The organism is Streptomyces sp. NPDC060028 (genome assembly GCF_042736725.1).
GTDB lineage: Bacteria > Actinomycetota > Actinomycetes > Streptomycetales > Streptomycetaceae > Streptomyces.
This window is the reverse complement of record NZ_JBHWVJ010000044.1, coordinates 17,228-61,630: the sequence shown is the minus strand read 5'-3', so window position 1 is coordinate 61,630 and position 44,403 is coordinate 17,228. Positions and strand designations below refer to the sequence as shown.

Sequence of the window (44,403 nt, the reverse complement as noted above, 5' to 3'; positions counted from 1 at the left end):
TTTTGGCCTGGTCTCGGGGTCTTGGATTGGTTAACTTTCGAGATGGATCTGGTGCAGGCGCCCCTCGGCTTCCTAGCTTTGGGCCCTCCGCGCGCGCGGGGGGCGCCCTTCCGTAATGCGGGGTGCGCGGCCGGCTGCGCGGGTACGACAAAACCGGTGGGTGCCGGGACGCCTCTCGGCACCCCGGCACCCACCGGTAACGTTTCTGCTGGCCCTGGGCCCAGGAAGCTAGATGTCCTCGTGCGCCACGGCGCGACGGGCATCCGCGTCCAGGACTCCCCAGCTGATGAGCTGCTCGGTCAGGACCGAGGGGGACTGGTCGTAAATGACGGCCAGGGTGCGCAGGTCGTCCTGGCGGATCGACAGCACCTTGCCGTTGTAGTCGCCGCGCTGGCTCTGGATCGTCGCGGCGTAACGCTGCAGCGGTCCGGCCTTCTCGGCGGGTACGTGGGCCAGGCGCTCCAGGTCGAGGCGCAGCTTCGGCGGCGGCTCGGCAGCCCCGCCGGGAGTCGTACCCGGCAGCAGCTCCTGAACCGGCACCCCGTAGAAGTCCGCCAGCTCGGCGAGGCGCTGGACGGTCACGGCGCGGTCTCCGCGCTCATAGGAACCGACCACAACGGCCTTCCACCGGCCCTGGGACTTCTCCTCGACACCGTGGAGGGAAAGGCCCTGCTGGGTGCGGATGGCGCGGAGCTTGGCCCCGAGCTGTTTGGCGTATTCGCTGGACATAAGGCTCCCGGACGCTGTGACGACGAGCGGCTCCGCCGCGCGGCTGGTAACTCACTGTGAGGTTACGCAGCGTTACTTGGGTGCGTCAAGCCGAATGGTCACCAACCCCCTCTTAGAGGGGCTCTGGTCAGCCCCGATGCGAATTCGACCCGATCCCCCTGGTACCGTGGAACGCGTAGATCAGACGTCCTTTAAGGTCCGTCCCGTGAGGCGGAGAAGGAGGTCCTTTTCATGGACACTCAGAACGCTGCCCAGAACTCCGGGCTCTCCGATGCCATGCGTCCCGTACTCGACGCACAGGACATCGCGCGGGTCCTGACCCGCATCGCCCACGAAATCGTCGAACGCGCCAAGGGCGCCGACGACGTGGTGCTCCTCGGCATCCCCACCCGCGGTGTGTACCTGGCCCGCCGGCTGGCCGCCAAGCTCGAAGAGATCACCGGTACGAAGATCCCGGTCGGCTCCCTCGACATCACCATGTACCGCGACGACCTGCGGATGAAGCCCGCCCGCGCGATCGGCCGCACCGAGATCCCCGGCGACGACATCGACGGCCGCCTCGTGGTCCTCGTCGACGACGTGCTCTTCTCCGGGCGCACCATCCGCGCCGCCCTCGACGCCCTCGGCGACATCGGCCGCCCCCGCGCCGTGCAGCTCGCGGTCCTCGTCGACCGCGGCCACCGCGAACTGCCGATCCGCGCCGATTACGTCGGCAAGAACCTCCCCACGTCGCTGCGGGAGACCGTCAAGGTCCAGCTCCAGGAGGAGGACGGCCGAGACGCCGTGCTGCTCGGCCAGCGGACCGACCGGCCGGCCGGGCTCTAGCCCGTACGCGCCACGGGCCCCCGGGCCCGCGCCGCAGCCTGCCCTGCCCGTGCCTCCAGCCAGCCCCGCTGTCTGCCCTCCCCGACTTACGGAGCACCCGGATGAAGCGCCACCTCATCTCGGCCGCCGATCTCACGCGCGACGACGCCGTCCTCATCCTCGACACCGCCGAGGAGATGGCCCGCGTCGCGGACCGGCCGATAAAGAAGCTGCCCACCCTGCGCGGCCGCACGATCTGCAACCTCTTCTTCGAGGACTCGACCCGTACCCGCATCTCCTTCGAGGCCGCCGAGAAGCGCCTCTCCGCCGACGTGATCAACTTCGCGGCGAAGGGCTCCAGCGTCTCCAAGGGCGAGTCCCTCAAGGACACCGCCCAGACCCTGGAGGCCATGGGCGTCGACGCCGTGGTCATCCGGCACAGCGCCTCCGGCGCCCCCTACCGGCTCGCGACCTCCGGCTGGATCGACGCCCCCGTGATCAACGCGGGCGACGGCACCCACCAGCACCCCACCCAGGCCCTGCTCGACGCGTTCACCATGCGCCGCCGCCTGGTCGGCAAGGACGCCGGACTCGGCAAGGGGCTCGACGGCCGCCGGATCACCCTCGTCGGCGACGTCCTGCACAGCCGCGTGGCCCGCTCCAACGTCGACCTGCTCCACACCCTCGGCGCCGAGGTCACCCTGGTGGCCCCGCCCACCCTGGTGCCGGTCGGCGTCGAAACCTGGCCGTGCGAGATCTCGTACAGCCTCGACGAGGTGCTGGCGAAGTCCGACGCGGTCATGATGCTGCGTGTGCAGCGCGAGCGCATGAACGCCGCCTTCTTCCCGACCGAGCGCGAGTACTCCCGGCGCTACGGTCTGGACGGCGCGCGCATGGCGCGGATGCCCGAGCACGCCATCGTCATGCACCCCGGCCCGATGGTCCGCGGCATGGAGATCACCGCCGAGGTCGCCGACTCCGACCGCTGCACGGTCGTCGAGCAGGTCGCCAACGGCGTGTCGATCCGCATGGCCGTCCTGTACCTGCTGCTCGGCGGATCCGAGCCCGCCGTCACCACCACCAGCACGCCCCGCACCGAGGAGAGCAAGTAAAGATGAGCAAGATCCTTATTCGTGGCGCGAAGGTGCTCGGTGGCGAGGCGCAGGACGTCCTGATCGACGGCGAGACCATCGCCGAGGTGGGGCAGGACCTGTCCGCCGAGGGCGCGACCGTCATCGAGGCGGAGGGCCAGGTGCTCCTCCCGGGCCTCGTCGACCTGCACACCCACCTGCGCGAGCCCGGCCGCGAGGACTCCGAGACCGTCCTGACCGGCACCCGCGCCGCCGCCTCCGGCGGCTTCACCGCCGTCTTCGCCATGGCCAACACCTTCCCGGTCGCCGACACCGCCGGCGTCGTCGAGCAGGTCTGGCGCCTGGGCAAGGAGTCCGGCTACTGCGACGTGCAGCCGATCGGCGCCGTCACCGTGGGCCTGGAGGGCAAGAAGCTGTCCGAGCTGGGCGCCATGCACGAGTCCGCCGCCCGCGTCACCGTCTTCTCCGACGACGGCAAGTGCGTGGACGACGCCGTGATCATGCGCCGCGCCCTGGAGTACGTGAAGGCCTTCGGCGGCGTCGTCGCCCAGCACGCCCAGGAGCCCCGCCTGACCGAGGGCGCCCAGATGAACGAGGGCATCGTCTCGGCCGAGCTGGGCCTCGGCGGCTGGCCGGCCGTCGCCGAGGAGTCGATCATCGCTCGCGACGTCCTCCTCGCCGAGCACGTCGGCTCCCGCGTGCACATCTGCCACCTCTCCACCGCCGGCTCCGTCGAGATCGTCCGCTGGGCCAAGTCCCGCGGCATCGACGTCACCGCCGAGGTCACCCCGCACCACCTGCTCCTCACCGACGAGCTCGTCCGCTCGTACGACCCGGTCTACAAGGTCAACCCGCCGCTGCGCACCGAGCGCGACGTCATGGCCCTGCGCGAGGCGCTCGCCGACGGCACGATCGACATCGTCGCCACCGACCACGCCCCGCACCCGCACGAGGACAAGGACTGCGAGTGGGCCGCCGCCGCCATGGGCATGGTGGGCCTGGAGACCGCGCTGTCCGTCGTCCAGCAGACGATGGTGGAGACCGGACTGCTCGACTGGGCGGGCGTCGCCGAGCGCATGTCCCACGCCCCGGCGCGCATCGGCAGCCTGCAGAACCACGGCCGGCCCGTCTCGGCAGGTGAACCCGCGAACCTGACCTTGGTCGATACCTCGTACCGTGGAGTCGTGGACCCCGCACACTTCGCCTCCCGCAGCCGCAACACGCCTTACGAGGGCCGTGAGCTGCCGGGTCGCGTCACGCACACCTTCCTGCGGGGCCGGGCAACGGTCGTGGACGGGAAGCTGGCGTGACACCTGCAGTGATCCAACTGGCCGCCGAGGCCGCCGAACGACAGTCGGCGGAGGTGACGGACTGGGGCGCGCGCATCGCGTGGGTGATCGGTCTGCTCGTCTTCATCGCCTTCGTGTACTGGCTGATGCGGCAGGGCTGGAAATGGCGCGGCACCCTGCAGAGCGATCTGCCGGAGCTGCCCGTCGCCCCCGGCGGTCTCCCCGAGCACCGCCTGGCCCTGACCGGCCGGTACCACGGGTCCACCACCGCGGGGCAGTGGCTCGACCGGATCGTCGCCCACGGTCTGGGCGTCCGCAGCCGGGTCGAGCTCACGCTCACCGAGGCGGGCCTCGACGTGGTCCGTCCGGGTGCCACCGACTTCTTCGTACCGGCCGCGCAACTGCGCGGCGCCCGCCTCGACAAGGGAATCGCGGGCAAGGTACTCACCGAGGGCGGTCTGCTCGTCGTCACATGGGCGCACGGCGACAGGCTGATCGACTCCGGATTCCGCTCCGACCGCGCGGCCGAACACGCCGCATGGGTCGAAGCCGTCAATCTCATGAACTCATCCATCACGACGGAAGGCGCCGAACGATGACGACCTCCACCAGGGGAGCTGCCAAAGCTCCCGCCGTACTCGTCCTGGAGGACGGTCGGATCTTCCGCGGCCGTGCCTACGGCGCTGTGGGGGAGACCTTCGGCGAGGCCGTGTTCTCCACCGGCATGACCGGCTACCAGGAGACCCTCACCGACCCGTCGTACCACCGGCAGGTCGTCGTGATGACCGCCCCGCATGTGGGCAACACCGGCGTCAACGACGAGGACCCCGAGTCCTCCCGCATCTGGGTCGCCGGCTACGTCGTACGCGACCCCGCCCGCGTCCCGTCCAACTGGCGCTCGCAGCGCTCGCTGGACGAGGAACTGGTCAAGCAGGGCGTCGTCGGCATCTGCGGCATCGACACCCGCGCCCTGACCCGCCACCTGCGCGAGCGCGGCGCCATGCGCGTCGGCATCTTCTCCGGCGAGGCCGTGGCCGACGACGCGGCCCTGCTGGCCCGCGTCCTGGAAGCCCCGCAGATGAAGGGCGCCAACCTCTCCGCCGAGGTCGCCACCAAGGAGACGTACGTCGTCCCCGCGATCGGCGAGAAGAAGTTCACCGTCGCCGCCGTGGACCTCGGCATCAAGGGCATGACCCCGCACCGGATGGCCCAGCGCGGCATCGAGGTGCACGTGCTCCCCGCCACCGCCACCGTCGAGGACGTGTACGCGGTCAACCCCGACGGCGTCTTCTTCTCCAACGGCCCGGGCGACCCGGCCACCGCCGACGGCCCCGTCGCCGTCATGCAGGGGGTTCTGGAGCGCAAGACCCCGCTCTTCGGCATCTGCTTCGGCAACCAGATCCTGGGCCGCGCGCTCGGCTTCGGCACGTACAAGCTGAAGTACGGCCACCGCGGCATCAACCAGCCGGTGCAGGACCGCACCACCGGCAAGGTCGAGGTCACCGCGCACAACCACGGCTTCGCCGTGGACGCGCCCCTCGACAAGGTCTCCGAGACCCCCTACGGCCGCGCCGAGGTCTCCCACGTCTGCCTGAACGACCAGGTCGTGGAAGGCCTCCAGCTGCTCGACCAGCCGGCCTTCTCCGTCCAGTACCACCCCGAGGCGGCTGCCGGCCCGCACGACGCCGCGTACCTCTTCGACCGTTTCGTATCGCTGATGGAGGCCGAGCGTGCCTAAGCGCACCGATATCCAGTCCGTCCTGGTCATCGGCTCCGGCCCGATCGTCATCGGCCAGGCCGCCGAGTTCGACTACTCCGGCACCCAGGCCTGCCGCATCCTCAAGGCCGAGGGTCTGCGGGTCATCCTGGTGAACTCCAACCCCGCGACGATCATGACCGACCCGGAGATCGCCGACGCCACGTACGTCGAGCCGATCACCCCCGAGTTCGTCGAGAAGATCATCGCGAAGGAGCGCCCCGACGCGCTGCTCCCGACCCTCGGCGGCCAGACCGCTCTGAACACCGCCATCTCCATGCACGAGCAGGGTGTGCTCGAGAAGTACGGTGTCGAGCTCATCGGCGCCAACGTCGAGGCCATCAACAAGGGCGAGGACCGCGAGCTCTTCAAGGGCGTCGTCGAGGCCGTCAAGGCCAAGATCGGCTACGGCGAGTCCGCCCGCTCGGTCATCTGCCACACGATGGACGACGTCATCCAGGGCGTCGACACCCTCGGCGGCTACCCCGTCGTCGTGCGCCCCTCCTTCACCATGGGCGGCGCCGGCTCCGGCTTCGCGCACGACGAGGAAGAGCTGCGCCGCATCGCCGGCCAGGGCCTGACGCTCTCCCCGACCACCGAGGTGCTCCTGGAGGAGTCCATCCTCGGCTGGAAGGAGTACGAGCTGGAGCTGATGCGCGACACCAAGGACAACGTGGTCGTCGTCTGCTCCATCGAGAACTTCGACCCGATGGGCGTCCACACCGGCGACTCCATCACCGTCGCCCCGGCGATGACGCTGACCGACCGCGAGTACCAGCGGCTGCGCGACATCGGCATCGCGATCATCCGCGAGGTCGGCGTCGACACCGGCGGCTGCAACATCCAGTTCGCCATCGACCCGGTCGACGGCCGCGTCATCGTGATCGAGATGAACCCGCGGGTCTCGCGCTCCTCGGCGCTCGCGTCGAAGGCCACCGGCTTCCCGATCGCCAAGATCGCCGCCAAGCTGGCCATCGGCTACACGCTCGACGAGGTCCCCAACGACATCACCGAGAAGACCCCGGCCTCCTTCGAGCCGAGCCTCGACTACGTCGTGGTCAAGGCCCCGCGCTTCGCCTTCGAGAAGTTCCCGCTCGCCGACTCCACCCTCACCACCACCATGAAGTCGGTGGGCGAGGCCATGGCCATCGGCCGCAACTTCACCGAGGCGCTCCAGAAGGCCCTTCGCTCCCTGGAGAAGAAGGGCTCGCAGTTCACCTTCGTCGGCCCGGTCGGCGACAAGGCCGAGCTCCTCGCCGCCGCGGTCCGCCCGACCGACGGCCGCATCAACACCGTCATGCAGGCCATCCGCGCCGGAGCCACCCAGGAAGAGGTCTTCGAGTCCACGAAGATCGACCCCTGGTTCGTCGACCAGCTCTTCCTGATCAAGGAGATCGCCGACGAGCTGGCCGCCGCCGAGAAGCTCCACCCCGAGCTGCTCGCCGAGGCCAAGCGCCACGGCTTCTCCGACGCCCAGATCGCCGAGATCCGCGGCCTGCGCGAGGACGTCGTCCGCGAGGTCCGCCACGCGCTCGGCGTCCGCCCGGTCTACAAGACGGTCGACACCTGCGCCGCCGAGTTCGCCGCGAAGACCCCGTACTTCTACTCCTCGTACGACGAGGAGTCCGAGGTCGCCCCGCGCACCAAGCCCGCGGTCATCATCCTGGGCTCCGGCCCGAACCGCATCGGCCAGGGCATCGAGTTCGACTACTCCTGCGTCCACGCCTCCTTCGCCCTCAGCGACGCCGGCTACGAGACCGTGATGGTCAACTGCAACCCGGAGACCGTCTCCACCGACTACGACACCTCCGACCGCCTGTATTTCGAGCCGCTGACGCTCGAAGACGTGCTGGAGATCGTGCACGCCGAGTCCCTCGCGGGCCCGATCGCCGGTGTCATCGTCCAGCTCGGCGGCCAGACCCCCCTCGGTCTCGCCCAGGCGCTCAAGGACAACGGCGTCCCCGTCGTCGGCACCTCGCCGGAGGCCATCCACGCCGCCGAGGACCGTGGCGCCTTCGGCCAGGTCCTCGCCGACGCCGGCCTGCCGGCCCCCAAGCACGGCACCGCCACCACCTTCACGGGTGCCAAGGCCATCGCCGACGAGATCGGCTACCCCGTCCTCGTGCGCCCCTCGTACGTGCTCGGCGGCCGCGGCATGGAGATCGTGTACGACGAGGCCCGCCTCGAGTCGTACATCGCCGAGTCCACCGAGATCTCGCCGACCCGCCCCGTGCTGGTCGACCGCTTCCTCGACGACGCCATCGAGATCGACGTCGACGCCCTCTACGACGGCACCGAGCTCTACCTCGGCGGCGTCATGGAGCACATCGAGGAGGCCGGCATCCACTCCGGCGACTCGGCCTGCGCCCTGCCCCCGATCACCCTCGGCGGCTACGACATCAAGCGCCTGCGCGCCTCCACCGAGGCCATCGCCAAGGGCGTCGGCGTCCGCGGCCTGATCAACATCCAGTTCGCGATGGCGGGTGACATCCTCTACGTCCTGGAGGCCAACCCGCGCGCCTCCCGGACCGTCCCCTTCACCTCGAAGGCGACCGCCGTCCCGCTCGCGAAGGCCGCCGCGCGCATCTCGCTCGGCACCACCATCGCCGAGCTGCGCGCCGAGGGCATGCTGCCCAAGACCGGCGACGGCGGCACCCTGCCGCTCGACGCGCCGATCTCCGTCAAGGAGGCCGTCATGCCGTGGTCGCGCTTCCGCGACATCCACGGCCGCGGCGTCGACACGGTCCTCGGCCCGGAGATGCGCTCCACCGGCGAGGTCATGGGCATCGACTCCGTCTTCGGCACGGCGTACGCCAAGTCGCAGGCCGGCGCCTACGGCCCGCTGCCGACCAAGGGCCGCGCCTTCATCTCCGTCGCCAACCGCGACAAGCGCTCGATGATCTTCCCGGCGCGCGAGCTCGTCGCCCACGGCTTCGAGCTGCTCGCGACCTCCGGCACCGCCGAGGTGCTGCGCCGCAACGGCATCAACGCCACCGTGGTGCGCAAGCTCAGCGAGGGCGAGGGCCCGGACGGCGAGAAGACCATCGTCCAGCTGATCCACGACGGCCAGGTCGACCTGATCGTCAACACCCCGTACGGCACCGGCGGCCGCCTCGACGGCTACGAGATCCGCACGGCGGCCGTGGCGCGCAGCGTCCCGTGCCTGACGACGGTCCAGGCGCTCGCCGCCGCCGTCCAGGGCATCGACGCGCTCAACCGCGGCGACGTGGGCGTCCGTTCGCTCCAGGAACACGCCGAGCACCTGATCGCGGCCCGCGACTAGCAGCCCGTACAGGAGAGGGGGACACCGGATTCGCTGACGCGACGGGTGTCCCCCTCTTCATGAGCGCAGAGGGATCTTCCAGCCGATGTACAAACTCTTCTTCAACCTCGTCTTCAAGCGGATGGACCCGGAGCAGGCCCACTACACGGCCTTCCGCTGGATCCGCCTCACGGCCCGTACGCCGGTGCTGCGCACCTTCGTGGCGGCGGCCCTGGCCCCGCGCCACGCGTCGCTGCGCACCGAGGCGCTCGGCCTGCGGATGCACGGCCCCTTCGGCCTCGCCGCGGGCTTCGACAAGAACGCCGTCGCCATCGACGGCATGTCGATGCTCGGCTTCGACCACATCGAGATCGGCACCGTCACCGCCCAGGCCCAGCCGGGCAACCCGAAGAAGCGGCTCTTCCGGCTCGTGCCGGACCGCGCGCTGATCAACCGGATGGGCTTCAACAACGAGGGCTCCGCGGCCGTGGCCGAGCGCCTGGCCACCCGTACGGCGGCGCAGAAGAAGACACGGGGCAAGACCGTCGTCGGGGTCAACATCGGCAAGACGAAGGTCGTACCGGAGGAGGAGGCCGTCCAGGACTACGTCGCCTCGACCGAGCGCCTCGCCCGCCACGCCGACTACCTCGTGGTCAACGTCTCCTCGCCGAACACCCCGGGGCTGCGCAACCTCCAGGCCACCGAGTCCCTGCGCCCGCTGCTGGTGGCCGTGCGCGAGGCCGCGGACCGCGTGGTGACGGACCGGCGGGTCCCGCTGCTGGTCAAGATCGCGCCGGACCTCGCCGACGAGGACGTGGACGCGGTCGCCGACCTCGCGCTGGAGCTGGGCCTGGACGGCATCATCGCCACGAACACGACGATCGCGCGGGAGGGCCTGGGCCTTCGCTCCGACCCGTCCCTGGTGAAGGAGACCGGCGGGCTGTCCGGCGCCCCCGTCAAGCAGCGCTCCCTGGAGGTCCTGAGGCGGCTGTACGCCCGTGTGGGGGACCGGCTGGTGCTGGTGGGTGTCGGAGGCGTCGAGAACGCCGAGGACGCCTGGCAGCGGATCCTCGCCGGGGCGACCCTGGTGCAGGGCTACAGCGCCTTCATCTACGAGGGCCCGTTCTACGCCCGCGCCATCCACAAGGGCCTGGCCGCGCGCCTGGCCGCCAGCCCGTACGAGACGCTCGCCGACGCGGTGGGCGCCGAGACCCGAAAGGCCGCGCAGTGACCCCTGTGACCCCCGTGACCCCGTTCGGTGCCCGCCTGCGCGCCGCCATGGACTCGCGCGGCCCGCTGTGCGTGGGCATCGACCCGCACGCCGAGCTGCTGGCCTCCTGGGGCCTGAACGACGACATCGCGGGCCTGGAGCGGTTCTCCCGCACCGTCGTGGAGGCCCTGGCGGACTCGGTGGCGGTGTTCAAGCCGCAGGCCGCCTTCTTCGAACGGTTCGGGTCGCGGGGCATCGCGGTCCTGGAGCAGACCGTCGCGGACGCGCGGGCGGCCGGGTCCCTGGTCGTCATGGACGCCAAGCGGGGCGACATCGGCTCGACCATGGCCGCTTACGCCGAGACCTTCCTCTCACCTTCTTCGCCGCTGTTCTCGGACGCGCTGACGGTCTCCCCGTACCTGGGCTACGGCTCGCTGAAGCCGGCCGTGGAGCTGGCGCGGGAATCCGGGGCGGGCCTGTTCGTGCTGGCCCTCACCTCGAACCCGGAGGGTGCGGAGGTCCAGCGGGCGGTGCGCGCCGACGGGCTGTCGGTCGCCGCGACGATGCTGGCGCACCTGGCGGCGGAGAACGCGGGCGCGGAGCCGATGGGCTCCTTCGGCGCGGTCGTGGGCGCCACGCTCGGCGACCTCTCCTCCTTCGACCTGGACATCAACGGGCCGCTGCTGGCCCCCGGGATCGGCGCGCAGGGCGCGACGGCGCAGGACCTGCCGGGCGTCTTCGGCGCGGCCGTCCGCAACGTCGTGCCGAACGTGTCGCGGGGGGTGCTGAAGCACGGGCCGGACGCGGACGCCCTGCGCGCGTCGGCGAACGAGTTCGCGGAGGAGATCCGCAAGGCCGTGGCCGCCTGACACGACCTGCGCACGGCGCTCCCCGGACCCGGATTTCGGTCTTTCGGGGAGGCCGGCGGAGGGCTCGTCGCCCCACCTGACGAAATTCGAACGTCTTTCCTCGGACAAAACCGGGGTAGTTTGTCCGTGATGTACGGTTCAGTGGAGGCTGACCAGGACTTTTCGTCCGTTCTCGCTGACTGGAGCGGTCATGGCCGCTAGTCTCCGATCAGAGTGAACGAGCAGCGATCGAGCAACACCGCTGTTCGGGCCCTCTCCTGGCGTGGTGCCTTCGGGCTCCCCGCTGGTCCGTATCCGACAGTTCGACATCCGAGGTGACGTAGGCGTGGCTCTTCCGCCCCTTACCCCTGAACAGCGCGCAGCCGCGCTCGAAAAGGCCGCCGCGGCTCGCCGGGAGCGGGCCGAGGTGAAGAATCGACTCAAGCATTCCGGCGCCTCGCTCCAAGAGGTCATCAAGACGGGCCAGGAGAACGACGTCATCGGAAAGATGAAGGTCTCCGCCCTGCTGGAGTCCCTGCCTGGCGTGGGCAAGGTGCGCGCCAAGCAGATCATGGAGCGCCTCGGCATCTCCGAGTCTCGACGTGTTCGAGGTCTCGGCTCCAACCAGATCGCCTCTCTGGAGCGTGAGTTCGGCACTCCTGCCGGCTGACGCGTCGCCTGGAGTTCCCCCGGCGTTCTCAGGCAGTCCCGAGAAGCTGGATAATCGCTCTATGGCAGCAGAGGTTCGTCCGCGGCTGACCGTGCTCTCCGGCCCTTCGGGGGTCGGCAAGAGCACGGTCGTCGCGCATATGCGCAAGGTCCACCCCGAGGTCTGGCTCTCGGTGTCGGCCACCACCCGCAAGCCGCGGCCCGGTGAGCGACACGGAGTCCAGTACTTCTTCGTCAACGACGACGAGTTCGACAAGCTGATCGCCAACGGCGAGCTGCTCGAATGGGCCGAATTCGCGGGCAACCGCTACGGCACACCGCGCGGCGCAGTGCTGGAACGCCTGGAGAACGGCGAACCGGTACTGCTGGAGATCGACCTCCAGGGCGCCCGGCTCGTCCGCGAGTCGATGCCCGAGGCCCAGCTGGTCTTCCTGGCCCCACCGAGCTGGGACGAACTGGTCCGGCGGCTCACCGGCCGGGGCACCGAAACGGCCGAGGTGATCGCGCGCCGGCTCGACACCGCCAAGATCGAACTCGCTGCCGAGTCCGAGTTCGACACCACCCTTGTCAACACCTCCGTCGAGGACGTGGCCCGCGAGCTGCTAGCCTTGATGGAAGTTGTCTGATCGTTGATCGATTTTTGCATCGGTCAATGCTTGATCTTTCACCCATCTTCGGAAGGTAGAGCGTGTCCTCTTCCATCACTGCGCCCGAGGGCATCATCAACCCGCCGATCGACGAGCTGCTCGAGGCTACTGACTCGAAGTACAGCCTCGTGATCTACGCGGCCAAGCGTGCGCGTCAGATCAACGCGTACTACTCGCAGCTCGGTGAGGGCCTGCTCGAGTACGTCGGCCCGCTGGTGGACACCCACGTCCACGAGAAGCCGCTTTCGATCGCGCTGCGCGAGATCAACGCGGGTCTGCTGACCTCCGAGGCCATCGAGGCCCCGGCTCAGTAAGGCACCGAAATTCCTTTCACCACAGGCCCGGCAGAACATCTGCCGGGCCTGTGGTGTGTCATAGGCCCCATAGGTGTCACAGTGAGACGGATCCTGAAGGGGAGTGCCTGGTGGGTAAGCCGAAGGTCGTGCTGGGGGTCAGCGGCGGGATCGCCGCCTACAAGGCGTGCGAGCTGCTGCGCCGGCTGACCGAGTCCGGGCACGAGGTACGGGTGGTGCCGACGGCCGCGTCCTTGAACTTCGTGGGCGAGGCCACCTGGGCCGCCCTCTCCGGGAACCCGGCCTCCACCGAGGTCTGGGAGACCGTCCACGAGGTGCCGCACGTGCGCATCGGCCAGTCCGCGGACCTCGTCGTCGTCGCCCCGGCCACCGCCGACCTGCTGGCCAAGGCCGCCCACGGCCTCGCCGACGACCTGCTGACCAACACGTTGCTCACCGCGCGCTGCCCGGTGGTCTTCGCCCCCGCGATGCACACCGAGATGTGGGAGCACCCCGCCACCCAGGAGAACGTGGCCACGCTGCGCCGGCGCGGAGCCGTGGTCATCGAGCCCGCCGTCGGCCGGCTCACCGGCAAGGACACCGGCAAGGGGCGGCTGCCCGACCCCGAGGAGATCTACGAGGTCTGCCGCAGGGTCCTGGCACGCCCGGGGGCCGAGCCCGACCTCGCCGGACGACACGTGGTCATCAGCGCCGGCGGCACCCGGGAGCCGCTCGACCCCGTCCGTTTCCTCGGCAACCGCTCCTCGGGCAAGCAGGGCTACGCGCTCGCCCGCACCGCCGTCGCGCGCGGCGCCCGGGTCACGCTCGTCGCGGCCAACACCGCACTCGCCGACCCGGCCGGGGCGGACGTCGTACGGGTCGGCACGGCCGTCCAGCTGCGGGAGGCCGTGCTCAAGGCGGCCGCCGACGCCGACGCCGTCGTGATGGCCGCGGCCGTCGCCGACTTCCGGCCGGCCGAGTACGCCGGCGGAAAGATCAAGAAGAAGGACGGGGAGGACCCCGCGCCGGTCGCCCTCGTGCGCAATCCGGACGTGCTCGCCGAGATCTCCGCCGACCGGGCCCGGGAGGGTCAGATCGTGGTCGGTTTCGCCGCCGAGACGGACGACGTGCTCGCCAACGGGCGTGCCAAGCTCCTGCGCAAGGGGTGTGACCTTCTCGTCGTGAACGAGGTCGGCGAAGCCAAGACCTTCGGTTCCGAGGAGAACGAGGCCGTCATCCTGGCCTCCGACGGGGGTGAGACGCAGGTTCCCTACGGTCCTAAGGAAGCGCTGGCCGAAGTGATTTGGGACCAGGTCGCGGCTCGCCTCACATTCCGACGCGCCTGAGTGGAGCCTCTTTCCGCGGGCAAGTCCTTGCGCAAGAATGGAGTGCCGCAGGTCACACACCTCCCACAGAGCGAGACGGGTGGTCCGGCGTACGGTGGCGACCGATAAACTGCATCCGGAACGTGATCGGGCGCAGCCCCCGATGTGGTTCCGCCAAATGATCAGCCAGCAGCCGCTGCAACCCCAGGGAGCGTTGTGTCCCGTCGCCTGTTTACCTCGGAGTCCGTGACCGAGGGTCACCCCGACAAGATCGCTGACCAGATCAGCGACACGATCCTCGATGCGCTCCTCGCCGAGGACCCGACCTCGCGCGTGGCCGTGGAGACCCTCATCACCACCGGTCTCGTGCACATCGCGGGCGAGGTGACGACGAAGGCTTACGCGCCGATCGCCCAGCTCGTGCGCGACAAGATCCTCGAGATCGGTTACGACTCGTCCAAGAAGGGCTTCGACGGCGCCTCCTGCGGCGTCTCGGTGTCCATCGGCGCCCAGTCCCCGGACATCGCGCAGGGCGTCGACACCGCGTACGAGAAGCGGGTCGAGGGCGACGAGGACGAGCTCGACAAGCAGGGCGCCGGCGACCAGGGCCTGATGTTCGGCTACGCCTGCGACGAGACCCCCGAGCTCATGCCGCTCCCGATCCACATCGCGCACCGGCTCTCCCGCCGGCTGTCCGAGGTCCGCAAGAACGGGACCATCCCGTACCTGCGCCCCGACGGCAAGACCCAGGTCACCATCGAGTACGACGGTGACAAGGCCGTGCGCCTGGACACCGTCGTGGTCTCCTCGCAGCACGCCGCGGACATCGACCTGGACTCGCTGCTCGCTCCGGACATCCGCGAGTTCGTCGTCGAGCACGTGCTGGCCCAGCTCGTCGAGGACGGCATCAAGCTCGACACCGAGGGCTACCGGCTGCTGGTCAACCCGACCGGCCGCTTCGAGATCGGCGGCCCGATGGGCGACGCCGGCCTCACCGGCCGCAAGATCATCATCGACACCTACGGCGGCATGGCCCGCCACGGTGGCGGCGCCTTCTCCGGCAAGGACCCGTCCAAGGTCGACCGCTCCGCCGCGTACGCGATGCGCTGGGTCGCCAAGAACGTCGTCGCCGCCGGGCTCGCCTCGCGCTGCGAGGTCCAGGTCGCGTACGCCATCGGCAAGGCCGAGCCCGTCGGTCTCTTCGTCGAGACCTTCGGCACCGCCAAGGTCGACGTCCAGAAGATCGAGGAGGCCATCGGCGAGGTCTTCGACCTCCGCCCCGCCGCGATCATTCGCGACCTCGACCTGCTGCGCCCGATCTACGCCCAGACCGCCGCTTACGGCCACTTCGGCCGCGAGCTGCCGGACTTCACCTGGGAGCGCACGGACCGCGTGGACGCCCTGCGCGCCGCCGCCGGTCTGTAAGACCCTGCCGAACCGAACGGCCCCGGACTCTCCAGGTCCGGGGCCGTTCGTTGTCGGTGGCGTTTGGTAAGAATGCTGGTGTGAGCAGCGCGAACGATTCCCCGCCGGAACAGCTCGCCCTGATCCGGGAAATGGTGGCCGAGGCGAAGGCCAAGGCACCCAAGGCCAAACCCCGCACCTGGCGGGGGGCCGCCCTCGCCGAGGAGCTTCCGGTCGCCCGGATCCTCGTCAACAAGGGCGTGCTCCACCTCGACCAGCTGTGGGACTACGCCGTCCCCGCCGAGCTCGCCGAGAGCGCCCGGCCGGGCGTCCGCGTCCGGGTCCGCTTCGGCGCCGGCTCCCACCAGGTCCACGGCGGCCGCCGCGAGGGCGGCGGACTCATCGACGGGTTCATCGTCGAGCGGCGCGCCGAGTCCGACTACAGCGGCGCCCTCGCCGCCCTCGCCCAGGTCGTCTCGCCCGAAGTCGTGCTCGGCCCGAGCATGCTCGCCCTCGCCCGCGCCGTCGCCGACCGGTACGCCGGCAGCCTGGCCGACGTGCTCCAGCTCGCCCTGCCGGCGCGCAGCGCCCGCGCCGAGGCCAAGCCCTCGCCCGAGCCGCTGCCGCCGCCCGCCGTCCCCGAACCCGGCGGCTGGGAGCGGTACGGCAACGGCCCGGGCTTCCTGCGGGCCCTGGCCACCGGCGGGGCGCCCCGCGCCGTGTGGACCGCCCTGCCCGGCCCCGGCTGGGCCGACGAGCTGGCCCGCGCCATGGCCGCCACCCTCGCCTCCGGCCGCGGCGCCCTCGCCGTCGTACCCGACGGGCGCACCGCCGCCCGTGTCGACGCGGCGCTCACCGCCCTGCTGGGAGACGGGCGGCACGCGCTGCTCACCGCCGAGTCCGGGCCCGAGAAGCGCTACCGCCAGTGGCTGGCCGTGAGCCGCGGCTCGGTGCGGGCCGTCGTCGGCACCCGGGCCGCGATGTTCGCACCCGTACGGGACCTCGGGCTGGTCGCCGTCTGGGACGACGGGGACTCCAGCCACAGCGACGACAACGCCCCCTTCCCGCACGTCCGGGAGGTCCTGGAACTGCGGGCGGTCAGCGACGGCTGCGGCTTCCTCGCCGGGAGCACCAGCTGCACCGTCGAGGCCGCGCAGCTGGTGGAGTCGGGCTGGGCGCGCCCGCTGGCCGCGAGCCGCGAGACGGTACGGGCGTGCGCCCCGCGGATCCGGACCGTCGGCGACGAGCTGCTGGCCCGCGACGGCGCGGCGCGGGCCGCCCGGCTGCCGAGCCTGGCGTGGGAGACCGTACGGGAGGGGCTCAAGACCGGGCCCGTACTGGTGCAGGTGCCCCGGCGCGGCTATGTGCCCCGGCTCTCCTGCGAGCGGTGCCGGACACCTGCGCGGTGCACGGTCTGCGCGGGGCCGCTGGAGGCCCCCGACGCGCGGGACCTGCAGTGCGGGTGGTGCGGGCGGGCCGAGCCGGCGTGGCACTGCGAGGAGTGCGGTTCCTTCCGGCTGCGGGCCCAGGTGGTCGGCGCCCGGCGGACCGCCGAGGAACTGGGGCGGGCCTTCCCGGCCGTGCCCGTACGGACTTCCGGGCGCGACCACGTGCTGGACGAGGTGCCGGACCAGCCGGCGCTGGTGGTGTCCACCCCCGGCGCCGAACCGGTCGCGGCGGGCGCCGGGTACGCGGCGGCGCTGCTGCTCGACGGCTGGGCCATGCTGACCCGGCCCGACCTGCGGGCGGGCGAGGACGCGCTGCGGCGGTGGATCGCCGCCTCCTCGTTGGTACGGGGGGACGGGCAGGTCGTCGTGGTCGCCGAGCCGACGCTGCGGCCCGTCCAGGCGCTGGTGCGGTGGGACCCCGTCGGGCATGCGGTGCGGGAGCTCGCGGAGCGGGCCCAGCTCGGTTTCCCGCCGGTGTCGCGGATGGCGGCGGTGGCCGGGCGCGGTGAGGCGGTGGAGGCCTTCCTGGCCGGTGCGGGCCTGCCGGCGGACGCGGAGGTACTCGGGCCGGTGCCGCTGCCGGCTCGGCGCGGGGAGCCGTCCGCGGGGGAGCGCGCGCTGATCCGGGTCCCGCCGGGCAGTGGCGCTGCGCTGGCGGCGGCCCTGAAGTCGGCGCAGGCGGCCCGCCTGGCGCGGGGCGTGGCGGCGGCGGACGCGGTGCGGATCCGCATCGACCCGCCGGACATCGGCTGACGCCCCGCCGTTTCCCGGGGCTCCGCCCCACGCCCCGCGCCCCAAACGCCCGCGAGGCTGATCTTTGCCCGGCGACACCAGCCACATTCCGGCCCGAACGCCGAGCGCCCCCGGTGGGGCGGCCTGGGGTCGCTCCGCCGGGGGCGGGGTGGGGCGGGGGCCGTCGGGGGTCGGCGTCCCGGCGGCGGGGGACGGGTCAGCCGTTGCGGGGACCCGGGAAGGCGGCGGAGCGGGACGCGCCCGCGGCCGCCGCCTGGGACTCCTCGCGCAGCGGCTGCGGCGGGACCGAGCGGGCCGCCGGGACGGTGGGCAGCGGACCCAGCGTCCGGGTCGTCGTGCTCTCGGCCTGCTGCTCGCGCTCGGCGGACTCGGCGCTCTGCGCGCGCCGTGCACCGTAGCGCCGGTGCACGGCCTGCTTGGTGACGCCGAGCGCCGATCCGACCGCGTCCCACGAGAAGCCGAGCGAGCGGTCGAAGTCCACCGCGGCGGTGACCAGCGTCTCGACGCTGTCCCGCAGCTCCTGCGCGAGGCGGACGGTGGGCGCGGGCGCCCGGCCGTAGACGACGAAGCCCGTGGAGGGACCTGAGCGGCGCGGGCGGTACACGTTGCCGAGCTGGGCGGTGAGCGTACGCAGAGCATCCACCTGGCGGCGAACCCGCTCGATGTCCCGCACCAGGAGGTGCAGGCTGGCCCGTGCTTGGGCGTCGTGGGTGGCGTGGTCGGCCATGAAGAAGCCTCTCGAACCGGTGCTGAAGAGCGGATAGGGCCGCAGACACCGTTCAAACGCGGCCCGTGTAGGTCAATCTCTCTTGACCAACGCGCCACCCGGCGCCCAGGTCACGCTATGGGGGCGTGTCGGCATATGCGAGGGGCGCGTGTGTGTGCGTACGCCCCCTCACGGCCCGCATGCGGCCCCACCCCGGCGGCGGCATGACCGCAGGTGGGCCGCCCTCGCGGACAGACCATAGACTGGTGCGCTGCTGACAGCCGAGATAGCGAGGTAGACACCGGTGAAGCTCGTCTTCGCAGGCACCCCCGAGGTCGCCGTACCCGCCCTGGACGCCCTGATCGCCTCCGGGCGTCACGAGGTCGCCGCCGTCATCACCCGTCCCGACGCACCGGCCGGCCGCGGCCGCCGCGTCGTCGCCAGCCCTGTCGCGGAGCGCGCCGAGGAGGCCGGGATCGAGGTCCTCAAGCCCGCCCGGCCGCGCGACCCGGACTTCCAGGCCCGGCTGCGCGAGATCGGCCCCGACTGCTGTCCGGTGGTCGCGTACGGTGCGCTGATCCCCAAGAGCGCCATCGAGATCCCCCGCCACGGGTGGGTCAACCTGCACTTCTCGCTGCTGCCCGCCTGGCGCGGGGCCGCGCCCGTACAGCACTCGGTCATGGCGGGGGACCAGGTCACCGGAGCCTCCACCTTCCAGATCGAGGAGGGCCTCGACTCCGGTCCGGTCTACGGGATCCTGACCGAGGAGGTCCGTCCCACCGACACCAGCGGCGACCTGCTGACCCGGCTCGCCTTCGCCGGCTCCGGACTGCTGTCCGCGACCATGGACGGCATCGAGGACGGCACCCTGCACGCCGTTCCGCAGCCCACCGACGGGATCTCGCTCGCCCCGAAGATCACCGTCGAGGACGCCCGGATCGACTGGAAGGCCCCGGCGATGCGCGCGGACCGCGTGGTGCGCGGCTGCACGCCGGCGCCGGGCGCCTGGACGGTCTTCCGCGGCGAGCGGCTCAAGCTGATCTCGCTGGGACTGGTGAGCGACCGCACGGACCTGGAGCCCGGGGTGCTGGCCCCCGCCAAGAACAACCTCTACGTCGGCACCGGATCGCACGCCGTGGAACTGCTCTGGGTGCAGCCCCAGGGCAAGAAGCCGATGAAGGGCGCCGACTGGGCCCGCGGGGTGCGCATCGCTCCCGGCGAGCGGCTCGGCGGGGCCGACGTAGGCTGAACCGAGCCGTACTCCTCCTCCTCCTTCTCCTCACCCGTAGCACCTCGTACCTCGTAACCCCGGAGCACCTTTCACGTGAGCGAACAGCCTCGTCAGCCTCGTCGCCAACCTGCAGCCGGCGGGGGCGGCAAGCCGTCCGGCAAGCAGGCCAAGCCGCACCGGCGCCCCAAGAAGGACCCCGTCCGCATGCTGGCCTTCGAGGCGCTGCGGGCGGTGGGCGAGCGCGATGCGTACGCCAACCTCGTCCTGCCGCCGCTGCTGCGCAAGGCCCGCCAGGACGAGAACTTCCAGGCGCGGGACGCGGCGCTGGCCACCGAGCTGGTGTACGGGACGCTGCGCCGCCAGGGGACGTACGACGCGGTCATCAAGGCCTGCATCGACCGGCCGCTGCGCGAGGTCGACCCGCCGGTGCTGGACGTGCTCTCGCTCGGCGCGCACCAGCTGCTCGGCACCCGGATCCCCACCCACGCGGCGGTCTCCGCGAGCGTGGAGCTGGCCCGCGTGGTGCTCGGGGACGGGCGCGCGAAGTTCGTGAACGCCGTCCTGCGCAAGATCGCCGCGCACGACCTGGAGGGGTGGCTGGAGAAGGTCGCCCCGCCCTACGAGGACGACGCCGAGGAACACCTCGCGATCTACCACTCGCACCCCCGCTGGGTGGTCAGCGCCCTGTGGGACGCGCTCGGCGGCGGCCGCGCCGGCATCGAGGACCTGCTGGAGGCCGACAACGAGCGGCCCGAGGTCACGCTGGTGGCGCGCCCGGGCCGGTCCACGGCGCAGGAGCTGCTGGAAGCGGTGGGCGAGGACTCGGCGCTGCCGGGCCGCTGGTCCCCGTACGCCGTCCGGATGTCCGAGGGCGGCGAGCCGGGCGCGCTGGAGGCGGTCCGCGAGGGCCGCGCCGGGGTCCAGGACGAGGGCAGCCAGCTCGTGGCGATGGCCCTGGCCCAGGTGCCGGTCGAGGGCCGCGACGGCCGCTGGCTCGACGGCTGCGCGGGCCCGGGCGGCAAGGCGGCGCTGCTGGCGGCGCTGGCCGCGCAGCGCGGGGCGTTCCTGCTGGCCTCCGAGAAGCAGCCGCACCGGGCGCGCCTGGTCGAGCGGGCGCTCGCCGGGAACCCGGGGCCGTACCAGGTCATCACGGCCGACGGCACCCGCCCGCCGTGGCTGCCGGGGTCCTTCGACCGGGTGCTGATGGACGTTCCGTGCACCGGCCTGGGCGCGCTGCGCCGCCGCCCCGAGGCGCGCTGGCGCCGTCGCCCGGAAGACCTGGAGAGCTTCGGGCCGCTCCAGCGGGCGCTGCTGCGGGAGGCCCTCTCGGCGGTCCGGGTGGGCGGTGTCGTGGGCTACGCGACGTGCTCGCCGCACCTGGCGGAGACCCGCGTGGTGGTGGAGGACGTCCTGAAGGGCCGCGGCGCGGGCGCGACCCCCGTCGCCGCGGAACTGATCGACGCCCGCCCGTACATGAGCGGCGTACCGGCCCTGGGCGACGGCCCGGACGTCCAGCTGTGGCCGCACCTGCACGGCACGGACGCGATGTACCTGGCGCTGATCCGGCGCACGGGGTAGGCCCCGGGCCCGGCCCGTGTGTCCGGGGGGTGTGGAGGGGGCCGGGAGGCCCCTGCGCGCGCCGGATCGCTGCGGTTTCGGCGACTTCCGGGGTAGTGGCCGGAACCCGCCGACGGCATGGCACGCTTGGGGCATGGCCGTTCAGATCAATCCCAGCATCCTGTCCGCCGACTTCGCCCGACTCGCCGAGGAGGCGAAGGCCGTCGAGGGGGCCGACTGGCTGCACGTCGACGTGATGGACAACCATTTCGTCCCGAATCTCACTCTCGGTGTGCCGATCGTCGAGTCGCTGAGCCGCGCGACGGACATTCCGCTGGACCTGCACCTGATGATCGCGGACCCCGACCGCTGGGCCCCCCAGTACGTCGAGGCCGGCGCGGGCTCCGTCACCTTCCACGCCGAGGCCGCTGCCGCGCCCGTGCGCCTCGCGCGGGAGATCCGGGCCAAGGGGGCCCGGGCGTCCATGGCGCTCAAGCCCGCGACGCCGATCGAGCAGTACGAGGACATCCTTCCCGAGCTCGACATGGTGCTGATCATGACGGTCGAGCCGGGCTTCGGCGGCCAGCCCTTTCTCGACATCATGCTCCCCAAGATCCGCCGGACCCGGGAGCTGATCGCCAAGCACGGTCTGGAGGTCTGGGTCCAGGTCGACGGCGGGGTCTCGGCCTCGACCATCGAGCGCTGTGCCGAGGCCGGCGCGGACGTCTTCGTCGCGGGCAGCGCGGTCTACGGAGCGGTCGACCCGTCGGCTGCCGTGCGTACGCTCCGTGAGCAGGCGGGCGCCGCCGTCGCCGCGGCGCCCTGGGCTTGCGACCACTGAGTCGAGCGTTGGTGAACAGCTCGGTGAACGGTAGCTGTCCAGGCTGATCAACGGTCGTCGGATCTGACAGGATGAACGGCGAGTCGAGAGTGTGAACAGCAGTGAGGAGAACGCGGTGTCTGCAATGTCGGCGGGACGGTCAGCCCTGCGGATGGGACCCGCGGAGCTGGTGCAGGCGGCGGCCATGGCGCGCCGCTTCTACCTGGAGGGCAAGTCCAAGATCCAGATCGCCGAGGAGTTCGGCGTGAGCCGCTTCAAGGTGGCCCGGGTCCTCGAGACGGCCCTGGAGCGCGACCTCGTACGGATCGAGATCCGGGTGCCCGCCGAGCTCGACGCGGAGCGCTCGGACGCGCTGCGCGCCCGGTACGGGCTGCGGCACGCGGTGGTGGTCGAGTCCCCGGCCGATGCCACCGAGGACGCGCCGGACCCCGAGAACCTGGGCGCGGTCGCCGCCGATCTCCTCGGCGAGCTGGTCAACGAGGGCGACGTGCTCGGCCTGGCGTGGGGCCGCTCGACCATCCACATGGCCGCCTCCCTGCACCGGCTGCCTCCCTGCACCGTGGTCCAGCTGACCGGGGTGTACGACGCGGGCACCGCCGAGCGCGGGTCCGTGGAGGCCGTCCGCAGGGCCGCGCAGGTCTCGGGGGGCGACGCGCACCCGATCTACGCGCCGATGCTGCTGCCCGATCCGGCCACCGCGGCAGCGCTGCGGGGCCAGACGGGGATCGCGCGGGCCTTCGAGTACTTCGACAAGGTCACGGTCGCGGCGGTGTCGATCGGCTCCTGGGAGCCGGGCATCTCCACCGTCCACGACATGCTGACCGACGAGGAGCGGGCGCACTACGCCTCCCTCGGTGTGGCGGCCGAGATGTCGGCTCACCTGTTTGACGCAGAGGGCCGCCGGGTGGGCCGGGACCTCGGCGAGCGGTGCATCACCGTGGAGGCGGACCGGCTGCGCCGGATCCCCGAGGTGGTCGCCATCGCCGGCGGGCTGCGGAAGGCTTCCGCGATCGGGGCGGTGCTGCGGTCGGGGCTGGTGACCAGCCTGGTCACGGACACGGCCGTCGCGGACTACCTGCTGACCGAGTCGCAGCCCGGGCTGCGGCCGGCGCTGGAGCGGGCCGACCCCGACGAGTGATTGTTCGGATTCTTCGGACGAATGGCGTCCAAACACGGCTCCGCGGTGTTCGCTGATGCGGATGGTGCCGTAATTGAGATCCGAACGGCGGACCGTGCGGCGGCCTCTGGGGCGCATACTGGTTCCAATGACAAAGTCAGCAGTACCTCGCCGCCATTTGCCGTCCAGCCCGTTCAAGGCCCCCGTGGAACCGCCGGTACGGCAGTTCAGCGTGGGCGACCGGGTTACTCACGATGAACACGGTCTCGGCCGTGTCGTCGGTATCGAGGAGGGGATCGCTGTCCTCGTTGACTTCGGTTCGGTCCAGAAACGAGTCCTGAGCCCTTACACCAAGATGGCCGCGCTCTGAGGCCTCGGCCGGTGCGGGCGTTACGCGATTCGCGAGCGAATCGGATATTTGGCACGATCGGTGCATGATCTTTCGGAACGTGCCCCGATCGTTGCTGCGTTTGCTGGGGGCCGTGTTCCTCTGTGCGGCGCTGGTGGGTGCGGTGGGATGCAGTGCGAAGAGTCCCGCGCCCGCCGCCAGTACCGGCGCCGGTTCGCCGGGTGCCGTCCCGTCGACGCCCGGGTGGGCGAAGGGGATGGCGACCGTACGGGCTGCCGAGTTGCCGCAGCAGGCCCGGGACGTCCTTGCGCTGATCGACAAGGGCGGGCCGTACGCGTACCGGCAGGACGGGACGGTCTTCGGGAACTTCGAGAAGGCCCTGCCCAAGCAGAAGCGCGGCTACTACCACGAGTTCACGGTGAAGACGCCGGGGGAGCGGGACCGCGGGGCACGGCGGATCGTGACCGGTGAGGGTGGGGAGTTCTTCTACACGGACGACCACTACAAGACCTTCGAGGCGGTTCTCCGATGACGCTGGATCCTCAGCCGCTGACCCCTGCCCTGGCCGCCGCCGAGGAGGCGGGGTGGACGACGGTACGGCTGGACCTGGACGGCGTACGGAGCAAGACCGGGCTGATGCGGCGGTGCGGGGACGCGCTGCGGGTGCCGGAGTACTTCGGGGGCAACTGGGACGCGCTGGCGGATGCGCTGCGCGACCTGTCGTGGCTGCCGGACGCGGATCCGCCGGGGCGGTTGCTGGTCGTGACCTCGTGGCGGGCCTTTGCCGCCGTGCGGCCGGACGACTGGGACACCCTGCGGGAGGTCCTGGAGGAGGCCGTGGACTTCTGGCGCGAGGGTGACGGTCCCGGCCTGACCGTGCTGGTGGCCGAGCCGCCGCGGCGCGAGCCGACCGCCGGGCGCTGAGGCGCGGGTCGTCCGCCGGGGCCGGGCCCCGGATCCCGCGCCTCACTCGCCTCACGCGCCGGAACGGTCAGCCCTTCGGGATCCAGGGCGGGGTCTGGCCCCAGGACCAGACGGGGATCTTGGCCGCGTCGACCGGGGGCGGGTTGGGTCCCGAGTAGATCAGGGCCATGCGGGTGCCCCACTCGATGTAGTACGCGAAGACCGCGCGGAACTCCGGGTCCGACGGCAGGCCCACCTCGTCGGCCGTGTCCATCAGCAGGTCCACCCAGCGGCGGCGCTGCTTCTCGGTGATGCCGCGGCCCAGGTGTTTGGTGGCCATGTGCTGGTGGCCGCCGTGGTGGGCCGTGTACTGCGCCGGGCCGCCGAAGACCTCCGACAGCCAGACCGCGACGTGCCGGGGGTGCTCCGCGTCCATGCCCGCGAAGACCGGGGCCAGGATCTCGTCCCGCAGGGCGTGGGCGTAGAAGGCGTCGGTGAGGCGGTTCATCGCCTCCGCCCCGCCCATCCACGCGTAGATGGTGGGTGTGGTGCTGTTGGTCATGACTGTTCGGCGGCCTTTCCCGGGCCGGCCACCGCGGTGACGAGGTAGTGCTGCATCTCCTCGATGGCCGTCACGTACGGACGGATCGCGCTGAAGAACGCCGGGAAGTGCTCGCCCTTGCGGAATCCGTTGAGGTGCGCGTCGACGGAGGTCCAGCGGATGCGCAGGATGTAGCGCTCCTTCTCCTCCTCGCAGCGGGCCAGTTCGTAGTCGACGCACTCGGGTGAGGCGGCCAGGGCCTCGGCGGCCTTCCGGTACGACTCCTCGAAGGCCGGCTGGTCGTCCAATGCGATCCGGTAGCGGATGTATTCGACGGTCGTGGTCATGGTGCGTGCCTCTCCCTCGGACGGGGTGTGGGTCGCCGCCAACCCTTTCGGGATCATGCGCGGGTGTGGGGCGCTTTCGTCCTTATGACGCAGACTTCCTGGAGTCTGTGACATCGGGGCCCTCCGCGCGGACCTGCTGCACCTTGGCCAGGGAGTCCCGGAGCTCCGTGAGCCACTCGTCCGTGTTGCGCGCGACGAGGCGGACGCACCAGGCCAGTGCGTCGGCGCGGCTGCGCGCCACGCCTCCGGCGACCAGGGTGTCGAGGACCTGGCGCTCGGGCTGGCGCAGGCGGGTCATCACCGGGACCGCGAGGTGGGTGAAGACGGTCCGCTCCTCACCCGACTGCACGGCCCAGGCGACCTTGCGGCGGTAGAGGTCCTCCGCCTCGCGCGCGACCTCGATGCGCTGTTCCCGCGTGCGTTCGCGGAACTCCTTGACCGACTCGGTCGCCGGGATGGTGCCGACGACCGTGATCTCCTCGCGGTCGAGGGCCACCTCGGTCAGGGACTCGTAGACGTCCACCGGCAGGCGGTCCGCGAACCACGTGCGGAGCTGTTCGCTCTGCTGCTCGTTGAGCTCGGATGTAATCATGTAATCAACGTTGCATCCGTAGTGGGCTTGATCGCAAGCGGTTCGCGTCCGCGTTCGCTCTCAGCCCATCGAGCGGTACCGGTGGATCAGCGACACCGCCATCGCGCCCTCGCCCACGCCCGAGGCGACCCGCTTGACCGAGTGGGCCCGTACGTCGCCCGCCGCGAAGACGCCGGGGACGCTGGTCTCCAGCGGATAGGGGGCCCGCTCCAGACTCCACTCCTCGGGGAGTTCGCCGCCGTTGGAGATCAGGTCGGAGCCGGTGAGCACGAATCCGTGGCCGTCGCGCTCCACGACGTTCGACAGCCAGTCCGTGTGCGGGCGGGCGCCGATGAAGGTGAACATGAAGCGCGCCGGGATCTCCTCGTCCTCGCCCGTCACCGAGTCGTGCAGGGTGATGCGCTCCAGGTGTTCGTCGCCGTCCAGGCAGACCACCGTCGTGTGGGCCCGGACCTCGATGTGGGGGGTGCGCTCGATCTCGTCGATCAGGTAGCGGGACATGCTGGCGTCCAGGGACCGCGCGCGGACCAGGATCGTGACCCGGGCCGCGTACTTGGCGAAGTGCACCGCCGCCTGGCCGGCCGAGTTGGCGCCGCCCACGATGAACACGTGCTGCGAGATGCACGCCGAGCTCTCCGTGGTGGCCGCCCCGTAGTACAGGCCGGCGCCCTCGAAGCGGTCCGCGCCCGGCGCCTGGAGGCGGTTGTACGAGACGCCCGTGGCCAGGAGCACCGTCTCGGCGCTGATCTCCGTACCGTCCGCCAGCGTCAGGATCTTGGCCGGGTCGTCGCGGGTCAGCGAGACCACCTCCACCGGGTGCAGGATCTCGGCGCCGAACCGGGAGGCCTGGATGGTGGCGCGCCGCGTCAGGTCCCCGCCGGAGAGGCCCGAGGGGAAGCCGAGGTAGTTCTCGATCAGGCTGGAGGTGCCGGCCTGGCCGCCCGGGGCGCGGGAGTCCAGCATGAGCGTGGACAGCCCCTCGGAGGCCGAGTAGACGCCCGCCGCGAGGCCCGCGGGGCCGGCGCCGACGATGACGCACTCGTAGTGCGGGCGCGAGGCGGTGGTGGCCAGGCCCAGGCGCCGGGCGAGCTCGGTGTCGGTGGGCGCGGAGAGCACGGAGCCGTCCGGGAAGCGCACCAGCGGGAGCGCCGCGTCGGCCTGGGCGGCGGCGATCACGGTCAGCGCCTCCGGGTCCCGCTCGACGTTGAGGAAGCGGAAGGGCTGGCCGTTACGGGTGAAGAAGTCGCGGACGGCGTGGGTGCCGGGGGAGACCAGGTGGCCCGCGACGATGATCCCGTCGTACGCCGGGCGGTAGGTGGCGAGCCAGTCGGAGAGCAGGTCGTCGAGTACGGGGAAGAGCCGCTCGTGCGGCGGGTCCCACGGCTTGAGCAGGTAGTAGTCCAGCCGCACCCGGTTGATGGCGGTGATCGCCGCGTCCGTCTCGGCGTACGCCGTCAGCAGCACGCGGCGGGCGTCCGGGAAGCGGCTGACGGCTTCGAGGAGGAACTCGACGCCGGTGACGTCGGGCATCCGCTGGTCCACGAGGAACAGGGCCGGGTCGTGGCCGCGCTCGTCCAGGGAGTCCAGGATCTTGAGGGCGTCGGCGGCCGAGGAGGCGCCGAGCACCCGGTAGCGGTCGCCGTAGGCGCTGCGCAGGTCCCGGCGGACGGCGCGCAGCACCTGTGGGTCGTCGTCCACGGCCAGGATGACGGGCTTCTTGTTCTCCGCGCGCTCGGTCGCGTGCCGGGTCGCGTGCTCGGTCGCGTGCTCGTTGGTGGGGGCGGTCCTGGGAGCCGGGCTCTCCGGGGCCGCGCTCATGCCGGGTCCAGCATCAGCTTGTCGGCGTAGCACCAGGCCCAGTCCTCACCGGGCTCGTGGGAAGCCGCGACGGGGTGCCCGGTGGCGCCGTAGTGCCGGGTGGCGTGACGGTTCTTCGAGGAATCGCAGCATCCGACGTGCCCGCAGCTCAGGCACATCCGCAGGTGCACCCAGGTGTCGCCGGAGACGAGGCATTCCTCGCAGCCCTCGGTACCGGGCTTCACCGGACGTATCTGATCGATGTGTCGGCACAACAGTTCCCTCGTCATCGTCCCCGTCCCTCTCCTCATGTCCCGCGCCCGTGATTCACGACGCGTCCAGACCATAGGACGCGCCCGTTGTAATGGTTCAGCGATTCGGCCGAAGTCAGGTAGTCCTGAAGCGACTTCATGATGTCCACGGGCGACTTCCTGAGGTGCCCCCATGACCTGGGCCGCTACCTCACCAAGTCGCATACCGGCGCTTTGACGCAGGCTCCGGGCACGGCCAGTGTGGGGGACGCCAACGACAACAGGCGGCGCCTGGAGGAATCCGTGAGCAGAAAGATTCTGGTCATTGTCTCCGAACACGGTTACTGGGCCGAGGAGCTGATAGGCCCCGTATCCAGGTTCGACGAGCAGGGCTATGACGTCGTATTCGCCACGCCGACCGGAAAGCGTGCGCACGCTCTTCCGCCGAGCCTCGACGCGAAGTACATCGATCCTCCACTGGGACGTTCGGTCACCACCGAGGAGAACGCCCGGCTGGGGCGCGAGTTCGAGCAGTCGAGCCGGCTCGACTCCCCCCTGGACATCGAGGCGTGGGCCCCCGAGCGCCCCTACACGAGTGACCCGGCCTATCTGCCCAAGCTGGAGCAATACCACCGCGAACTGGACAAACTCCAGGCCGACATCGCCGGTTACGCCGCGATCCTCATCGTCGGCGGCAGCGGCCCGATCGCCGACCTCGCCAACAACGAGCGCGTGCACGCCCTCGTCCTGGCCTTCAAGAACGCCGGCAAGGTGGTGGCGGCCGAGTGCTACGGGGTCGCCTGCCTGGCCTTCGCCCGGGACTGGGGCGACCGCAAGAGCATCATCTGGGGCAAGCACGTGACCGGCCACTGCAAGGAGTACGACTACAAGGACGGCACCGGTTTTCTCGGTACCGATTTCAACATGGGGCCGCCGCCGTACCCGCTGGAATACATCCTGCGCGATGCGACCGGACCGCTCGGCGCGTACCACGGGAATTTCGGACACCCTCTTTCGGTGATCGTCGACTTCCCGTTCGTGACCGGCCGTTCCACCCCCGACTCCTATCTCACGGGGCAGAAGATCGTGGAAGTCCTGGAGAACGGCCTCACCCGGTACGGCTGGTAATTCCGGAGCGTCCCGGCAACGCACGGGATAAGAGGGGGATTTCGATGGGTTCCGAAGCCACTCCCGGACGGGAAAGGCTGATCGAGCAGTTCAAGGCCGACGGTCTGCATGTGATGTTCGGAAATCCGGGGACGGTGGAACAGGGATTCCTCGACGCGGTGGACGCGGCGGAGGACTTCACCTACGTCCTCGCCCTCCAGGAGACCGTGGCCGCCGGCATCGCCGACGGCTACGCCCGGGCCACCGGCGGCGCCGCCCTGCTCCAGCTCCACTCCGGGGTGGGGCTCGGCAACGGCATCGGGATGCTCTACCAGTCGCTGCGCGGCCACACCCCGCTGGTCGTGGTCGCCGGTGACGCCGGGGTGCGCTACGACGCCATGGACGCACAGATGGCCTGCGACCTGGTGGCGATGGCCAAGCCGGTGACCAAGTACGCCACCCGGGTCACCGACCGGCACTCGGTGCTCCGCACCATCCGCCGGGCGGTCAAGATCGCCCTGACCCCGCCGCGCGGCCCGGTGTTCGTGGCGCTGCCGATGGACGTGCTGGACGAGCTCAACTCCGAGCCCGTACTGCCCGCCACGGTGCCGCTCACGGACGTGGCACCCTCGCCCGCCTCGGTGGGGCGCGCGGCCGGACTGCTCGCCTCCGCCGACCGGCCGGTCGTCCTCGTCGGCGACGGGGTCTCGCTCTCCGGAGCGCAGAACGAGCTCGCGGCCGTCGCCGAACTGCTCGGCGCCGACGTGTACGAGGTGGACTCCTCCGAGGTGAACATCGCGGCCTCGCACCCGCTGCGCCGCGGCCAGAGCGGCCACATGTTCGGCCCGCACAGCAAGGAGCTGATCGGGGACGCGGACGGGGTGCTGATCGTCGGCACCTATGTCTTCCCCGAGGTCTTCCCGGAGCTGGAGAGCCCCTTCCGGCCGGGCGCGAAGGTCGTGCACATCGACCTCGACGCCTACGAGATCGCCAAGAACCACCCCGTGGACCTCGGCCTCGCCGCCGACCCCAAGCAGGCGCTCCGCGCGCTGGCCGGCGTACTGGAGCACCTGCTCACCCCGCGGCAGCGGGCGGCCGCGGCGGGCCGGCTGGATGCGCGCACCCGGGAGCGTGCGCGGGCCGTCCGGGCGGCCGGCGACGACGCGAAGGCCGACGGCTCGCCGATGGCGGTCTTCCTGCGGACCCTGGCCGAGCGCTCCGCGGGGGACCTGATCGTCTTCGACGAGGCGCTCACCACCTCCCCGCTGGTGACGAGGTACCTGCCCGCGGAGCGGCCCGGGGACTACCACCTGACCCGGGGCGGCTCGCTCGGGGTGGGCTTCCCCGGCGCGGTCGGCGCCAAGCTCGCCCACCCGGACCGGCTCGTCGTCGGCTTCGCGGGCGACGGCGGGTCGATGTACACGTACCAGGCGCTGTGGACCGCGGCCCGGCACGGCATCGATGCCAAGTTCGTGGTCTGCAACAACCGCAAGTACCGGCTGCTGGACGACAACATCGCCCGGTACTGGCGGGAGCGGGAGATCCCGGAGCACGGCTTCCCCGGCTCCTTCGACCTCTCCCGCCCCGAGATCGACTTCGCCGGGCTGGCCCGGTCGCTCGGCGCGGGCGGGATGCGGGTGGAGAAGCCGGACGAGGCGGTCGCCGCGGTCGGCCGGATGCTGGCCCACCCCGGACCGTTCCTCGTCGACGTCCAGATCTGACACCCCTCGAAGGACACCCCTCAAAGGACACCCCTCAAAGGACGTCTCTCAAAGGACGTCGCTCACAGGACAGGAGGAGACCGCATGCCCGCCGAGCGGCAGCTGACCGAGGACGCGATCCGCACGTTCGCCGAGAACTGGTACGTGGCGCTGGACCAGCACCTCGCGCCGGACCGGGTACTGGCCATGATCACCGAGGACCTGGAGTTCAAGGTCCCGGAGGACACCTTCCTCGGGTACGAGGGCTTCGGCCGCTGGTACCAGGCCGTCACCCACCGGTTCTTCGACGAGGTGCACACGGTCGCGAAGGTGGAGCCCGTCATCGAGGGCGACCGGGCGATCGTCCGGGTCCTCGTCAACTGGCAGGCCAAGGTCTGGGACCCGCCGGCCGCCCGCAGCCAGTGGCTCGGCTTCGACGCCGACCAGACCTGGACGGTGGTCGCGGGCCCCGACGGACCGCTGATCAAGCAGTACACCGTCAACGACCTGGCGCCCCTGCCCGGTTCCGGCTCGCTGTGAGAGGGCGGCGACGATGACCGAAGTGACAAGGGAGCGGGTCGGGCTGGCCTACGCCGCCCTCGGCTCCGGCGACCGGACGCGCATCCTGGAGTACTACTCCGAGGACCTGCGCTGGCTGGTGCCGGGCAACCACCCGCTCGCCGGCTGGTACGAGAGCCTGGACGCCTTCCTGGAGCTGATGGGGCAGACCCACAAGCTCACCGGCGGCACCTTCCGGATGGACCTGGAGGCCGTCCTCGTGGGCGAGGACTGCTCCGCTGACGTGTGTCGCAACGTCGCCCTGCGCGGTGGCGCGGACGAGTCGAGCCGGTCCCCGTACGAGCGGATGGACTACCCGGTCTTCCACTTCATGCGCTGGCGGGACGGCCGGATCGTCGAGGGCCGCGACGGGCTGTTCGGCGACTCGGCCACCGCCTTCAGCCAGTTCTGGGCGCCGTTCGCGCCGGACGGCACCCGCAGGGACCGATAGGGGATGAGGGGGATGAGCGAGGCCATGGATGCACGAGAGAGCCACACCGAAGTCCTTCGGAAGTATTACGAGTACGCCAACGCCGGGGACTGGGACCGCTGGTGCGATCTCTTCGCCGACGACCAGGTCATGGACGAGCAACTGGCCGGCCACATCGAGGGCCTGGACGTGCTGCGGTCGATGATGAAGGGCATGGGCACGATGTACCGGGTCTTCCGGAACGAGCCCGTGCACTTCCTCGTCGACGGGGAGAAGGCGGCGGCGGTCTCGCACCTGACCGCGGTCAGCGCCTCCGGCGAGCCCATCGAGGCCGAGGTCATGAACTTCTTCCGGATCGTGGACGGAAAGATCGCCTACATGGCGAACCACCACGACACCGTCCCCTTCCAGGTGCTGAGCCAGGGCTGAGGGGGCGAACTCGTGGCAAACGACGCCGAGTACGACTACGTGATCGTGGGCTCCGGCACCGCCGGCAGCGTCCTGGCCGGCCGGCTCTCCGAGGACCCGGACGTCTCCGTCCTCGTCCTGGAGGCCGGCGGCCCCCGGATCCCGCCCGAGGTGGACGACCCGTCCTCCTGGTACAAACTGCTCGGCGGGCCCGTCGACTGGGGCTACACCAGCGTCCCACAGCCCGGCCTCGACGGCCGCCGTACGTACGAACCGCGCGGCAAGGCCCCCGGCGGCAGCAGCAACCTCTACATCATGATGCACATCCGGGGGCACGCCTCGGACTTCGACAACTGGGCCTACCAGGGCGCGGCCGGCTGGGCGTACGAGGACGTGCTCCCCTACTTCACCCTCCTGGAGGGCCAGGAGGACGCCACCGCGCCCACCACCGGCACCCGCGGCCCGCAGCGGATCACCAACGCCGGGTGGCACGGCCCCAACCCGGTCTCCCGCGCCTTCATCGACGCCGCCGTCGAGCTCGGCCACCAGGAGATCGCCGACTTCAACACCGACGGGCCCCGGGGCGGGCTGTTCGGCGCCGGCTGGCACCACCTGGACGTGGCCGAGGGCCGCCGCCAGGGCGTCCTGGCCTCCTACCTGGAGCCGGCGCTCGACCGCTCGAACCTGACCCTGCGCACCAGCGCGCACAGCACCCGGCTGCTCTTCGACGGCGACACCTGCACGGGCGTCGAGTACGCCCAGCTCGCCCCGCCGGCGAAGTTCCCCGGCCGGACCGTGCGCGACGGCCACAGCACGCCCGCCGAGCCGGGTCTGCACACCGTACGGGTCCGCCGCGAGGTGATCGTGGCGGCCGGGGCGATCGAGTCCCCGAAGCTGCTGCTGCTCTCCGGGATCGGGCATCCCGAGCAGCTCGCCGCGCACGGCATCGGGACCGTCGCCGCGCTGCCCGGGGTCGGCGAGAACTTCCACAACCACGTCCTGACCGGGCTGATGGCCGAGGTCACCCAGGAGCTCCCGCCGCCGGCGCAGAACCTGTCGGAGAGCGCGCTGTTCCTGTCCTCGCAGCCCGGACTGCCCGCCCCGGACCTGCAGATCGCCTTCGTCCACGTGCCGTTCGACGTGATCGTGGGCCGGGACCACCCGAACACGGTGTCCATCCTGCCCGGGGTGGTACGGCCGGTCTCGCGCGGCTGGATCAGGCTCGCGAGCGCCGATCCGCTGGCCCACCCGCTGATCAACCCGAACTACCTGGGCGACCGGTGGGACCTGGAGCGCATGGTGCAGGGCGTCAAGCTCGCCCGGGACATCTTCGCGACCTCCGCCTTCTCGCCCTGGTACAAGCAGGAGCTCCAGCCGGGGCCGGGCCACGTCAGCGACGCGGACCTGCACACCTTCGTGAAGCAGAAGTCGGAGAGCTACCACCACCAGGCCGGGTCCTGCCGCATGGGCATCGACGACCTCTCCGTGGTCGACCCCCGGCTGCGGGTGCACGGCGTACGGAACCTGCGCGTCGTCGACGCCAGCGTGATGCCCGCCGTTCCGTCGGGCAACTGCCACACCGCCATCGCGATGATCGCCGAGCGCGCGGCGGACTTCCTCAAGGGGGACTCCCGTGCCTGACGCCGTACTGCGCGAGGGTGCGCTGTCCGGGACCCGGATCGCGGTCCTGGTCGAGAGCGACTTCTACGAGCCCGAGATCTTCTACTACCGGCACCGCTTCGCCGAGGAGGGCGCCGAGGTCGACTTCCTGACCCGGCTGTGGGGCAACGACTCCCTCACCTTCTCCGGCCACGAGTACCGGGCGCCGTTCACGGCCGGCAAGTCCCTGGAGGGGCTGAGCGACGCGGAGCTGCGCGGGTACGCGGCGATCATCGTGCCCTCGGGCATGGTGGCCGACCGGCTGCGCTACACCGAGGACGTGGACGTACTGGCTCCGGCGACGGAGCTGCTGCGCCGGGCGTTCGAGGAGCCCACCGTCCTCAAGGGGATCATCTGCCACGGCATGTGGCTGGCCTCCTCGATCCCGGGCAAGGTGCGCGGCCGCAAGGTGGTCTGCCACAACAACCTCATCGGCGACGTCCGCAACATGGGCGGGGAGTACGTCGACGAGGACGTGGTGGTCGACGGCGACCTGGTCACCGGCCGCACCGGCGCCCACCACCACCTGTTCGCCCGCCGGATCATCGAGCTGATCGCGGCCGGGCGGGGTGCGCGGAGGGCCGGCTGATGCCGGGCCCGATGATCTGGTCCCACGTGGGCCTGAACTGCACGGACCAGAGGACCACCGAGGAGTTCTACACCCGGTACTTCGGCTTCGCCCGGGCCCGGGTGGTCGATCTCGGAGAGGTGCGGATCGTGTTCCTGCGCAAGGGGGACGCGTACCTGGAGCTCTTCGCGGCCGGCGCCGAACCGGCCGGCGAGGGCCACGACGACGGGCCGCAGGCCCCGGGACGGATGCGCCACCTGGCCTTCCAGACCGACAGCGTGGACGCGTTCCTGGCGGAGCTGGGCGACGCGGCGGAAGTGACCCTGGGGCCGCTGGACTTCGACGACTTCATCTGCGGGTGGCGGACCGTGTGGGTGCGCGATCCCGACGGGGTCATCGTCGAGGTCAGCCAGGGATACGAGGACGACAGCACTCACGACAAGGACGGTGCATGACATGGCGGATGCCGTGAGCTTCTCCTTCTCCGACACCATCGCGGGCTACGTCGTCCGCTTCGACTCCGGTACCCGTCTGCTGCGGCTGAAGACCTCGGACGGCCGCGAGTTCGACGTCTCGCTGGCCGGCGATCCGAGTGCCGAGCTGGTCCGCAACCTGGACGAGCCGTACGTCGACGCCTCCGGGCACATCGACGAGATGCTCTCGCCGGGCCGGTTCCTCTTCGTCTACGGGATCCACTACCCGGAGCGCGGCGGCCGCTTCGACGCCAAGCGCCTGGTGTTCGTGGGCCGCGGTGCCGAGGACCACCGGTTCGAGGAGCCCAGCTGGTGGATCAAGCAGATCGAATCGCTGGCCGACTTCTACAAGCGGGCGCAGTTCGGTGACGGGCCGGTCGACTTCAACGGGTACCGCACCGAGATCCGGCTCGGCGGCGACAAGACCGCCAGCCACGTCCAGGAGACCGACACGATCTCCCGCCTGGTCTACGGCATGGCCTCGGCCTATCTGCTGACCGGCAAGGACGAGTACCTGGAGGTCGCCGAGCGCGGCACCGAATACCTGCGCAAGCACATGCGGGTCGTCGACAGCGAGGAGGACGTGGTCTTCTGGTACCACGGCATCAGCGTCGACGGTGACAGCGAACGCAAGCTGTTCACCTCGGAGTTCTCCGACGACTACGACGCGATCCCGATGTACGAGCAGATCTACGCGCTGGCCGGGCCCGTCCAGACGTACCGGGTCACCGGTGACATCCGGATCAAGAACGACGCGGACGCCACCATCCGGCTCTTCGACAAGTTCTTCTTCGACCCGGAGCAAGGCGGCTACTACTCGCACATCGACCCGATCCTCTTCAGCGCGGACCACGAGTCCCTGGGCGAGAACGCCGAGCGCAAGAACTGGAACTCGGTCGGCGACCACGCGCCCGCGTACCTGATCAACCTGTACCTGGCGACCGGCGAGCAGAAGTACGCCGACTTCCTCGAGTACACCTTCGACACCATCGCGGACAAGTTCCCGGACTACGAGAACAGCCCCTTCGTCCAGGAGCGCTTCCACCGCGACTGGTCCCACGACACCGCGCACAGCTGGCAGCAGAACCGCGCGGTGGTCGGCCACAACCTCAAGATCGCCTGGAACCTGATGCGGATGAACTCGCTGAAGGCCAAGCCGGCCTACGAGGAGCTCGCCCGCAAGATCGGCGAGATCATGCCGGCGGTCGGCAGCGACCTGCAGCGCGGCGGCTGGTACGACGTCGTCGAGCGGGTGAAGCAGGGGGACCAGGAGACGTATCGTTTCGCCTGGCACGACCGAAAGGCCTGGTGGCAGCAGGAGCAGGCGATCCTCGCCTACCTGATCCTGGGCGGCACGGTCGGCGGCGACGCGTTCCTGCGCGAGGCCCGGCAGGCGCAGGCCTTCTACAACACCTTCTTCCTCGACCACGACGAGGGAGCCGTCTACTTCAACGTGCTCGCCAGCGGGACGCCGTACCTGCTCGGCACGGAGCGGCTCAAGGGCAGCCACTCGATGTCCATGTACCACTCGGCGGAGCTCTGCTACCTCTCCGCGGTCTACAACAACCTGCTCGTCAACGGGCGGGAGATGGACTTCCACTTCCAGCCGGACCCGGCCGGCCTGCCCGACCGCGTCCTGCGCGTCTCGCCCGACCTGCTGCCCGCGGGCTCGGTACGGATCGCGTCCGTGGAGATCGACGAGAAGCCGTACGAGGAATTCGACGCGGACGAGCTCACCGTCCACCTCCCCGACGTCCAGGGACGGGTCAAGGTCAAGGTCCGGCTGCGGCCGGTGACTTCATAGCGCTCAACGGGGGGCGCCCCAACATGAGGGGAAAGCAATGACACTGAACGTGAAGGAACGCCGTAACAAGACGGGCACCGTGCTCGTCGCCACCGGCGAGATCAACAGCGAGACGTCCGGATCGCTGCTGCAGGCCCTGCTGCCCCTGGTCCGCGAGGGCCGGCCGCTGCGCATCGACCTCACGGCCGTCACGTACGTCTCCAGCGCGGGCCTGCGCACCCTGCTCGTGGTCTACCGCGAAGCCCAGCACGCCGGGGTCGCGGTGACCCTCTACGGGGTGAGCGAGGAAGTCCGGTTCGTCATGTCGGCCACCGGATTCCTCGACTTCTTCTCCACCGGTGAGGCCGAGGCAGCCACCGCCAAGGCCACCGCCGGCGCCAAGGCGCGGGCCGCGCGATGAGCGAGTCCCACTCCGAGCAGGTCCTGCGCGTCGACGCGTACCCGACCCACGAGGTGGGCGGGTACCGCGTCCGCGCCGGCAAACCGTTCCCCTTCGGGGCCAGCGTGGTCCCCGGCGGGGTCAGCTTCTCCGTCTTCTCCGACCAGGCCACCTCCATGACCCTGGTCATCTTCAAGCGCGGAGAGCCCGAGCCGATGGCCGAGCTGGCATTCCCCGAGGAGTTCCGCACCGGCAGCGTCTTCGCCATGACGGTCTTCGGCCTCGACCACGAGAACATCGAGTACGGCTACCGCGCCGACGGCCCGTACGACCCGGTCAGCGGCCACCGCTTCGACGCCCGGCAGATCCTCTCCGACCCGTACGCCCGGCTCATCGCCGGCCGCGACGTGTGGGGCGTGGAGCCGGACTACAGCCGCGGCTACCAGTACCGCTCCCGCGTCTGCCTCCAGGACTTCGACTGGGGCGACGACACCCCGCTGGGCATCCCCGCCGAGGACCTCGTCGTGTACGAGACCCACGTGCGCGGCTTCACCCGGCACCCCTCCTCGGGCGTCACCGCGCCCGGCACCTTCGCGGGGCTGCGCGAGAAGATCCCGTACCTGAAGGAACTCGGCGTCAACTGCGTCGAGCTCCTGCCGGTGTTCGAGTTCGACGAGTGCGACAACCCGCGCACCAACCCGGAGACCGGCGAGCGGCTCCACGACTACTGGGGCTACAACACCGTCTCGTTCTTCGCTCCCAAGGCCGGCTACGCGGCCACCGGACGCTACGGGATGCAGGGCGACGAGTTCCGCACCCTCATCAAGGACCTGCACGCGGCCGGCATCGAGGTCATCCTCGACGTCGTCTTCAACCACACCGCCGAGGGCAACGAGCTGGGCCCGACCATCTCCTTCAAGGGCCTCGACAACGCCACGTACTACATGCTCACGCCGGAGGGGTACTACTTCAACTTCAGCGGCACGGGCAACACGGTCAACTGCAACCACCCCGTGGTGCGCAACTACGTGCTCGACTGCCTGCGCCACTGGGTCGCCGATTACCACGTCGACGGCTTCCGCTTCGACCTCGCGGCCATCCTGGGCCGCGCCCTGGACGGCACCCCGCTGCCCAACCCGCCGCTGCTGGAGCTCCTCGCTTACGACCCGGTCCTGCGGCACACCAAGCTCATCGCCGAGGCGTGGGACGCGGGCGGCCTCTACGAGGTCGGAAACTTCCCGGCGTACGGCCGCTGGGCGGAGTGGAACGGGAAGTACCGCGACACCGTGCGCAGCTTCCTCAAGGGCGACCCCGGGGTGACCGGGGAGCTCGCGACCCGCATCGCCGGCTCGCCCGACCTCTACTCCAGCCGCGGGACCTCGGCGTCGGTGAACTTCCTGACGGCGCACGACGGTTTCACCCTCGCGGACCTGGTCTCGTACAACGACAAGCACAACGAGGCCAACGGCGAGGGCAACAACGACGGCGGCAACGACAACGCCAGCTGGAACTGCGGGGCCGAGGGGCCGACCGACGACCCCGAGGTGGGCGCGCTGCGCCGACGCCAGATGAAGAACGCCCTCGCGATCCTCTTCACCAGCCAGGGCATCCCGATGCTGCTGGCCGGGGACGAGGTCGCGCGCACCCAGCAGGGCAACAACAACACGTACTGCCAGGACAACGAACTGTCCTGGTTCGACTGGGACCAGGTCGACGCCAACGCCGAACTGCTCCGGTTCACACGGGAGATGATCGCCTTCCGGGGGCACCACCGCGAGCTGCGCTCCACCGCCCACCCCACCGGGCAGCTGCGGGACAGCCTCGGGCTGCCCGACATCAGCTGGCACGGGGAGCGGGCCTGGCAGCCCGACTGGTCGGCGGACAGCCGGCTGCTGGCGGTGGCCCGCTGCGGCACCGGGGACGACGACGTGGTGTACGTGGCCATGAACGCGCACTGGGAACCGCACGACCTGGAACTGCCCGCCCTGCCCGGCGGTCGCAGCTGGCACCTCTTCGCGGACACCGGGGCCCCGGCGCCGCACGACATCCGCAGCCCCGGCGCCGAGCTCGAACTGGAGAACGCCGGCAAGTACCTGATCGGTCCGCGCTCCGTCGTGATCCTGGTCGGCCGTACGCCCGATGCCGACCCCGAGCTCTAGTCCACGCACCGAAGGAGACCTGACATGCCGCTTTCCGTGTCCCTGAGCATCGAGGGCGACACCACCGTGATCGAACTGGCGGGCGAGCTGGACGCCAAGACCGCGCCGGACTTCCACCAGACCATCGAGAAGGCCGCCGGGCACGGCACCAGCACCGTCGAGATCAGGATGGCCGGCGTCGGCTACATGGCCAGTGCCGGGCTGCGCTCCCTGGTCTTCGCCCAGCAGAAGGTGTCCGACCACGTCACCATCAAGGTGGTCGGCGCCATCGAGCCCGTCTCCCGGACCATCCGGACGGCCGGACTGGACCGCAGCATCGTTCTCTCCGATGAGTGAGTCCCATGGGTACGGGTCCGATGAATGACGTGGTCAAAACGGCGAGGACGCCCGCCGAACTGGAGGTGCCGGCGACCCTTGCGGCACTGGGCGACATCGCCTCGTTCGTCCTGCGTCTGGCCGCCCGGGCGGGTCTGGACAAGGGCGCCGCGTACCGGATCCGGCTGGCCGTGGACGAGCTGGCCACGAACATCGTGATGCACGGGTACCGGGGCGGCGACGGACGGATCACCGTCCGCGGCCGCTCCGGCCCCGGACGGGTGCAGATCGTCATCGAGGACGCCGCGCCCGCCTTCGACCCCGTCGGCGGCCGCCTTCCGCCCGTCCCCGGGGTCCCCCCGGAGCGTCGGCGGATCGGAGGCCTCGGCATCCACCTGGCGCTGACCAGCGTGGACGAGTTCGGTTACGTACACAGGGACGGCCGCAACATCAGCACGCTGACCGTGAAGGCTGAGGGGACGGACCCATGCCCTCCACGACCGTGATCATCCTCGACGAGTACCCGCCCCCGCCGCTCGAACTGCTCGACGCGCTGCGGGGGATGGACGCGGAGCTCGTTCCGCGTTCCCTCGCCGAACTGCTGTCGGGCCCACAGGACGAGCTGCCCGTGGCGGACGTACTGCTCTCCCCGGCCCTGGCCGACGGGGACGCGGTGCGCACCGCCGTGCGCCGGCTGCGCCGCTGGACCGGGGCCCCCATCGTGGTCGTGTGGACCGTGACGGAGTTCGGCGCCCTGGAGGAACACGTCCGGCTCGGCCACGACTACCTCGTACCGCCCTTCCTGCCCGCTCTGGTCGGAGCCCGTCTGCACAGCTGCTCGGAGCGCGCCGGACTCGGCCGCACCCTGCGCGAGGCCGACGCGCGCGCCGAACTGATGGGATACGAAAAGGAGTTGGAGATCGGCCGGGAGATCCAGGCCGGTTTCCTGCCGGAATCGCTGCCGGTTCCCGAAGGCTGGGAGATCGACGTGCGGTTCCGGCCCGCCCGGCAGGTCGCAGGGGACTTCTACGACGTCTTCGAGATCTCCCGGGGCCGGCGCCTCGCCGTCGTCGTCGCCGACGTCTGCGACAAGGGCGTGGGCGCCGCGCTGTTCATGGCGCTCATCCGCTCGCTGCTGCGGCACACCGCCGAGAACAGCGGCCTCCAGCACCTGGTGGCCGCCGGCCGGGCGGGCGGCAGCAGACGGATCCCGGTCGTGGGCGCCACGCCGCTGCTCAACGCGGTCACCGCCACCAACGGCTACCTGACCCGCAACCACCTGCGGCAGGGCTACTTCGCCACCCTGTTCTTCGGGGTGCTCGACCCGCTCACCGGCAGCCTCGTCTACATCAACGGCGGCCACAACCCGCCGCTGCTGCTGCCCGCCGACGGCAGCCGGCCGCGCGCCCTGGACGTCACAGGACCGGCCGTCGGAGTGCTGCCCGACTGCGTGTACACGCTCGGCTACGCCCAGTTGAACCCCGGTGACACCCTCTTCGTATTCACCGACGGGGTTCCCGAGGCGCGCTGCCCGAGCGGCAGCTTCCTCGGCGACGAGCGGATGCTGGAGCTGCTCGCCGGCCCCCCGGTGAGCGGCAGGGAGGTGGTCGACCGGATGGACATGGCCGTACTCGAACACACGGGAACAGCCGAACAGCACGACGACGTCACCATGCTGGCCCTGCACCGGCCGCGTGCGGCGCGGGGGCCGCACGCGGGCGGCAGCGGCTACACGGTCGTGGCCTGATGGCATGGACCATCGTGGTGCACTCGCACCGCGGCGGCACCGGAAAGTCCTCGGTACTGGCGAACCTCGCCCTGCTCATCGCGGGCGAGGGGCGCCGGGTGGGGGTGGTCGACACGGACATCCAGTCACCCACCCTGGACCTGCTCTTCCGGCTCGGCCCCGGTCCCTCCCTGGCCGACTACCTGCTCGGGCGCTGCGAGATCGAGGCCACGGCCCAGCAGGCCGGCGTCCCCGGGCTGTACGTCGTACCGGCCCGGACCGGGACCGCTGCCCTGCGGGAGATCATGACCAGCGGCTACGACGTGGGGCTGCTGCCGGAGGGCTTCGACCGGCTGGCCGGACACCACGCCCTCGACGTGCTGCTGCTCGACACCCACGCCGGACTCAACAACGAGTCGGTGACCGCCATGGCGAGCGCCGACGTGCTGATGATCATGGCGCGGGCCGACCGGATCGACCTCCTGGGGGTCGAGGAGACCATCGCCCTGACCGGGCGGTTGTCCTGCCGGCGGGTCCTGGTGATGAGCATGGCCCCCGAGGGCATCGACCGGGAGGCGGCCCGGCGGCGCGCGGAGGAGGTCTATTGCGCGCCCCTGGCCGGAGTCCTTCCGTACGTCCCGGAAATGGCCGCCCTCTACGGTGAACGCATATTCGCCGAAGCGCACCCCGACCACCCCTTGGTCGGTGAATTCCGCACCATCATCTCGGCGTTGGACGCACGTGACGAAGTATCGCGCGCCTGACGTCACCCCCTTACGCCCCTGGCGGGGGGCGTGTTGAATCGGCAGCGAATCCAGAACAAGGAGAAGAGTCATGAAGATTCTCGTCGTCATGACGGCCAAGGCAACACTCCATCTGCTGGACGGGGAACAGCACCCCTCGGGATTCTGGGCCGAGGAATTCGTCGTGCCCTTTACCCTCTTCAAAGCCGCCGGCCACACCGTGGACGTGGCGACGATCGGGGGCGCGGCCCCCACGGTCGACCAGACCAGCATCGACCCCCGGTTCCTCCAGTGGGTGCGGCCGCAGGGCTCGCCGGACGAGGACGCGGCCAACGCCGCCGGGTACGTCCGGGTCATCGAGAACACCCCCCAGCTCAGAGCCCCCATCGCCCTGGAGGCCCTCGGCGAGAAGGACATCGCCGAGTACGACGGCATCTACGTCAGCGGCGGCCACGGCGCCATCGGCGACCTCCCCAAGTCCGACGAGCTCGCCCAGATCCTGCGCTGGGCCATCGCCCAGGACAAGCCGCTCGCCACCGTCTGCCACGGCCACACCTCGCTGCTCGCACTGCGCGACGGCGAGGGTCGCTGGCCCTTCGAGGGCTACCGCATGACGGCCTTCTCGCACAGCGAGGAGCTGGTCACCAACATGGCGGGCCGCCTCCCGCTGATCCTGGAGGCCGAGCTCACCCGGCTCGGCGCGCGGTACGAGAAGGCCGAGGCGATCTGGGACTCCCACGTGGTCGTGGACCGGGGGCTCACCACCGGTCAGAACCCGTACTCCTCCAAGGCCCTCGCGGAGACGTTCTTGGCGCAGCTCGCGAAGGGCTAGCACCGCCCCGCATCCGACACCGGAAGGAAGCCATGACCAAGCGCGCGCTCAGCGACCAGCCCTTGGCCAACCCCGGGAAACTGTTCATCGGCGGCACCTGGGTCGAGGCCCGGGACGGCCGTACCGAGCCGGACATCAGCCCCGTGGACGGCCAGGAGATCGTTCCGGTGGCCCAGGCCACCGCCGCCGACGCGGACGCGGCCGTGGCCGCCGCCCGCAAGGCGTACGAGGAAGGTCCCTGGAGCAGACTCTCCGCACAGGAACGCGCGCTGCGGCTGAACCGGGTCGGCGAGCTCATCGAGCGCGACCTGGAGGAGATCGCGCTCCTGGAGACGGTGGACATGGGCAAGCCGTTCGCCTTCTCCAGCACCGTCGACGCCCCCATGGCCGCCCAGCTCATGCACTACTACGCGGGCGCCGTGACCCGGGTGGACGGCTCCTCCCGGGCCCCGGCCGGCGGGCAGCTCGCGTACACCCTGCGCGAGCCGCTGGGCGTGGTCTGCGCCATCACCCCGTTCAACTTCCCGCTCCTGCTGTCGATGACGAAGATCGCCCCCGCCCTCGCGGCCGGCAACACGGTCGTCCACAAGCCCTCGCCGGCCACCCCGCTCACCGCCCTGAAGATCGCCGAGCTCTTCCAGGAGGCGGAGATCCCGGACGGGGTGCTCAACGTCATCACCGGCCCCGGTGTGGAACTCGGCGAGACCCTCACCGCCCACCCCGACATCGACAAGATCGCCTTCACCGGCTCCACCGTGGTGGGCCAGTCCATCATCCGCAAGGCGGCCGGCACCCTGAAGAAGGTGACGATGGAGCTCGGCGGCAAGTCCGCCAACATCGTCTTCGCCGACGCCGACCTCGACGCCGCCGAGGAGCTCGCCTTCTTCGGCATCTACTACAACAAGGGCGAGATCTGCACCGCCGGCTCCCGGCTGCTGCTGCAGCGCCCCATCCACGACGAGATGGTCGAACGCCTGGTCCGAAGGGCCGCGGCCCTCAAGCCCGGCGACCCGCGCGACCCGGCCACGCTCTTCGGACCGCTCGCGCACCGGGGCCAGTTCGACAAGGTCGGCTCGTACATCGAGATCGGCGAGAAGGAAGGCGCGGTACTGCGCACAGGCGGCACCGGCTGGACCCCCGAGGGAGCCTCCGAGCAGGGCCTGTACTTCCTGCCGACCATCTTCACCGGCGTCGACAACAGCATGCGGATCGCCCAGGAGGAGATCTTCGGCCCGGTCCTGTCGGTCATCCCCTTCGACACCGAGGAGGACGCCGTACGCCTCGCGAACGACAGCGCGTACGGCCTCGCCGCCGGCGTCCACACCAAGGACCTCCGGCGCGCCCACCGGGTCGCCTCGCAGATCAAGGCGGGCACGGTCTGGGTCAATTGCTACAACCAGTACGACCCCTCCGTGCCCTACGGCGGCTACAAGGCCTCCGGCTACGGCCGCGAGTGCGGACCCGAGTCGCTGGAGAGCTACACCCAGACCAAGTCGGTCTGGATCGGCATGGACTGACACCCGCCCGTTCAGATCAGGCCACAAGGAGCGTCCATGCGGACAGGCATCATCGGCACAGGCCGGATCGGCTCGACCCTCGCACGGATCCTGGTGGCCGCGGGCCACGAGGTGGAGCTCGCCAACGCCCGCGGACCGCAGAGCCTGGCGGCCCTGGTCGACGAACTCGGGCCCGCGGGCCCCGCGGGGCCCCCCCCCCCGGGCGCCCCCCCGGCTAGGGGCAAAACCCGGATATCGCGGCGGGCCGCCGAAACCGGGTACAAAA

At 70.8% G+C, this 44,403-nt stretch carries 46 protein-coding genes; 39 read left to right on the top strand and 7 right to left on the bottom strand.

Annotation, left to right across the window (positions count from 1 at the left end):
• Nucleotides 1-228 precede the first annotated feature (228 nt).
• A complete protein-coding gene (bldD, locus tag ACFWBF_RS22290) occupies nucleotides 229-729 on the bottom strand; it encodes a transcriptional regulator BldD (protein ID WP_069929708.1) in 501 nt (166 codons plus the stop codon).
• A gap of 231 nt (nucleotides 730-960) precedes the next feature.
• Between bldD and pyrR the strand changes: the two genes are divergently transcribed.
• From pyrR to ACFWBF_RS22220, 14 genes are all read left to right on the top strand, one after another.
• Nucleotides 961-1,554: a bifunctional pyr operon transcriptional regulator/uracil phosphoribosyltransferase PyrR gene (pyrR, locus tag ACFWBF_RS22285; protein WP_385604535.1), complete on the top strand. Its 594-nt coding sequence runs from the start codon at nucleotides 961-963 to the stop codon at nucleotides 1,552-1,554.
• A 101-nt stretch (nucleotides 1,555-1,655) separates the two neighbouring features.
• Nucleotides 1,656-2,645 carry an aspartate carbamoyltransferase catalytic subunit gene (locus ACFWBF_RS22280; RefSeq protein ID WP_385604532.1) on the top strand — a complete coding sequence of 330 codons (990 nt, stop codon included), beginning with the start codon at nucleotides 1,656-1,658 and terminating at the stop codon, nucleotides 2,643-2,645.
• 2 nt (nucleotides 2,646-2,647) lie between these two features.
• The gene (locus ACFWBF_RS22275) at nucleotides 2,648-3,934 is read left to right on the top strand and encodes a dihydroorotase (protein WP_385604529.1); all 1,287 of its coding nucleotides are present in this window, start codon (nucleotides 2,648-2,650) and stop codon (nucleotides 3,932-3,934) included.
• Nucleotides 3,931-4,512, top strand: a complete 582-nt coding sequence (locus ACFWBF_RS22270; RefSeq protein ID WP_385604526.1) for a hypothetical protein — start codon at nucleotides 3,931-3,933, stop codon at nucleotides 4,510-4,512. Before ACFWBF_RS22275 ends, ACFWBF_RS22270 begins: the two co-directional genes overlap by 4 nt.
• The gene (gene carA, locus ACFWBF_RS22265; RefSeq protein ID WP_385604523.1) at nucleotides 4,509-5,651 is read left to right on the top strand and encodes a glutamine-hydrolyzing carbamoyl-phosphate synthase small subunit; all 1,143 of its coding nucleotides are present in this window, start codon (nucleotides 4,509-4,511) and stop codon (nucleotides 5,649-5,651) included. Before ACFWBF_RS22270 ends, carA begins: the two co-directional genes overlap by 4 nt.
• Complete coding sequence (gene carB / locus ACFWBF_RS22260; RefSeq protein ID WP_385604520.1) at nucleotides 5,644-8,952, top strand: carbamoyl-phosphate synthase large subunit; 3,309 nt, start codon at nucleotides 5,644-5,646, stop codon at nucleotides 8,950-8,952. Before carA ends, carB begins: the two co-directional genes overlap by 8 nt.
• An 85-nt stretch (nucleotides 8,953-9,037) precedes the next feature.
• Nucleotides 9,038-10,162 carry a quinone-dependent dihydroorotate dehydrogenase gene (locus ACFWBF_RS22255; protein ID WP_385604517.1) on the top strand — a complete coding sequence of 375 codons (1,125 nt, stop codon included), beginning with the start codon at nucleotides 9,038-9,040 and terminating at the stop codon, nucleotides 10,160-10,162.
• 5 nt (nucleotides 10,163-10,167) lie between these two features.
• Nucleotides 10,168-11,010: an orotidine-5'-phosphate decarboxylase gene (gene pyrF / locus ACFWBF_RS22250; RefSeq protein ID WP_385604538.1), complete on the top strand. Its 843-nt coding sequence runs from the start codon at nucleotides 10,168-10,170 to the stop codon at nucleotides 11,008-11,010.
• 325 nt (nucleotides 11,011-11,335) lie between these two features.
• Complete coding sequence (locus tag ACFWBF_RS22245; RefSeq protein WP_008740406.1) at nucleotides 11,336-11,659, top strand: integration host factor; 324 nt, start codon at nucleotides 11,336-11,338, stop codon at nucleotides 11,657-11,659.
• Between the two features lie 61 nt (nucleotides 11,660-11,720).
• Nucleotides 11,721-12,284, top strand: a complete 564-nt coding sequence (gmk, locus tag ACFWBF_RS22240; protein WP_385604514.1) for a guanylate kinase — start codon at nucleotides 11,721-11,723, stop codon at nucleotides 12,282-12,284.
• A gap of 62 nt (nucleotides 12,285-12,346) precedes the next feature.
• Nucleotides 12,347-12,619, top strand: coding sequence for a DNA-directed RNA polymerase subunit omega (gene rpoZ / locus ACFWBF_RS22235; protein WP_004948662.1), 273 nt, complete (start codon nucleotides 12,347-12,349; stop codon nucleotides 12,617-12,619).
• Nucleotides 12,620-12,729: 110 nt separating this feature from the next.
• Entirely contained in the window at nucleotides 12,730-13,944 is a 1,215-nt protein-coding gene (coaBC, locus tag ACFWBF_RS22230) for a bifunctional phosphopantothenoylcysteine decarboxylase/phosphopantothenate--cysteine ligase CoaBC (RefSeq protein WP_385604511.1), read from the top strand.
• 195 nt (nucleotides 13,945-14,139) lie between these two features.
• On the top strand, nucleotides 14,140-15,348 hold the full coding sequence (gene metK, locus ACFWBF_RS22225) for a methionine adenosyltransferase (protein WP_385224805.1): 1,209 nt from the start codon (nucleotides 14,140-14,142) through the stop codon (nucleotides 15,346-15,348).
• 80 nt (nucleotides 15,349-15,428) lie between these two features.
• Nucleotides 15,429-17,528, top strand: coding sequence for a primosomal protein N' (locus ACFWBF_RS22220; RefSeq protein WP_385604508.1), 2,100 nt, complete (start codon nucleotides 15,429-15,431; stop codon nucleotides 17,526-17,528).
• Nucleotides 17,529-17,724: 196 nt separating this feature from the next.
• On the opposite strand, the gene ACFWBF_RS22215 is transcribed toward ACFWBF_RS22220, so the two are convergent.
• Complete coding sequence (locus ACFWBF_RS22215; RefSeq protein ID WP_385604505.1) at nucleotides 17,725-18,255, bottom strand: hypothetical protein; 531 nt, start codon at nucleotides 18,253-18,255, stop codon at nucleotides 17,725-17,727.
• Nucleotides 18,256-18,538: 283 nt separating this feature from the next.
• Between ACFWBF_RS22215 and fmt the strand changes: the two genes are divergently transcribed.
• The 7 genes from fmt (at nucleotide 18,539) to ACFWBF_RS22180 (ending at nucleotide 24,253) form a co-directional block, all read left to right on the top strand.
• Nucleotides 18,539-19,483: a methionyl-tRNA formyltransferase gene (fmt, locus tag ACFWBF_RS22210; protein WP_385604502.1), complete on the top strand. Its 945-nt coding sequence runs from the start codon at nucleotides 18,539-18,541 to the stop codon at nucleotides 19,481-19,483.
• A 75-nt stretch (nucleotides 19,484-19,558) separates the two neighbouring features.
• Nucleotides 19,559-21,043, top strand: a complete 1,485-nt coding sequence (locus ACFWBF_RS22205) for an RsmB/NOP family class I SAM-dependent RNA methyltransferase (protein ID WP_385604500.1) — start codon at nucleotides 19,559-19,561, stop codon at nucleotides 21,041-21,043.
• 133 nt (nucleotides 21,044-21,176) lie between these two features.
• Nucleotides 21,177-21,863, top strand: coding sequence for a ribulose-phosphate 3-epimerase (gene rpe / locus ACFWBF_RS22200; protein ID WP_385604497.1), 687 nt, complete (start codon nucleotides 21,177-21,179; stop codon nucleotides 21,861-21,863).
• Between the two features lie 124 nt (nucleotides 21,864-21,987).
• A complete protein-coding gene (locus ACFWBF_RS22195) occupies nucleotides 21,988-23,001 on the top strand; it encodes a sugar-binding transcriptional regulator (RefSeq protein ID WP_385224917.1) in 1,014 nt (337 codons plus the stop codon).
• Between the two features lie 127 nt (nucleotides 23,002-23,128).
• Entirely contained in the window at nucleotides 23,129-23,350 is a 222-nt protein-coding gene (locus tag ACFWBF_RS22190; protein ID WP_365918320.1) for a CarD family transcriptional regulator, read from the top strand.
• 64 nt (nucleotides 23,351-23,414) lie between these two features.
• On the top strand, nucleotides 23,415-23,861 hold the full coding sequence (locus ACFWBF_RS22185) for a ribonuclease domain-containing protein (RefSeq protein ID WP_385604494.1): 447 nt from the start codon (nucleotides 23,415-23,417) through the stop codon (nucleotides 23,859-23,861).
• On the top strand, nucleotides 23,858-24,253 hold the full coding sequence (locus ACFWBF_RS22180; RefSeq protein ID WP_385604492.1) for a barstar family protein: 396 nt from the start codon (nucleotides 23,858-23,860) through the stop codon (nucleotides 24,251-24,253). The genes ACFWBF_RS22185 and ACFWBF_RS22180 overlap by 4 nt, the downstream gene beginning before the upstream one ends.
• Before the next feature lie 67 nt (nucleotides 24,254-24,320).
• Here the strand turns inward: ACFWBF_RS22180 and ACFWBF_RS22175 are convergent, their stop codons facing one another.
• From ACFWBF_RS22175 to ACFWBF_RS22155, 5 genes are all read right to left on the bottom strand, one after another.
• Complete coding sequence (locus ACFWBF_RS22175; protein WP_385604489.1) at nucleotides 24,321-24,794, bottom strand: group II truncated hemoglobin; 474 nt, start codon at nucleotides 24,792-24,794, stop codon at nucleotides 24,321-24,323.
• On the bottom strand, nucleotides 24,791-25,120 hold the full coding sequence (locus tag ACFWBF_RS22170; protein ID WP_385604486.1) for a putative quinol monooxygenase: 330 nt from the start codon (nucleotides 25,118-25,120) through the stop codon (nucleotides 24,791-24,793). The genes ACFWBF_RS22175 and ACFWBF_RS22170 overlap by 4 nt, the downstream gene beginning before the upstream one ends.
• Nucleotides 25,121-25,202: 82 nt before the next feature.
• Entirely contained in the window at nucleotides 25,203-25,712 is a 510-nt protein-coding gene (locus tag ACFWBF_RS22165; protein WP_385604483.1) for a hypothetical protein, read from the bottom strand.
• Between the two features lie 60 nt (nucleotides 25,713-25,772).
• Nucleotides 25,773-27,530, bottom strand: coding sequence for an FAD-dependent oxidoreductase (locus ACFWBF_RS22160; RefSeq protein WP_385604481.1), 1,758 nt, complete (start codon nucleotides 27,528-27,530; stop codon nucleotides 25,773-25,775).
• Nucleotides 27,527-27,799 carry a UBP-type zinc finger domain-containing protein gene (locus ACFWBF_RS22155; protein WP_385604478.1) on the bottom strand — a complete coding sequence of 91 codons (273 nt, stop codon included), beginning with the start codon at nucleotides 27,797-27,799 and terminating at the stop codon, nucleotides 27,527-27,529. Before ACFWBF_RS22155 ends, ACFWBF_RS22160 begins: the two co-directional genes overlap by 4 nt.
• A gap of 264 nt (nucleotides 27,800-28,063) precedes the next feature.
• On the opposite strand from ACFWBF_RS22155, the gene ACFWBF_RS22150 reads away from it, so the two are divergent.
• The 18 genes from ACFWBF_RS22150 to ACFWBF_RS22065 all read left to right on the top strand — a co-directional run.
• Nucleotides 28,064-28,888 carry a type 1 glutamine amidotransferase domain-containing protein gene (locus ACFWBF_RS22150; protein WP_385604476.1) on the top strand — a complete coding sequence of 275 codons (825 nt, stop codon included), beginning with the start codon at nucleotides 28,064-28,066 and terminating at the stop codon, nucleotides 28,886-28,888.
• 44 nt (nucleotides 28,889-28,932) lie between these two features.
• The gene (locus tag ACFWBF_RS22145; protein WP_385604473.1) at nucleotides 28,933-30,588 is read left to right on the top strand and encodes a thiamine pyrophosphate-binding protein; all 1,656 of its coding nucleotides are present in this window, start codon (nucleotides 28,933-28,935) and stop codon (nucleotides 30,586-30,588) included.
• A gap of 84 nt (nucleotides 30,589-30,672) precedes the next feature.
• Nucleotides 30,673-31,107 (top strand): nuclear transport factor 2 family protein, encoded by a 435-nt coding sequence (locus ACFWBF_RS22140; RefSeq protein ID WP_385604470.1) that lies wholly within the window; start codon nucleotides 30,673-30,675, stop codon nucleotides 31,105-31,107.
• 13 nt (nucleotides 31,108-31,120) lie between these two features.
• The gene (locus ACFWBF_RS22135) at nucleotides 31,121-31,576 is read left to right on the top strand and encodes a nuclear transport factor 2 family protein (protein ID WP_385604467.1); all 456 of its coding nucleotides are present in this window, start codon (nucleotides 31,121-31,123) and stop codon (nucleotides 31,574-31,576) included.
• A gap of 24 nt (nucleotides 31,577-31,600) precedes the next feature.
• The gene (locus ACFWBF_RS22130; RefSeq protein ID WP_385604465.1) at nucleotides 31,601-31,984 is read left to right on the top strand and encodes a nuclear transport factor 2 family protein; all 384 of its coding nucleotides are present in this window, start codon (nucleotides 31,601-31,603) and stop codon (nucleotides 31,982-31,984) included.
• A 12-nt stretch (nucleotides 31,985-31,996) separates the two neighbouring features.
• Nucleotides 31,997-33,604 (top strand): GMC family oxidoreductase, encoded by a 1,608-nt coding sequence (locus ACFWBF_RS22125; RefSeq protein WP_385604462.1) that lies wholly within the window; start codon nucleotides 31,997-31,999, stop codon nucleotides 33,602-33,604.
• Entirely contained in the window at nucleotides 33,597-34,211 is a 615-nt protein-coding gene (locus tag ACFWBF_RS22120; RefSeq protein ID WP_385604459.1) for a DJ-1/PfpI family protein, read from the top strand. Before ACFWBF_RS22125 ends, ACFWBF_RS22120 begins: the two co-directional genes overlap by 8 nt.
• Nucleotides 34,212-34,222: 11 nt before the next feature.
• Complete coding sequence (locus tag ACFWBF_RS22115; protein WP_385604456.1) at nucleotides 34,223-34,645, top strand: VOC family protein; 423 nt, start codon at nucleotides 34,223-34,225, stop codon at nucleotides 34,643-34,645.
• A gap of 1 nt (nucleotide 34,646) precedes the next feature.
• Complete coding sequence (locus tag ACFWBF_RS22110) at nucleotides 34,647-36,467, top strand: AGE family epimerase/isomerase (RefSeq protein ID WP_385604454.1); 1,821 nt, start codon at nucleotides 34,647-34,649, stop codon at nucleotides 36,465-36,467.
• Between the two features lie 37 nt (nucleotides 36,468-36,504).
• On the top strand, nucleotides 36,505-36,867 hold the full coding sequence (locus ACFWBF_RS22105; RefSeq protein ID WP_385604451.1) for an STAS domain-containing protein: 363 nt from the start codon (nucleotides 36,505-36,507) through the stop codon (nucleotides 36,865-36,867).
• Nucleotides 36,864-39,005, top strand: coding sequence for a glycogen debranching protein GlgX (glgX, locus tag ACFWBF_RS22100; RefSeq protein WP_385604448.1), 2,142 nt, complete (start codon nucleotides 36,864-36,866; stop codon nucleotides 39,003-39,005). The genes ACFWBF_RS22105 and glgX overlap by 4 nt, the downstream gene beginning before the upstream one ends.
• Nucleotides 39,006-39,029: 24 nt before the next feature.
• Nucleotides 39,030-39,341, top strand: a complete 312-nt coding sequence (locus ACFWBF_RS22095) for an STAS domain-containing protein (protein WP_385604445.1) — start codon at nucleotides 39,030-39,032, stop codon at nucleotides 39,339-39,341.
• Between the two features lie 5 nt (nucleotides 39,342-39,346).
• Nucleotides 39,347-39,826 carry an ATP-binding protein gene (locus ACFWBF_RS22090; RefSeq protein WP_385604442.1) on the top strand — a complete coding sequence of 160 codons (480 nt, stop codon included), beginning with the start codon at nucleotides 39,347-39,349 and terminating at the stop codon, nucleotides 39,824-39,826.
• The gene (locus ACFWBF_RS22085; RefSeq protein ID WP_385604439.1) at nucleotides 39,808-41,067 is read left to right on the top strand and encodes a PP2C family protein-serine/threonine phosphatase; all 1,260 of its coding nucleotides are present in this window, start codon (nucleotides 39,808-39,810) and stop codon (nucleotides 41,065-41,067) included. The genes ACFWBF_RS22090 and ACFWBF_RS22085 overlap by 19 nt, the downstream gene beginning before the upstream one ends.
• Nucleotides 41,067-41,810: a MinD/ParA family protein gene (locus ACFWBF_RS22080; protein WP_385604436.1), complete on the top strand. Its 744-nt coding sequence runs from the start codon at nucleotides 41,067-41,069 to the stop codon at nucleotides 41,808-41,810. The genes ACFWBF_RS22085 and ACFWBF_RS22080 overlap by 1 nt, the downstream gene beginning before the upstream one ends.
• A gap of 70 nt (nucleotides 41,811-41,880) precedes the next feature.
• Nucleotides 41,881-42,621 carry a type 1 glutamine amidotransferase domain-containing protein gene (locus ACFWBF_RS22075; RefSeq protein ID WP_385604433.1) on the top strand — a complete coding sequence of 247 codons (741 nt, stop codon included), beginning with the start codon at nucleotides 41,881-41,883 and terminating at the stop codon, nucleotides 42,619-42,621.
• A gap of 32 nt (nucleotides 42,622-42,653) precedes the next feature.
• Nucleotides 42,654-44,138, top strand: a complete 1,485-nt coding sequence (locus tag ACFWBF_RS22070; protein WP_385604430.1) for an aldehyde dehydrogenase family protein — start codon at nucleotides 42,654-42,656, stop codon at nucleotides 44,136-44,138.
• 36 nt (nucleotides 44,139-44,174) lie between these two features.
• Nucleotides 44,175-44,403: NAD(P)-binding domain-containing protein (locus tag ACFWBF_RS22065; RefSeq protein ID WP_385604427.1), on the top strand; the 229-nt coding region annotated here is incomplete at its 3' end.

Bases quoted from the DNA above. Each gene is read 5' to 3' on its own strand.
- ACFWBF_RS22090 (WP_385604442.1), top strand. From the start codon at position 39,347: ATGGGTACGGGTCCGATGAATGACGTGGTCAAAACGGCGAGGACGCCC.
- gmk (WP_385604514.1), top strand. From the start codon at position 11,721: ATGGCAGCAGAGGTTCGTCCGCGGCTGACCGTGCTCTCCGGCCCTTCG.
- ACFWBF_RS22135 (WP_385604467.1), top strand. From the start codon at position 31,121: ATGACCGAAGTGACAAGGGAGCGGGTCGGGCTGGCCTACGCCGCCCTC.
- ACFWBF_RS22175 (WP_385604489.1), bottom strand. From the start codon at position 24,794: ATGACCAACAGCACCACACCCACCATCTACGCGTGGATGGGCGGGGCG.
- glgX (WP_385604448.1), top strand. From the start codon at position 36,864: ATGAGCGAGTCCCACTCCGAGCAGGTCCTGCGCGTCGACGCGTACCCG.
- ACFWBF_RS22095 (WP_385604445.1), top strand. From the start codon at position 39,030: ATGCCGCTTTCCGTGTCCCTGAGCATCGAGGGCGACACCACCGTGATC.
- ACFWBF_RS22165 (WP_385604483.1), bottom strand. From the start codon at position 25,712: ATGATTACATCCGAGCTCAACGAGCAGCAGAGCGAACAGCTCCGCACG.
- ACFWBF_RS22180 (WP_385604492.1), top strand. From the start codon at position 23,858: ATGACGCTGGATCCTCAGCCGCTGACCCCTGCCCTGGCCGCCGCCGAG.
- ACFWBF_RS22190 (WP_365918320.1), top strand. From the start codon at position 23,129: ATGACAAAGTCAGCAGTACCTCGCCGCCATTTGCCGTCCAGCCCGTTC.
- ACFWBF_RS22105 (WP_385604451.1), top strand. From the start codon at position 36,505: ATGACACTGAACGTGAAGGAACGCCGTAACAAGACGGGCACCGTGCTC.
- ACFWBF_RS22215 (WP_385604505.1), bottom strand. From the start codon at position 18,255: ATGGCCGACCACGCCACCCACGACGCCCAAGCACGGGCCAGCCTGCAC.
- rpe (WP_385604497.1), top strand. From the start codon at position 21,177: ATGGCCGTTCAGATCAATCCCAGCATCCTGTCCGCCGACTTCGCCCGA.
- ACFWBF_RS22155 (WP_385604478.1), bottom strand. From the start codon at position 27,799: ATGACGAGGGAACTGTTGTGCCGACACATCGATCAGATACGTCCGGTG.
- ACFWBF_RS22110 (WP_385604454.1), top strand. From the start codon at position 34,647: ATGGCGGATGCCGTGAGCTTCTCCTTCTCCGACACCATCGCGGGCTAC.
- ACFWBF_RS22185 (WP_385604494.1), top strand. From the start codon at position 23,415: ATGATCTTTCGGAACGTGCCCCGATCGTTGCTGCGTTTGCTGGGGGCC.
- ACFWBF_RS22140 (WP_385604470.1), top strand. From the start codon at position 30,673: ATGCCCGCCGAGCGGCAGCTGACCGAGGACGCGATCCGCACGTTCGCC.
- ACFWBF_RS22080 (WP_385604436.1), top strand. From the start codon at position 41,067: ATGGCATGGACCATCGTGGTGCACTCGCACCGCGGCGGCACCGGAAAG.
- ACFWBF_RS22170 (WP_385604486.1), bottom strand. From the start codon at position 25,120: ATGACCACGACCGTCGAATACATCCGCTACCGGATCGCATTGGACGAC.
- ACFWBF_RS22070 (WP_385604430.1), top strand. From the start codon at position 42,654: ATGACCAAGCGCGCGCTCAGCGACCAGCCCTTGGCCAACCCCGGGAAA.
- ACFWBF_RS22115 (WP_385604456.1), top strand. From the start codon at position 34,223: ATGATCTGGTCCCACGTGGGCCTGAACTGCACGGACCAGAGGACCACC.
- carA (WP_385604523.1), top strand. From the start codon at position 4,509: ATGACGACCTCCACCAGGGGAGCTGCCAAAGCTCCCGCCGTACTCGTC.
- ACFWBF_RS22130 (WP_385604465.1), top strand. From the start codon at position 31,601: ATGGATGCACGAGAGAGCCACACCGAAGTCCTTCGGAAGTATTACGAG.
- pyrR (WP_385604535.1), top strand. From the start codon at position 961: ATGGACACTCAGAACGCTGCCCAGAACTCCGGGCTCTCCGATGCCATG.
- ACFWBF_RS22075 (WP_385604433.1), top strand. From the start codon at position 41,881: ATGAAGATTCTCGTCGTCATGACGGCCAAGGCAACACTCCATCTGCTG.
- ACFWBF_RS22280 (WP_385604532.1), top strand. From the start codon at position 1,656: ATGAAGCGCCACCTCATCTCGGCCGCCGATCTCACGCGCGACGACGCC.
- ACFWBF_RS22275 (WP_385604529.1), top strand. From the start codon at position 2,648: ATGAGCAAGATCCTTATTCGTGGCGCGAAGGTGCTCGGTGGCGAGGCG.
- ACFWBF_RS22145 (WP_385604473.1), top strand. From the start codon at position 28,933: ATGGGTTCCGAAGCCACTCCCGGACGGGAAAGGCTGATCGAGCAGTTC.
- bldD (WP_069929708.1), bottom strand. From the start codon at position 729: ATGTCCAGCGAATACGCCAAACAGCTCGGGGCCAAGCTCCGCGCCATC.
- ACFWBF_RS22085 (WP_385604439.1), top strand. From the start codon at position 39,808: ATGCCCTCCACGACCGTGATCATCCTCGACGAGTACCCGCCCCCGCCG.
- ACFWBF_RS22195 (WP_385224917.1), top strand. From the start codon at position 21,988: ATGTCGGCGGGACGGTCAGCCCTGCGGATGGGACCCGCGGAGCTGGTG.
- ACFWBF_RS22160 (WP_385604481.1), bottom strand. From the start codon at position 27,530: ATGAGCGCGGCCCCGGAGAGCCCGGCTCCCAGGACCGCCCCCACCAAC.
- ACFWBF_RS22255 (WP_385604517.1), top strand. From the start codon at position 9,038: ATGTACAAACTCTTCTTCAACCTCGTCTTCAAGCGGATGGACCCGGAG.